This is a genomic window from Streptomyces sp. AC602_WCS936, from assembly GCF_019049125.1.
Taxonomy (GTDB): domain Bacteria; phylum Actinomycetota; class Actinomycetes; order Streptomycetales; family Streptomycetaceae; genus Streptomyces.
Window position 1 is genome coordinate 448,333 of sequence record NZ_JAGMUF010000112.1, and the last position, 49,304, is coordinate 497,636.

At 73.4% G+C, this 49,304-nt stretch carries 49 protein-coding genes (1 of these 49 running past the window's edge); 14 read left to right on the plus strand and 35 right to left on the minus strand.

Translation table 11 applies throughout. The features are described 5' to 3' along the window. Nucleotides 1–387 carry the 3' end of an MBL fold metallo-hydrolase gene (locus tag KUM03_RS31580; RefSeq protein ID WP_217253977.1) on the plus strand. It extends 387 nt beyond the left edge of the window, so 387 of the gene's 774 nt are visible here — the last part of the coding sequence; its start codon lies off the left edge, out of view; it ends in the stop codon at nucleotides 385–387. Next, on the plus strand, nucleotides 384–1,010 hold the full coding sequence (locus KUM03_RS31585; RefSeq protein WP_217253978.1) for a DedA family protein: 627 nt from the start codon (nucleotides 384–386) through the stop codon (nucleotides 1,008–1,010). The genes KUM03_RS31580 and KUM03_RS31585 overlap by 4 nt, the downstream gene beginning before the upstream one ends. Nucleotides 1,011–1,350: 340 nt before the next feature. On the opposite strand, the gene KUM03_RS31590 is transcribed toward KUM03_RS31585, so the two are convergent. From KUM03_RS31590 to KUM03_RS31625, 8 genes are all read right to left on the minus strand, one after another. Then, nucleotides 1,351–2,412: an MBL fold metallo-hydrolase gene (locus KUM03_RS31590; RefSeq protein WP_217253979.1), complete on the minus strand. Its 1,062-nt coding sequence runs from the start codon at nucleotides 2,410–2,412 to the stop codon at nucleotides 1,351–1,353. Further along, a complete protein-coding gene (locus tag KUM03_RS31595) occupies nucleotides 2,409–3,710 on the minus strand; it encodes an aminotransferase class I/II-fold pyridoxal phosphate-dependent enzyme (RefSeq protein ID WP_254400111.1) in 1,302 nt (433 codons plus the stop codon). The genes KUM03_RS31590 and KUM03_RS31595 overlap by 4 nt, the downstream gene beginning before the upstream one ends. Before the next feature lie 146 nt (nucleotides 3,711–3,856). Next, nucleotides 3,857–4,708 carry a hypothetical protein gene (locus tag KUM03_RS31600; RefSeq protein WP_217253981.1) on the minus strand — a complete coding sequence of 284 codons (852 nt, stop codon included), beginning with the start codon at nucleotides 4,706–4,708 and terminating at the stop codon, nucleotides 3,857–3,859. A gap of 654 nt (nucleotides 4,709–5,362) precedes the next feature. After that, the gene (locus KUM03_RS31605) at nucleotides 5,363–6,157 is read right to left on the minus strand and encodes an RNA polymerase sigma factor SigF (protein ID WP_217253982.1); all 795 of its coding nucleotides are present in this window, start codon (nucleotides 6,155–6,157) and stop codon (nucleotides 5,363–5,365) included. Between the two features lie 319 nt (nucleotides 6,158–6,476). Then, nucleotides 6,477–6,893, minus strand: coding sequence for a VOC family protein (locus KUM03_RS31610; protein ID WP_217253983.1), 417 nt, complete (start codon nucleotides 6,891–6,893; stop codon nucleotides 6,477–6,479). Between the two features lie 5 nt (nucleotides 6,894–6,898). Further along, the gene (locus tag KUM03_RS31615) at nucleotides 6,899–7,327 is read right to left on the minus strand and encodes a helix-turn-helix transcriptional regulator (protein ID WP_073730601.1); all 429 of its coding nucleotides are present in this window, start codon (nucleotides 7,325–7,327) and stop codon (nucleotides 6,899–6,901) included. A 62-nt stretch (nucleotides 7,328–7,389) separates the two neighbouring features. After that, nucleotides 7,390–9,780 carry an excinuclease ABC subunit UvrA gene (locus KUM03_RS31620; protein ID WP_217253984.1) on the minus strand — a complete coding sequence of 797 codons (2,391 nt, stop codon included), beginning with the start codon at nucleotides 9,778–9,780 and terminating at the stop codon, nucleotides 7,390–7,392. A 68-nt stretch (nucleotides 9,781–9,848) separates the two neighbouring features. Next, complete coding sequence (locus KUM03_RS31625; protein ID WP_217254097.1) at nucleotides 9,849–10,094, minus strand: hypothetical protein; 246 nt, start codon at nucleotides 10,092–10,094, stop codon at nucleotides 9,849–9,851. 201 nt (nucleotides 10,095–10,295) lie between these two features. Here KUM03_RS31625 and KUM03_RS31630 point away from each other — a divergent pair, with 201 nt between their 5' ends. Next, nucleotides 10,296–10,703 (plus strand): DUF2795 domain-containing protein, encoded by a 408-nt coding sequence (locus tag KUM03_RS31630; protein WP_073730599.1) that lies wholly within the window; start codon nucleotides 10,296–10,298, stop codon nucleotides 10,701–10,703. A 207-nt stretch (nucleotides 10,704–10,910) separates the two neighbouring features. Next, nucleotides 10,911–11,453, plus strand: coding sequence for a type 1 glutamine amidotransferase domain-containing protein (locus KUM03_RS31635; protein ID WP_217253985.1), 543 nt, complete (start codon nucleotides 10,911–10,913; stop codon nucleotides 11,451–11,453). A gap of 104 nt (nucleotides 11,454–11,557) precedes the next feature. On the opposite strand, the gene KUM03_RS31640 is transcribed toward KUM03_RS31635, so the two are convergent. Further along, the gene (locus KUM03_RS31640) at nucleotides 11,558–11,836 is read right to left on the minus strand and encodes a DUF6158 family protein (RefSeq protein WP_217253986.1); all 279 of its coding nucleotides are present in this window, start codon (nucleotides 11,834–11,836) and stop codon (nucleotides 11,558–11,560) included. Between the two features lie 62 nt (nucleotides 11,837–11,898). On the opposite strand from KUM03_RS31640, the gene KUM03_RS31645 reads away from it, so the two are divergent. Then, on the plus strand, nucleotides 11,899–13,020 hold the full coding sequence (locus tag KUM03_RS31645) for a Vms1/Ankzf1 family peptidyl-tRNA hydrolase (RefSeq protein ID WP_217253987.1): 1,122 nt from the start codon (nucleotides 11,899–11,901) through the stop codon (nucleotides 13,018–13,020). Nucleotides 13,021–13,047: 27 nt separating this feature from the next. Here the strand turns inward: KUM03_RS31645 and KUM03_RS31650 are convergent, their stop codons facing one another. Beyond that, nucleotides 13,048–14,667 carry an ABC-F family ATP-binding cassette domain-containing protein gene (locus KUM03_RS31650; protein ID WP_217253988.1) on the minus strand — a complete coding sequence of 540 codons (1,620 nt, stop codon included), beginning with the start codon at nucleotides 14,665–14,667 and terminating at the stop codon, nucleotides 13,048–13,050. A gap of 110 nt (nucleotides 14,668–14,777) precedes the next feature. Here KUM03_RS31650 and KUM03_RS31655 point away from each other — a divergent pair, with 110 nt between their 5' ends. The 3 genes from KUM03_RS31655 (at nucleotide 14,778) to KUM03_RS31665 (ending at nucleotide 17,436) form a co-directional block, all read left to right on the plus strand. Further along, nucleotides 14,778–16,283, plus strand: a complete 1,506-nt coding sequence (locus KUM03_RS31655) for a bifunctional phosphatase PAP2/diacylglycerol kinase family protein (protein WP_217253989.1) — start codon at nucleotides 14,778–14,780, stop codon at nucleotides 16,281–16,283. A gap of 106 nt (nucleotides 16,284–16,389) precedes the next feature. Beyond that, nucleotides 16,390–17,205, plus strand: a complete 816-nt coding sequence (locus KUM03_RS31660; protein ID WP_217253990.1) for a class I SAM-dependent methyltransferase — start codon at nucleotides 16,390–16,392, stop codon at nucleotides 17,203–17,205. Nucleotides 17,206–17,265: 60 nt separating this feature from the next. Then, entirely contained in the window at nucleotides 17,266–17,436 is a 171-nt protein-coding gene (locus KUM03_RS31665) for a hydrophobic protein (protein WP_073730593.1), read from the plus strand. Between the two features lie 33 nt (nucleotides 17,437–17,469). Here KUM03_RS31665 and KUM03_RS31670 read toward each other — a convergent pair whose 3' ends face one another. The 13 genes from KUM03_RS31670 to KUM03_RS31730 form a co-directional block, all read right to left on the minus strand. Beyond that, complete coding sequence (locus KUM03_RS31670) at nucleotides 17,470–17,754, minus strand: gas vesicle protein K (RefSeq protein ID WP_241847091.1); 285 nt, start codon at nucleotides 17,752–17,754, stop codon at nucleotides 17,470–17,472. 5 nt (nucleotides 17,755–17,759) lie between these two features. Beyond that, entirely contained in the window at nucleotides 17,760–17,942 is a 183-nt protein-coding gene (locus KUM03_RS31675; RefSeq protein ID WP_003972471.1) for a gas vesicle protein, read from the minus strand. After that, nucleotides 17,939–18,721, minus strand: a complete 783-nt coding sequence (locus KUM03_RS31680) for a GvpL/GvpF family gas vesicle protein (protein WP_217253991.1) — start codon at nucleotides 18,719–18,721, stop codon at nucleotides 17,939–17,941. Before KUM03_RS31680 ends, KUM03_RS31675 begins: the two co-directional genes overlap by 4 nt. Next, entirely contained in the window at nucleotides 18,718–19,044 is a 327-nt protein-coding gene (locus KUM03_RS31685) for a gas vesicle protein (protein ID WP_073730590.1), read from the minus strand. The genes KUM03_RS31680 and KUM03_RS31685 overlap by 4 nt, the downstream gene beginning before the upstream one ends. Further along, nucleotides 19,041–20,135, minus strand: coding sequence for an SRPBCC family protein (locus KUM03_RS31690; protein WP_217253992.1), 1,095 nt, complete (start codon nucleotides 20,133–20,135; stop codon nucleotides 19,041–19,043). Before KUM03_RS31690 ends, KUM03_RS31685 begins: the two co-directional genes overlap by 4 nt. After that, nucleotides 20,132–20,815 carry a DNA primase gene (locus tag KUM03_RS31695; protein WP_217253993.1) on the minus strand — a complete coding sequence of 228 codons (684 nt, stop codon included), beginning with the start codon at nucleotides 20,813–20,815 and terminating at the stop codon, nucleotides 20,132–20,134. Before KUM03_RS31695 ends, KUM03_RS31690 begins: the two co-directional genes overlap by 4 nt. Next, nucleotides 20,812–21,075 carry a gas vesicle protein GvpG gene (locus tag KUM03_RS31700; protein WP_217253994.1) on the minus strand — a complete coding sequence of 88 codons (264 nt, stop codon included), beginning with the start codon at nucleotides 21,073–21,075 and terminating at the stop codon, nucleotides 20,812–20,814. The genes KUM03_RS31695 and KUM03_RS31700 overlap by 4 nt, the downstream gene beginning before the upstream one ends. Before the next feature lie 4 nt (nucleotides 21,076–21,079). Then, nucleotides 21,080–21,853, minus strand: a complete 774-nt coding sequence (locus tag KUM03_RS31705; protein WP_217253995.1) for a GvpL/GvpF family gas vesicle protein — start codon at nucleotides 21,851–21,853, stop codon at nucleotides 21,080–21,082. Then, nucleotides 21,850–22,287, minus strand: a complete 438-nt coding sequence (locus KUM03_RS31710; protein WP_217253996.1) for a gas vesicle structural protein GvpA — start codon at nucleotides 22,285–22,287, stop codon at nucleotides 21,850–21,852. Before KUM03_RS31710 ends, KUM03_RS31705 begins: the two co-directional genes overlap by 4 nt. Nucleotides 22,288–22,368: 81 nt before the next feature. After that, the gene (locus KUM03_RS31715) at nucleotides 22,369–22,752 is read right to left on the minus strand and encodes a gas vesicle protein (RefSeq protein WP_217253997.1); all 384 of its coding nucleotides are present in this window, start codon (nucleotides 22,750–22,752) and stop codon (nucleotides 22,369–22,371) included. 100 nt (nucleotides 22,753–22,852) lie between these two features. Continuing rightward, nucleotides 22,853–23,785 (minus strand): non-homologous end-joining DNA ligase, encoded by a 933-nt coding sequence (ligD, locus tag KUM03_RS31720; RefSeq protein WP_217253998.1) that lies wholly within the window; start codon nucleotides 23,783–23,785, stop codon nucleotides 22,853–22,855. After that, a complete protein-coding gene (locus KUM03_RS31725; RefSeq protein WP_217253999.1) occupies nucleotides 23,782–25,629 on the minus strand; it encodes a transketolase in 1,848 nt (615 codons plus the stop codon). The genes ligD and KUM03_RS31725 overlap by 4 nt, the downstream gene beginning before the upstream one ends. After that, a complete protein-coding gene (locus KUM03_RS31730) occupies nucleotides 25,626–27,659 on the minus strand; it encodes an FAD-dependent oxidoreductase (RefSeq protein ID WP_217254000.1) in 2,034 nt (677 codons plus the stop codon). The genes KUM03_RS31725 and KUM03_RS31730 overlap by 4 nt, the downstream gene beginning before the upstream one ends. Before the next feature lie 159 nt (nucleotides 27,660–27,818). On the opposite strand from KUM03_RS31730, the gene KUM03_RS31735 reads away from it, so the two are divergent. Then, on the plus strand, nucleotides 27,819–28,781 hold the full coding sequence (locus tag KUM03_RS31735) for an LLM class F420-dependent oxidoreductase (protein ID WP_217254001.1): 963 nt from the start codon (nucleotides 27,819–27,821) through the stop codon (nucleotides 28,779–28,781). An 86-nt stretch (nucleotides 28,782–28,867) separates the two neighbouring features. Here KUM03_RS31735 and KUM03_RS31740 read toward each other — a convergent pair whose 3' ends face one another. After that, nucleotides 28,868–29,383, minus strand: a complete 516-nt coding sequence (locus KUM03_RS31740; RefSeq protein WP_217254002.1) for a phage holin family protein — start codon at nucleotides 29,381–29,383, stop codon at nucleotides 28,868–28,870. An 82-nt stretch (nucleotides 29,384–29,465) separates the two neighbouring features. Here KUM03_RS31740 and KUM03_RS31745 point away from each other — a divergent pair, with 82 nt between their 5' ends. Further along, the gene (locus KUM03_RS31745) at nucleotides 29,466–29,813 is read left to right on the plus strand and encodes a VOC family protein (RefSeq protein ID WP_217254003.1); all 348 of its coding nucleotides are present in this window, start codon (nucleotides 29,466–29,468) and stop codon (nucleotides 29,811–29,813) included. 18 nt (nucleotides 29,814–29,831) lie between these two features. On the opposite strand, the gene KUM03_RS31750 is transcribed toward KUM03_RS31745, so the two are convergent. The 10 genes from KUM03_RS31750 to KUM03_RS31795 form a co-directional block, all read right to left on the minus strand. Further along, on the minus strand, nucleotides 29,832–32,048 hold the full coding sequence (locus KUM03_RS31750) for a DUF5107 domain-containing protein (protein WP_217254004.1): 2,217 nt from the start codon (nucleotides 32,046–32,048) through the stop codon (nucleotides 29,832–29,834). Nucleotides 32,049–32,114: 66 nt separating this feature from the next. Next, nucleotides 32,115–32,741 carry a GNAT family N-acetyltransferase gene (locus KUM03_RS31755; protein WP_217254005.1) on the minus strand — a complete coding sequence of 209 codons (627 nt, stop codon included), beginning with the start codon at nucleotides 32,739–32,741 and terminating at the stop codon, nucleotides 32,115–32,117. A gap of 36 nt (nucleotides 32,742–32,777) precedes the next feature. Continuing rightward, on the minus strand, nucleotides 32,778–33,701 hold the full coding sequence (locus KUM03_RS31760; RefSeq protein WP_217254006.1) for an LD-carboxypeptidase: 924 nt from the start codon (nucleotides 33,699–33,701) through the stop codon (nucleotides 32,778–32,780). Further along, nucleotides 33,698–35,668: a prolyl oligopeptidase family serine peptidase gene (locus KUM03_RS31765; protein ID WP_217254007.1), complete on the minus strand. Its 1,971-nt coding sequence runs from the start codon at nucleotides 35,666–35,668 to the stop codon at nucleotides 33,698–33,700. Before KUM03_RS31765 ends, KUM03_RS31760 begins: the two co-directional genes overlap by 4 nt. A 42-nt stretch (nucleotides 35,669–35,710) precedes the next feature. Next, a complete protein-coding gene (locus KUM03_RS31770; protein ID WP_217254008.1) occupies nucleotides 35,711–37,048 on the minus strand; it encodes a M20/M25/M40 family metallo-hydrolase in 1,338 nt (445 codons plus the stop codon). After that, nucleotides 37,041–37,874 carry a M55 family metallopeptidase gene (locus tag KUM03_RS31775; protein WP_217254009.1) on the minus strand — a complete coding sequence of 278 codons (834 nt, stop codon included), beginning with the start codon at nucleotides 37,872–37,874 and terminating at the stop codon, nucleotides 37,041–37,043. Before KUM03_RS31775 ends, KUM03_RS31770 begins: the two co-directional genes overlap by 8 nt. Nucleotides 37,875–37,975: 101 nt before the next feature. Further along, complete coding sequence (locus tag KUM03_RS31780; protein ID WP_217254010.1) at nucleotides 37,976–38,698, minus strand: class I SAM-dependent methyltransferase; 723 nt, start codon at nucleotides 38,696–38,698, stop codon at nucleotides 37,976–37,978. 165 nt (nucleotides 38,699–38,863) lie between these two features. After that, nucleotides 38,864–41,362, minus strand: a complete 2,499-nt coding sequence (locus KUM03_RS31785) for a SpoIIE family protein phosphatase (protein ID WP_217254011.1) — start codon at nucleotides 41,360–41,362, stop codon at nucleotides 38,864–38,866. A 145-nt stretch (nucleotides 41,363–41,507) separates the two neighbouring features. Continuing rightward, nucleotides 41,508–43,916 carry an MFS transporter gene (locus KUM03_RS31790; protein ID WP_217254012.1) on the minus strand — a complete coding sequence of 803 codons (2,409 nt, stop codon included), beginning with the start codon at nucleotides 43,914–43,916 and terminating at the stop codon, nucleotides 41,508–41,510. 159 nt (nucleotides 43,917–44,075) lie between these two features. Next, nucleotides 44,076–44,519, minus strand: coding sequence for an SRPBCC family protein (locus tag KUM03_RS31795; RefSeq protein ID WP_217254013.1), 444 nt, complete (start codon nucleotides 44,517–44,519; stop codon nucleotides 44,076–44,078). Between the two features lie 184 nt (nucleotides 44,520–44,703). On the opposite strand from KUM03_RS31795, the gene KUM03_RS31800 reads away from it, so the two are divergent. The 4 genes from KUM03_RS31800 (at nucleotide 44,704) to KUM03_RS31815 (ending at nucleotide 48,373) form a co-directional block, all read left to right on the plus strand. Continuing rightward, complete coding sequence (locus tag KUM03_RS31800) at nucleotides 44,704–45,738, plus strand: Rv2578c family radical SAM protein (protein WP_217254014.1); 1,035 nt, start codon at nucleotides 44,704–44,706, stop codon at nucleotides 45,736–45,738. 79 nt (nucleotides 45,739–45,817) lie between these two features. Next, the gene (locus tag KUM03_RS31805) at nucleotides 45,818–47,380 is read left to right on the plus strand and encodes an alpha/beta hydrolase (protein ID WP_217254015.1); all 1,563 of its coding nucleotides are present in this window, start codon (nucleotides 45,818–45,820) and stop codon (nucleotides 47,378–47,380) included. 40 nt (nucleotides 47,381–47,420) lie between these two features. After that, nucleotides 47,421–47,819, plus strand: a complete 399-nt coding sequence (locus tag KUM03_RS31810; protein WP_217254016.1) for a RidA family protein — start codon at nucleotides 47,421–47,423, stop codon at nucleotides 47,817–47,819. Between the two features lie 50 nt (nucleotides 47,820–47,869). Beyond that, complete coding sequence (locus KUM03_RS31815; RefSeq protein WP_217254087.1) at nucleotides 47,870–48,373, plus strand: GNAT family N-acetyltransferase; 504 nt, start codon at nucleotides 47,870–47,872, stop codon at nucleotides 48,371–48,373. 64 nt (nucleotides 48,374–48,437) lie between these two features. Here KUM03_RS31815 and KUM03_RS31820 read toward each other — a convergent pair whose 3' ends face one another. After that, nucleotides 48,438–49,031 carry an adenylosuccinate lyase gene (locus tag KUM03_RS31820; RefSeq protein ID WP_217254017.1) on the minus strand — a complete coding sequence of 198 codons (594 nt, stop codon included), beginning with the start codon at nucleotides 49,029–49,031 and terminating at the stop codon, nucleotides 48,438–48,440. Nucleotides 49,032–49,304: the final 273 nt, after the last annotated feature.

A 49,304-nucleotide genomic window follows, 5' to 3' on the forward strand; every position in this document is an offset into this window, starting at 1 on the left:
CCGCACCGCTCCCCCGCGCTCGGCTACGTCGTCGAGGGCGAGGCCCGGACGTACTTCGCCGGGGACACCGGCCTCTTCGACGGCATGGAGAAGGAGGTCGGGCCGGTCGACGCGGCGCTGCTGCCGGTGGGCGGCTGGGGGCCGTACCTCGGCTCGGAGCACCTGGACGCGGGGCGGGCGGCCGAGGCGCTGGCCCGGCTGGCGCCGCGCACGGCGGTGCCGGTGCACTACGGCACGTACTGGCCGATCGGGATGGACGCGGTGCGCCCGCACGAGTTCCACACGCCGGGTGACGAGTTCGTGCGCCTGTCTGCGCTGCGCGCGCCGGGCGTGGCGGTGCACCGGCTGGGGCACGGTGAGAGTGTGCGCGTGGAGGTCGCGCGGTGAGCATGCTGGGCACCGCCGTGACGAGCATTCCGACCGAGCCGACCCAGCAGGCGTTCGGCTATCCCTCGCTGTTCCTGCTGGTGCTGATCGGGGCGCTGGTGCCGGTGGTGCCGACGGGGGCGCTGGTGAGTTCGGCGGCCGTGGTGGCGATGCACCAGACGCTGCCGTTCTCGATGCTGATGGTGTTCGCGACGGCGTCGCTGGCCGCGTTCTGCGGGGACATGGCGCTGTACTGGCTGGGGCGGCGCGGGGTCGGTTCGAAGAACGGCTCGCGCTGGCTGGAGGCGATCCGGTCCCGGGCCCCCGAGGACCGGCTGGAGCAGGCGCAGGAGAAGCTCGCCGAGCACGACGTCGCGGTGCTGGTGCTGTCGCGGCTGGTGCCGGCGGGCCGCATACCCGTGATGCTGGCCTGCCTGCTGGCGAAGTGGCCGTTGCGCCGCTTCGCCCGGGGCAACCTCCCGGCCTGCCTGGCCTGGGCGGTGACGTACCAGCTGATCGGCATCCTGAGCGGCGCCCTGTTCAGCAAGCCGTGGGAGGGCGTGGCCGCGGCGATCGCCCTGACGCTGCTGGTCAGCGGCGCGCCGAGCGTGTGGCGGCGGTTTCGGGGGCCCGCGAAGGCGTAGGCCTCCGGCGGTGGGGCGGGGGACGGGGCGGTGGCGGGCGGTCTCTTCTGAGAGGGCGAGGGGCGTGCCGGGACCGCGGGCGGCGGCCGATGCCGGCGTTAAGCCTCCGGCGGCGGGGCGGGGACGAGGCGGTGGCAGGCGGCCACTCCTGAGAGGGCGAGGGGCGTGCCGGGACCGCGGGCGGCGGCCGATGCGCCCGGCGTCGGGTCCGGGCAGCCCGCCCGGAGAGGGGGCCTTCTCGAAGCGGGTGACGCCTTGCCCGTGCGCGGGAGCCGCGCGGAGCAGGAGGGCGCCCTCCGAGGCGGGCGCGGCCGTGCCGGCCGGAGTGCGCCGTGCGGAGTCACTCCAATACGCGGGAGCCGCCCACCGGGAGGTCCCACAGGTGCTCGCGGGGCAGGCCGGCGCGTTGCCAGGCGGTGCGTACGCGGGTGAGGGGTTCCAGGACCGGTTCCGCGGAGAGGACGAACGTGCCCCAGTGCATCGGCGCCATCCGGCGGGCGCCGACGTCCTCGGCAGCCCGCACCGCCTCCTCCGGGTCGCAGTGGACGTCCCGGAGCCACCAGCGGGGGTCGTAGGCGCCGATGGGGAGCAGGGCGAGGTCGATGCCGGGGTAGCGGCGGCCGATGCGGGCGAACCAGTGGCCGTACCCGGTGTCGCCGGCGAAGTAGACGCGCCGGCCGTCGGGGGCGGTGAGCACCCAGCCGCCCCACAGGGTGCGGCAGGTGTCGGTGAGGGTGCGCTTGGACCAGTGGTGGGCCGGCACGAAGTCGAACCGGACTCCGTCCAGCTCCGTCGCCTCCCACCAGTCCAGCTCGGTGACGCGGGTGAAGCGGCGGCGGTGGAACCAGCGGCCGAGCCCGGCCGGCGCGAGGACGGGGGTGTCGCGCGGGAGCCTGCGCAGGGTCGGGGCGTCCAGGTGGTCGTAGTGGTTGTGGCTGATGACGACCGCGTCGACGCGCGGCAGGGCGCTCCAGGGGACGCCGACGGGGGTGACGCGGGCGGGGGTGCCGAGGATGCGGCGGGACCAGACCGGGTCGGTCAGCACGGTGAGCCCGCCGATCCGCACCACCCAGCTGGCGTGTCCGGCCCAGGTGACGGCGACGGTGCGGGCGTCCACGCGGGGCAGCGGGCCGGGCTCGTACGGCAGCCGGGGGATGTCGGCGAGGCCTTCGGGGCCGGGTCTGACCGCTCCCTCGCGGGCGAATCTCGCCATGGCCTTCAGTCCGGGCAGCGGTGCGGTCAGCCGGTCGTGGAAGGTGCGCGGCCAGACCCGGTGCTCGGCCGGCGGCCGGGGGTCGGCGAGCGGCGGGTACGAGGGGGCCGGGGAGGGTTTGACCGGCGACGCGTCCGCGTCCACGGCGGGAGTGGGGGTGCTCGTGGTCGACCGGGGCTGCTGCGTCATCGAGGAGGCTCCCATCGCTGAGCGTCGCGGAGATCGCCGAAGACCGACTTCAGGCGGACCAACGCGCGTTGCACCTGTGGCAGTTCCAACGGGTCGGGGGACGTGAGGCATTCCGCGCGCCGCCCGCCGGTGCCGAGCAGGGGGCCGGTGGCGAGCCGTACGCGCAGGGCCGGCAGGTCGTCGCCGAAGCGGTGGCCGCCGGGGGCGGGCATGCCGAGCCGGACGGTGAGGAAGTCCTCCAGTTCCTGGGCGTCGCCGACGCCCTCGGCGGCGAGCGCGTCGCGCAGCGGGCCGAGGTCGGCGTAGAGGTGGCGGCCGGCCTGCGGGGGCCGGGCGGTGGCGCCCGCGGCGACGACGGCCGCGTGCGCGGCGGCGGCCAGCCGCGCGTGCAGGCGTACGGCGGCGGACCGGCGTTCGGTGACCGGTTCGGGTTCGCCGAGCGCGTATCCGGCCGCGGCGGCGACGGGCGCGGCGACGCGGGCGCCGAGCGCGGTGAGTACGTCGAGGACGCGTGCGTGCAGGCCGTCCCCGGCGGCGGACGCCGGGAAGCGGGCGACGGCGGCGGGCCAGGCCGGCGGCAGCAGCGCGCCGGCCAGGTCGGTGACGACGGTGACCCGCCCGGGCAGCATCTCGGCGGGGCTGAGGATCACGGTGGCGTGGGGATCGTGCAGGGTGTCGCGCCAGGTCTCGTCGCTGACCAGGTGCAGGCCCTCGCCCGCGGCCGCCTCCACGGTCTCGTGCAGCAGCTCGGGCGGCGCGACGGTGCCGGTCGGGTCGTCGGCGACCGACAGGACGAGCAGGCGGGGGTCGCCGCCCTCGGCGCGGACCCGGCGGACGGTCTCCAGGAGGGCGTACGGGTCGGGGACGCCGCCGGACTCGGCCTGGGTCGGCACGTGGAAGACGGGTCTACCCAGCAGCCGCGCGTACGGCGCCCACCAGGCGGGGCAGGGCCGGGGCACCAGGACGTCGCCGCCGAGCGCGGCGGTCAGCGCGAGCAGCAGGGCGCCCGCGCCGGGGGCGGCGGCGACGTGGCCGGGGTCGGTGGTCAGTCCGCGCCGGTCCCAGTAGCCGCAGGCGGCGTCCAGGAGGGCGGGTGCGCCGCCGGCGGGTTCCTCCTGGGCGCGGCCCGCGGCGGCGGCGAGTACGGCGGACAGCTCGGGCAGGACCGGCAGCCCGTCGTCGGGGAGGTGCGGACCGTAGCGGACTGGACCGTGCCCCACCGGGTCATGGTCTTCGGGGGCACGGCCCTCGGAGTCGTGACGGTCGGGGCCGTGCCCTCCGGGGTCCGTCCGCCGCATGCGTGCCTCCGCGCAGTCCGTGGTGCCGTGTCCCGTCGCCGCCGGCACGATTCGTCCGGTCGTTGCTCCAAGTACCCACCGGGGCGCCCGGCCATGGCTGCGGCCCCCGGTCGTACGGATCACACGCGGGCCGGACGCGGTGCGGGTCAGCGGTGCCCGGCGTCCCCGCGCGACCGGAACCGCAGCAGCCGGTGCGCGGCGGCGGCTCCCGCGCCCGCGATGAGGAGACCGCCGGCGGCCAGCGCGGGCACCGAGTCGGTGAAGGTACCGCCCTCGCCGGCGTGCACTCCGTGCTCCGCGGTCGTGCCGCCGCAGTCCTTCCGCTGCGCGGAGGTCGAGTCGTGCGGGGCGGCTGGTTCCGTGCACGCCGGTTTCGTGGCGCAGGACGTCGTACTACGGGAGGAGGTTCCGCCGTGCCCGGCCGTAGCTCCGGGGCAGGGCGGTGCGACGGCGCCGCCGCCCTCCTCCGGCACGGCCACGGGCGCGTCCGGCACCGGCAGCGGTTCCTCGGGCACCGTCCGCGGCGCCTGGGGCGCGGTCATCGTCGCGCTCCAGGGATCGCCCTCCTCGCCGGACGCCTCGGGGCAGGCGCCGTCGACGGTCCACGCCTCCTCGGAGCCCGCCGCCTCCGGGTCGCTCGCCCCGGGACCGCTCGCGACGTCCTCGGCCGTGGCTATGCGGGCGGTGCCCCGGTAGGCGGCCCCGGCCGTCGCCTCGTTCCCGTCGCCCACCTTGCGCAGCTCGACCGTGCCCGACTCGAAGGCCGGTGAGGTGGCGGCGAGGGTCGCGGGTGCGGAGCCGCCGGTCGGGGCGCAGGTCACGGAGACGGTGACGGTGTCGCCGGGGGCCACGTCGGCCGGGCTGACCTCGGCGACCGGTTCACCGACGCCGATGGGGGGCGGGGGGACGCCGGGGTCGGCCGGGGCGGGCGCCGCGAAGACGCCGAGGGCGGCACCGGCCAGGACGGTGGTGGACAGGGCGCGGGCGGTGCGGCGCATGGGTCGGGCTCCTTCGAGCGACGGCTGCGGGGGCACGGCACTCGCGCCCCTCGGCCATCACAGCCCGCCCGGCACGGACCCGCGCGCCGCCGTGCGCCGTTCGCGGGAACGGAGCGCCCGAGCGGGTGAGGCCCAGGTTTGGAACCCGCCTCGCCGGTGCCGTCGCACACGGCACGGGCAGCGGACGACGCCGACGCACGGCCGCCCCGCTCATCGGCCCTCGGTACGGCCGTCGGCCCATCGGACGCGCGCCGCTCGCGGACGGCCCGACGGCAGCCGAGCCGACGCGCTCGCGCGCCCCCAGGCGGCAGCCGGCACGACGCACCAGGCACGGCACTACGAGCCCGGCCGACGGCCGTCGGCCCGGCGTCGGCGAGTCGCCGTCCAGGAAGCTCGCGGACGGACCGGCGGAAACCGCGCCGCCGACGCGCTCGTCCCGTGCGCCGCGGCAGCGGTCGGGAAGCGAGGCGGCGGCCGGCAGGACGGCGCGCGCGGTCCTGCCGGCCGGAGCGCGGCGGCAGTGCTCACGCCGGGGGCGTGGCGGCAGTGCTCGCGCCGCCCCCGCGGCAGCGGCCGGGCGGCGGGGGTGGCGCGGGGGCGCGGGGGCGCGCCCCTCCTCGCCGGTCACCGGCCCCGGGTCTTCGGGACCCCGGCTCAGGCGGCCGGGTCGCGCAGTACCTGCTCCCGTACCCGGTCGCAGCAGCGGCTGATCAGGCGGGAGACGTGCATCTGGGAGATGCCGAGCTGTTCGGCGATGCGGCTCTGGGTCATGTCGTCGAAGAAGCGCATGTAGAGGATGGCGCGTTCCCGCTCGGGCAGGGCGGCGAGACGGTCCTTCACGGCCTCGCGGTCGACGACGGTGTCCAGGGCCGGGTCGGAGGCGCCGAGGGCGTCGCCGAGTGAGTAACCGTCCTCGCTGCCGGGGAGTTCGGCGTCCAGGGACAGGGCCGTGAAGCTCTCCAGGGCCTCCAGGCCGACCCGCGCGTCCTCCTCGCTCATGTCGGCGTGCTCGGCGATCTCGGCGACGGTGGGCCTGCGGCCCGAGATGGTCTGGGACAGGTCCTGCCCGGCGTGGCGGACCCGGTTGCGCAGGTCCTGTACCCGGCGCGGCACGTGCAGGGTCCACATGTGGTCGCGGAAGTGCCGCTTGATCTCGCCGGTGATCGTCGGTACGGCGTAGCTCTCGAAGGCGTTGCCGCGCTCGGGGTCGTACCGGTCGACGGCCTTGACCAGGCCGAGGGCGGCGACCTGGCGCAGGTCGTCGTAGCTCTCGCCGCGGCTGCGGAAGCGTCCGGCGAGCCGTTCGGCCATGGGGAGCCAGGCCTCGACGATCCGGTCGCGGACCGCGTCGCGTTCCGGGCCGTCGGGAAGGCTGGTGAGCCGGCGGAAGGCGTCGGCGGTGTCGGGGGCGTCGTCGTGCGGGTGCTTCACGCTGGCGTGGATCGGCATGGTGCGTCGCAACTCCCTCGGAGCGCGGGGCCTCGTCGTCGCGCCGGGCGGTGGCCCGGTCGGCACGGCCGAACGCGGGCGGCACACGGAGTTCGTCGAACCCCGGCGTCACCGGTGCGACGACACGGCCCTTGGGTCGGGCGGTCACCGTGGGAGGGCGTCCGGCGGCCGGACGGACGCGTCCGTGGCGGCATCCCGCCGCTCCCACGGACGTGCCTCCTGTCCGAAGCACTGACCTTGCGCTTGCCCCCTTCGCCCCACGGCAAACACCCGACTTCCCGGCTTTTCGGCTGCCGGCCGGCCGAGGTCGCCCGGGTCGCTACCGCTTGCGCGGCTGGTTGAAGCGGAGCATGTTGCCGGCCGGGTCGCGGAAGGCGCAGTCGCGGACGCCGTAGGGCTGGTCGACCGGCTCCTGGAGGACCTCGGCGCCCGCCGCGCTGATGCGTTCGAAGGTGGCGTCCACGTCGTCGGTGGTGAAGATGACGCCGCGCAGGAGGCCCTTGGCGAGCAGTTCGGCCATGGCCTTCGTGTCGGCCTCCGAGGCGCCCGGGTCGGCGAGCGGGGGTTCGAGGACGATGTCCACGTCGGGCTGGGCCGGGGAACCGACGGTCACCCAGCGCATCCCTTCGAAGCCGACGTCGTTACGGACCTCCATGCCGAGCACGTCCCGGTAGAAGGCGAGCGCCTTGTCGTGGTCGTCGACGGCGATGAAGCACTGCGAGAGGTTGATGTCCATGTGCCTCACGCTAGGGGCCCGGGTGCGGGCCTGGCTTCTCCGTTCCTGACCGGCCGGGTGTAGACCTTGGCGACGCAGGCCGGGATGGCGGCGCCGTCCGAGTGGTCGCGGGCCCGGTAGGCGCTCGGGCTCTCGCCGACCAGTTCGGTGAAGCGGGAGCTGAACGAGCCCAGCGAGGTACAGCCGACGGCGAAGCAGACCTCGGTGACCGACATGTCGCCGCGCCGCAGCAGGGCCTTGGCCCGCTCGATGCGGCGCGTCATCAGGTAGCTGTACGGGGTCTCGCCGTACGCGGCGCGGAAGCTGCGGGAGAAGTGGCCCGCCGACATGAGGGCGACCCGGGCCAGCGCCGGGACGTCGAGCGGCTTGTCGTACTCGCGGTCCATCAGGTCGCGGGCGCGGCGCAGCCGGGCCAGGTCCTCCAATGTCGTCACCCCGTCACGATCCCACAGCGCCGGACGTCACCGGTACCGGCGCTGTGGGATCCGTCCCCGGGTCAGGCGCCGACGTAGGCCGCCAGGTGCTCGCCGGTGAGGGTGGAGCGGTCGGCGACGAGGTCGGCGGGGGTGCCCTCGAAGACGATCCGGCCGCCGTCGTGGCCGGCGCCGGGGCCGAGGTCGATGATCCAGTCGGCGTGCGCCATGACGGCCTGGTGGTGCTCGATGACGATGACCGACTTGCCGGCGTCGACCAGGCGGTCCAGCAGGCCGAGCAGTTGCTCGACGTCGGCGAGGTGCAGTCCGGTGGTGGGCTCGTCGAGGACGTACACGCCACCCTTCTCGCCCATGTGCGTGGCCAGCTTCAGCCGCTGCCGCTCGCCGCCGGAGAGGGTGGTCAGCGGCTGGCCGAGGGTGAGGTAGCCGAGTCCGACGTCGGTGAGCCGCTGGAGGATCTTGTGCGCGGCGGGCGTACGCGCCTCGCCGGTGCCGAAGAACTCCTCGGCCCGGGCCACCGACATCCCGAGCACCTCGCTGATGTCCCGGCCGCCGAACCGGTACTCCAGCACCGAGGGCTGGAACCGCTTGCCCTCGCAGTCCTCGCAGGGGGCGGCGACGCCGGCCATCATCGCGAGGTCGGTGTAGATGACGCCGGCGCCGTTGCAGGTGGGGCAGGCGCCCTCGGAGTTGGCGCTGAACAGGGCGGGCTTGACGCCGTTGGCCTTGGCGAAGGCCTTGCGGATCGGGTCGAGCAGGCCGGTGTAGGTCGCCGGGTTGCTGCGCCGGGAGCCCTTGATGGGGCTCTGGTCGACGGCGACGACGTCCGCCCCGGCGGGGACCGAGCCGTGGATCAGCGAGCTCTTGCCGGAGCCCGCCACGCCGGTGACCACGCAGAGCACGCCGAGCGGGATGTCGACGTCGACGTCCTGGAGGTTGTGCGTGTGCGCGCCGCGGATCTCCAGCGACGCGGTGGGCTTGCGCACCGTCTCCTTGAGCGAGGACCGGTCGTCGAGGTGGCGGCCGGTGACGGTGCCGGCGGACCGCAGGTCCTCGACGGTGCCCTCGAAGCAGACGGTGCCGCCCGCCGTGCCCGCGCCGGGGCCGAGGTCGACGATGTGGTCGGCGATGGCGATCGCCTCCGGCTTGTGCTCGACGACGAGCACCGTGTTGCCCTTGTCCCGCAGGCGCAGCAGCAGGTCGTTCATCCGCTGGATGTCGTGGGGGTGCAGGCCGATGGTGGGCTCGTCGAAGACGTACGTCGTGTCGGTGAGCGAGGAGCCGAGGTGGCGGATCATCTTGACCCGCTGCGCCTCGCCGCCGGACAGTGTGCCCGCCGGACGGTCCAGCGAGAGGTAGCCGAGGCCGATCTCCACGAACGAGTCGAGGGTGTCGCGCAGCGCGGTGAGCAGCGGCGCCACCGACGGCTCGTCGAGGGTGCGGACCCATTCGGCGAGGTCGCGGATCTCCATCGCGCAGGCGTCGGCGATGGAGATCTTGCCGATCCTGGACGACCTGGCGCCCTCGCTGAGTCGCGTCCCGTCGCACTCGGGGCAGGTGGTGAAGGTGACGGCCCGCTCCACGAACGCCCGGATGTGCGGCTGCATCGCCTCCTTGTCCTTGGACAGGAACGACTTCTGGATCTTCGGGATCAGTCCCTCGTAGGTGAGGTTGACGCCGTTGACCTTGACCTTGACCGGCTCGCCGTAGAGGAAGTCCCGCAGCTCCTTCTCGGTGTACTCGCGGATCGGCTTGTCCGGGTCGACGAAGCCGGACTGGGCGTAGACCTGGACGGTCCACTGGCTGTCCGACTTCCAGCCGGGGATGGTGAGGGCGCCCTCGGCGAGCGACTTGGAGTCGTCGTAGAGCTGGGAGAGGTCGATGTCGGAGACCTTGCCCCGGCCCTCGCAGTGGGTGCACATGCCGCCGGTGCGCTCGTACGTCGCCTTCACGGCCTTCTTGTTGCCGCGCTCGACGGTGATCGCGCCGCTGGCGCGGACGGAGGCCGTGTTGAAGGAGTACGCGCTGGGCGGGCCGATGTGCGGGTCGCCGAGCCGGCTGAAGAGGATGCGCAGCATCGCGTTGGCGTCGGTGGCGGTGCCGACGGTGGAGCGGGGGTCGGCGCCCATCCGCTGCTGGTCCACGATGATCGCGGTGGTCAGGCCGTCGAGGACGTCGACCTCGGGGCGGGCCAGGGTCGGCATGAAGCCCTGGACGAAGGCGCTGTAGGTCTCGTTGATCAGCCGCTGCGACTCGGCGGCGATGGTGTTGAAGACCAGGGAGCTCTTGCCCGACCCGGAGACACCGGTGAAGACGGTCAGCCGGCGCTTGGGGATCTCGATACTGACGTCCTTGAGGTTGTTCTCGCGGGCGCCGTGCACACGGATCATGTCGTGACCGTCGGCCGGGTGCGGGGCGGCCGGACTGGTGTCCGTCCTCTTGGCGCTGCTCATCGTGTCTCCATCCGTCGGCGGGTCGGCAGGAACACGCTAGACGGGACACGGCGGGCGGCGCTTCTCGATTACTGATCTGCTGCTGACCTACCGCTGACGCGCCGCCGACCTGCCGCTGCTTCGCCGCTGACCTGCCACTGATCCGCCGCCGACCGGCCGTCGAGCTGCCGCGTCCACTGGTCCGCACGGGCCTGGGCGTCCGCCTCGTCGGGCGGCGGTGCCGCGGACGGCAGCACCAGTTCCTCGTAGCGGCCCATGGCCAGCACCACGCCGAGCATGAGGACCGGGATGCACACAGCGAGCAGCACCGCCATGATCCGTCCTTCCCGATGAAGGGTGGGCGTGGGGGGTGGTGGCGCGGGCCGGGTTCCCCGTCCCGGCCGGGTAAACCCGCCGTGCACGAGGCGGTACGCACCGTGTCCAGGCGAATCGGAGTGGACCCGTCCGGATGAATCCGTGTCGGCCTCCGGTGTCCGGGTACGCGGTCGGCACCCCTGAAGGACCTGGAGGGAGACATGCAGCGAGGCAGTGACCGGATGAGCGTCCACCGCGACGACGAGATGAAGCACGAACTGCAGGGTCTGCTCCGGTCCGGGCACCCGACCCGGACCGAGGAGTGGCACGACCCGGAGCCGGCCGCGGAGGACGACCCCGACGTCATGTACGGGCCGGTGACTCCGGGCCGCGGTCCGACCTACCTGGAGGCTCTCCGGCTCGAACTGGCCCGGAACCTGACCCGCGGCACCTTCCCCGCCGGCCCGCGGGAACTGACCCGGGCGCTGCGCCGCGGCAACGCACCGGACGCCCTCGTCGAGGGACTGGAACGACTGCCGCACAAGGCGCGCTACGACAACGTCCAGGAACTGGCGGTGGCCCTGACCGAGAGCGGCGGGCCCGGACCCGCCGGTACGCAGGGCGCGTAGGCGCCGGGAAGGGTGGCCTCCGTGGCCGTGGGGGTGGTGAGCCTCGGAGATCTGGCCGAGGCCCACGACCCGGCCTCGGCACTCGCCGACATCAGCCGCGCGGAACCGGACGCCCGGTCCGGGCCGGACCGGCCACCGCCGGCCGAATGACGCACGCGCGCCGGACGGCGACCACGGCCGGCGCGCCGGAAAGGACTCGGAAACCACATGCGCATCGCATTTCTGACCGCGCCCGAGGGCGTGGAGCAGGTCGAACTGACCGAGCCGTGGCAGGCCGCGAAGGACGCGGGTCACGAACCCGTGCTGGTCTCCACGCAGTCCGGTGAGATCCAGGGCTTCAACCACCTCGACAAGGCGGACACGTTCCCGGTGGACGAGGTGGTGGGCGACACGTCGGCCGACTCGTTCGGCGGGCTCGTACTGCCCGGCGGGGTGGCCAACCCGGACTTCCTGCGGATGGACGAGAAGGCCGTGGCGTTCGTCAAGGACTTCTTCGAGCAGGGGCGTCCGGTGGCCGCCATCTGCCACGCCCCGTGGACCCTCGTCGAGGCCGACGTCGTACGCGGCCGGGTCGTGACGTCATGGCCCAGCCTGCGGACCGATCTCCGCAACGCGGGCGCCACCTGGGTGGACGAACAGGTAAAGGTCTGCGACCACGGGAACAACGTGCTGGTCACCAGCCGCAAGCCGGACGATCTCAAGGCGTTCTGCGAGACCTTCCTCGCCCAGTTCGCCAAGGCGGGCGGCTGAGCGGACCCGCCGTCACGCCGGAGCCCGGCCCCGGACGCGCCCCATCGGCGTCGGAGGGCCGGGCTCCGGCGTGCGCCCGACGCCGCGCGGGCCGGTTCCCCGGCTCAGCCTCCGGGCGCCGCCGACTCCCCGCAGCCCCGTTCCCTGGCCCCCTCGCGGGTGCGGCCCGCGGCCACCGCGCGACGCGGGTTGCGGCGCAGCCACTCGCCCTCGAGCTGCGCCATGCGCTCGTTGTGGGCCCGCAGCGCGTCGTTGGACCCGTGGAGCAGGGTGTCGTGGCGCGTGCGGTGGATGGTCTCCAGCTCCTTCATGAGCTGCTGGTCGTCCAGGCGACCGGGGTCCACTCCGGTCATGGTGTCGTCCCGTGTGTCGTGTTCGTTCATGCGGGCCGGGTACCCGCCCCCGAGCACTACCACCCCCGAGCGGCACCCGGGAGGGAGCCACCATGGATCTCGCGTTTCTGCACCCCCTCTACGAACATCAGGGACCCTGGGCCTCCGTGTACGTGGACCTGTCCCGGCACACGGAGGACACCCCCCACGAGCGTGAGCTGACGGCCGCCGCGGTGGCCCGGGAGCTGGCGGAGCAGGGCGCGGACGACGCGACCTGCCGGGCCGTGCGGGAGGCGGTGGAGGGACTGCGCCACGCCACCGACCCGCACGGGCGGGCCCTGTTCGCCTACGCCGGACAGGTGGTCCTCGACCCGCCGCTGGCCCGGCCCCCGTACGGCGGGACCACCGCCGACTGGGCGCCGCTGCCGCACGTGACACCGCTGCTGGACCTGGCCGGCGAGGACCCGGTGTGTGTGGTGGCTTACATCGACCGCAAGGGCGCCGACTTCGAGTTGCGCAGCGCGCTGGGCAGCTCGGACGCGGGCGGCGTGACCGGCCGGCAGTGGCCGGTGCACCGCACGAGCAGCGTCGACTGGTCGGAGCGCCACTTCCAGCTGCGGGTGGAGAACACCTGGGAGCACAACGCGGCGGAGATCGCGGACGCGCTCGCCGTGTGCCAGGAGGAGACCGGCGCGGACCTGCTGATCCTGGTCGGGGACGACCGGGAGCGGCGGTCCGTGCACGAGCGGCTGCCGAAGCGGCTGCAGGAGCGGATCGCGGAGGCCTCGCGCGGTGCCGGCAGCAGGTTGCTGGACGACGAGGTCGAGCAGCTGCGCGACGATCACGTGCGTTCGCGGGCTCAGGATGACCTGGGCCGCTTCCTGGCCGCCCGCACACCGGACGGCGAGGGCCGGGCCGGTGCGGCGGAGGGCGTGCCCGCGCTGGTCGAGGCGGCGCGGGAGCACCGCATCGACGAGCTGCTGGTCATCCCGGACGCCCCCGACACCCACCGCGAGGTGTGGATCGGTGAGGACGCCGACCAGCTGGCGATGCGCCGCACCGAGCTGAAGACGCTCGGCGAGCAGAACTCCTGGTCGGCCCGCGCGGACGACGCGCTGCTGCGCTCGGCGGTGATGACCGGCGCCCCGGCGATCTCGGTGACGCCGGCGCTGCCGTCCAAGGCGTCCGAGGACGCGCCGGTGGGCGGCCTGGGGGCGCTGCTGCGCTGGAAGTGACTCCGGCCTCCGGTGCCCGCGTGGGCGTCAGCGGGCCCGCTCCACCCGTCGTTCGTCCCAGACCGGCTCCGGCGTCTCGCGCACGCGTCCGTCGCTGCCGAAGACGAGGTACCGGTCGAAGGAGCGGGCGAACCAGCGGTCGTGGGTGACCGCGAGGACGGTGCCCTCGAAGCCCTCCAGGCCTTCCTGGAGGGCTTCGGCCGATTCCAGGTCGAGGTTGTCGGTCGGCTCGTCGAGCAGCAGGGCGGTGACGCCCTGGAGTTCCAGCAGGAGGATCTGGAAGCGGGCCTGCTGGCCGCCGGAGAGGCGGTCGAAGGTCTGCTCGGCCTGCTGGGTCAGTTCGTAGCGGCGCAGCCTGGACATGGCGGCACCCCGGTCCTGGGCGTGTTCGGTCCACAGGATGTCCAGGAGGGTGCGGCCCAGCAGTTCGGGGTGGGCGTGGGTCTGCGCGAAGTGTCCGGGCACCACGCGCGCGCCGAGTTTCCAGTTCCCGGTGTGGGCCACGTCGTCGCCGGCCAGCAGCCGCAGGAAGTGCGACTTGCCGGAGCCGTTGGAGCCGAGGACGGCGACCCGTTCGCCGTAGAAGACCTCCAAGTCGAACGGCTTCATCAGGCCGGTCAGTTCCAGCTGCTCGCAGGTGACGGCGCGGACGCCGGTGCGGCCGCCCTTCAGGCGCATCCGGATGTCCTGCTCGCGGGGCGGCTCGGGCGGCGGGCCGGCCTCCTCGAACTTGCGCAGCCGGGTCTGGGCGGCGCGGTAGCGGGACGCCAGGTCCGCGCTGTTCTCAGCGGCCTGACGAAGCGTCAGCACCAGCTTCTTCAGCTGCGCGTGCTTCTCGTCCCAGCGGCGGCGCAGTTCCTCGAAGCGGGCGAAGCGCTCGCGCCGGGCCTCGTGGAAGGTGGCGAAGCCGCCGCCGTGCACCCAGGCGTCGGCGCCCGCGGGACCGGGCTCGACCGAGACGATCTTCTGGGCGGAACGGGCGAGGAGTTCCCGGTCGTGGGAGACGAAGAGCACCGTCTTGCGGGTCTCCTTCAGCCGCTCCTCGAGCCAGCGCTTGCCGGGTACGTCGAGGTAGTTGTCCGGCTCGTCGAGCAGCAGCACCTCGTCGTTGCCGCGCAGCAGCGCCTCCAGCACCAGCCGCTTCTGCTCGCCGCCGGACAGGGTGCTCACCTGCCGCCACTGGGCCTTGTCGTAGGGCACGCCCAGCGCGGCCGTGGTGCAGATGTCCCACAGCGTCTCCGCCTCGTAGCCCTGGGCCTCGGCCCAGTCGGCGAGCGCCTGGGCGTAGCGCATCTGGGCGGCCTCGTCGTCGACCGTCATGATCGCGTGCTCGGCGGCGTCGACGGCGCGGGCGGCCTCGCGGATGCGGGGCGGCGCCACGGAGACCAGCAGGTCGCGCACGGTCGTCTCGTCGCGGACGGAGCCCACGAACTGCCGCATCACCCCGAGGCCGCCGCCGACGGTGACGGTCCCGCCATGCGGTTTCAGCTCCCCGGACAGCAGGCGCAGCAGGGTGGTCTTGCCCGCTCCGTTGGGACCGACGAGGGCCACGACCGCCCCCTCCCCCACCCGGAAGGAGACGTCGCCGAGCAGCGCCCTCCCGTCGGGGAGGTAGTACTCCAGGTGCGCGGCTTCGAGGTGTCCCATGGGCCGGATTCTCCAGCTCCGGCCACGCTCCGGGCAAACGCGTTTTCCCGGGGCCGTGACACGGGACACGCCGGCCGCAGGAAACGCCGTCGGCAGGGTATGCGGTGGGCATGAGCCCCGACGTAGACCTCACCGCCCCGACGCCCGGCCCGCATCCGGTCCGCGACGGCTTCCTGCGACTGGACCAGCGGGTGTTCGAGGCCGTCGCCGCCCGCACCTGGCCCGGCGCCGACCCCCTGCTGCCCCGGCTGAGCCGCGGCGCCAACCACGGCGTGCTGTGGTTCGGGACGGCCGCCGCACTGGCCGCGACCCGTACCCCGAGGGCGCGGCGCGCCGCCGCCCGGGGACTGGCCTCGCTGGGGCTGGCCTCGCTGACCATCAACACGCTCGGCAAGCGTTCGGTACGCCGCTCCCGGCCGGTCCTCGACCCGGTGCCGCTGGTGCGGCAGCTGAAACGGCAGCCGATCACCACGTCGTTCCCGTCGGGGCACGCCGCCTCGGCCGCCGCGTTCGCGACCGGCGTCGCCCTGGAGTCCCCGGCGTGGGGTGCGGCGGTGGCTCCGGTGGCCGCCGCCGTCGCCCTCTCCCGGGTCTACACCGGCGTCCACTTCCCGAGCGACGTGCTGGCGGGTGCGGCGCTCGGGGCGGGCGCCGCGTTCGCCGTACGGGGCATGGTGCCGACGCGCGCCCAGCACACCCCGCCGGCCAGGCCGCGCGCCGACGTGCCGGCGCTGCCCAAGGGCGAGGGCCTGGTCATGGTGGCCAACGTCGGCTCGGGCACCTCGGACCGGGTACGGGCGCTGTGCGACGCGCTGCCCGACGCCGAGGTGGTGGAGTGCGACCCCAAGGACATCCGGTCGGAGCTGGAGCGGGCCGCGGGGCACGCCCGGGTGCTCGGCGTGTGCGGCGGCGACGGCACCGTGAACGCCGCCGCCGGGATCGCCCTGCGCCACGGACTGCCGCTGGCCGTGCTGCCCGGCGGCACGCTCAACCACTTCGCCTACGACCTCGGCGTGGAGGACGTCCGGGATCTGTGCCGGGCGCTGGAGCGCGGTGAGGGCGTGCGGGTGGACGTGGGACGGTTCGCCTCCGGCGGGCAGCGCGGGATCTTCCTCAACACCTTCAGCCTGGGCGTGTACCCCGAGCTGGTCAACGAGCGGGAGCGCTGGTCGCCCCGGATCGGCGGCTGGCCGGCGGGAGTGCTGGCGGCGGTGCGGGTGCTGCGCGCCGACCGGCACCCGCTGGAGGCGGAGGTGCGGGGGCGCCGGCGTCCGCTGTGGATGCTGTTCGCGGGCAACGGCACGTACCACCGCAGGGGCATCGCCTCCGGGCGCCGCCTCGACCTGGCGGACGGGCAGCTGGACGTGCGGGTGGTGCACGGTGGCCGCCGGCCCGCCCTGCGGCTGCTGTCCGCGGCGCTCGCGGGTCCGCTGACCCGCTCCCCCGCCCACGCGGCGGTGCAGGTGCACCGGCTGCGGCTGTCCGGCGTCGCGCCCGGCACGCTGATGGCGTACGACGGTGAACTCACGGAGACGGAGGGCGATCTGACGTTGGAGAAGCTGCCCGAGGCGCTCACGGTGTACCGCCCGCTGCCCGGCGACGGACTGCTGCCCTGACCATGCCTGACGCCCCGTCAGTCCGCATCCTGATACGTAGGTCTCATGATGTGACCGATGGGCGTACGGTGAGCCCATCGTCGGGAGAGCCGGAAGAGGGGCCGTCATGCCGAAGCCGCAGGAGACCGCCGTGTACACGCACGGACACCACGAGTCCGTGCTCCGCTCGCACACCTGGCGCACCGCCGCCAACTCCGCCGCGTACCTGCTGGGGTCCCTGAAGCCCCACATGCGCATCCTGGACATCGGCTGCGGGCCGGGCACCATCACCGCGGACCTGGCGGAGCTGGTCGTGGACGGCCACGTCACCGGCGTGGACCGGGCTCCGGAGATCGTGGAGCGGGCCCGGGCCACCGCTGACGAACGCGGACTGGCCAACACCGACTTCGCGGTCGCGGACGTGCACGCGCTGGACTACCCGGACGACACGTTCTGCGTGGTCCACGCCCACCAGGTGCTCCAGCACGTGGGCGACCCGGTGCAAGCCCTGCGGGAGATGCGCAGGGTCGCGAGGCCGGACGGGATCGTCGCCGTCCGCGACTCGGACTACGGTGCCATGACCTGGTACCCCGCCTCCCAGGGCATGGACGACTGGCTGTCCCTGTACCACCGGGTGGCCCGCGCCAACGGCGGCGAGCCGGACGCCGGACGGCGGCTGAAGGCCTGGGCGCTGGAGGCGGGGTTCACGGACATCACGGCGACCTCCGCCACCTGGACCTTCAGCACACCCGATGAGCGGGAGTGGTGGAGCGGCCTGTGGGCGGACCGCACCCTGGCGTCGGCGTACGCGGAACGGGCCACCGAGGGCGGCCACGCGACGGCGGAGGAACTGCGCGCCGTGTCGGCGGCCTGGCGGGAATGGGGAAAGCGGCCGGACGGCTGGTTCAGCGTCCTGCACGGCGAGATTCTGTGCCGAAAGTAGGCCCCGCCCGCGCCTGATCGGTGGATTCCGGGAAACCAGTACGGCAGGAGGTTCAACATTATGGTTCCGCTTCTGCTCGTACTGCTTCTCGCAATCATTCTTTTCGGCGCCGGATTCGCCGTGAAGATTCTCTGGTGGATTGCCTTGGCAGTCCTGGTCCTGTGGCTGGTGGGTTTCCTGGCCCGCGGGACGACGGCCGGCGGCGGAAGGGGCCGCTGGTACAGGTGGTGAACGACGCGTGACGAGGCCGCTGCCCCGGGAGGCTCACTCCCGGGGCAGCAGCGGTCCCAGCGGCCCGAGGTCCAGGTTCAGGTCCTCGGGCCGCAGTCCGTAGCGGTCGCGCAGCTCGGTCATGCGGTCGTCGAGGAGCATCAGGGTGAGCCCGATCCGCTCCTCCTGGTCCTCGCTCAGGTCGCCCTCGTCGACGCGGCGCAGCGCCTGGCGCTCCATGAGCTGGCGCAGCAGCTCGACGACGGTCAGCACCAGCTTGATCAGGTCGCGCTCGACCGTGTCGGGCTCGAGTTCGAGGCGTTTGCGGGGTTCGGTCACGTCGATCAGTCTCCGAACGGCGACGGGACATTGCGGTTGACCGAGCTGATCAGCGCGTTGAGGTCGATGCGGACCAGGTCGACGTCCGCGATGCGCAGCGTGACGTCGCCGGTGATGACCACGCCGCCGGCCAGGAGCCGGTCGAGCAGGTCCACGAGGGCGATCTCACGGCGTTCGACGACGGTCATGCCCCTCCCCCTGTTCCTTCTTCTTCGCCGGCGAACGAATAGGCCGCCCACGGACCGGTGAGTTCCACGCGAATTCCGGGGGCGTCGTCCTTGGTACGGTCCACCATTTCCACGAATTCCTCGGACGTCTCGCGCCGCACCAGATAGGCGGCGTTGAGGACGTTCCGTCCGGCGGCGCCGGAAAGGCTGGGATTCTGCGGCGCGTGCAGGCGTGCGTCGTCGGCCTGCGAGGACAGTGACTCGTGCAGGCGGGTCGCGAACGCCTCGGCCCTGCTCCACAGGTCGTCGTTGGCCCGCGTCTGCCGGCGCCGCTGCCGCAGGTAGTCCCGGCCCGAGGCAGGCTTCGGGGCGGGTTCGGCCCGCTCGGCGGACTGGTCGGGGCCGGCCTCGACGAAGATCTTGACGCCCCATTCCACCCGCCCCTCCAGGCGGCCGAGCGTGCGCCGGAAGCCCTCTTCCCGCTCCTCCATCATCACGCGCACACCGCTGTCGTCCCGGAAGACGGTGGCCAGCCGGAGCGGCAGCGGGGTGGTGACGACGGTGAGCGCGTCGATGACCTGCTGGTGGGCGCGGGCGGTCGCGGCAAGCCAGTCCAGGTCCTCCAGGTGGGCCCGCAGCGACTCCTCGCTGAAGTCGGCCTCCGGCACATGGCTGACGACGGCGACCAGCCCGCCGTGCGCCAGCAACCGGGGCGGGTCGCCCGCCACCCCGGTCAGCTGGGACTGGAGGGGCGCCTCGAAGGGGCGGCAGACGGCATAGACGTACCGCAGTCCGGTCACGGCGCCTCCCTCGGTACCCGGCCCGGGTCCAGCTCGCGCAGGCGTTCGCGCAGCGCGGCGTTCTCCCGGGTCAGCTCGTCGTGCCGGGCGCGCGAGGAGAGCGCGGGGTCGCTCTCCCACCAGTCGATGCCCATCTCCTTGGCCTTGTCGACGGAGGCGACGACGAGCCGCAGCTTGATCGTGAGCAGCTCTATGTCGAGCAGGTTGATCTTGATGTCGCCCGCGATCACGACTCCCTTGTCGAGCACCCGCTCCAGGATGTCGGCGAGGTTGGCGCTCTGTCCCTGGCCGTAGGGATCGGGCAGTCGGCTGGGGGTGGTCATCGACGGCTCCCGCGGTCGGCGTCCTCGGGCTCGTCGTACTCGTCGTACTCGTCGTCACCGGACGCGTATTCGTCCTCCCCGGCTTCCTTGTCCTCCTCCTCGTACTCGCCCTCGGGCTCCTCCTCGTACTCGCCTTCGTACTCGCCCTCGGGCTCGGGCTCTTCCTCCGCCTCGGAGGGCTCCCCTTCCTCCTGCCCTTCTTGTTCCTCCTGTTCCTCCGCGAGGGCGTCCTCGTGGCTGCGGACGACCTCGCCGTCGCGGATCTCACCGCGCCAGCCGTCGTCGGCCTCTCCCTTGAGGGTGATGTGCCGGACGTAGTTCTTGAGGTCGAGACGGGCCCGGCGTCCCTGGGCGCGCCAGATGTTGCCGGTCTTCTCGAACAGGCCCTTGGGGTAGTACTCGATGACCAGGACGACCCGGGTGAGGTTGTCGGCGAGCCGGTGGAAGCTGACGACGCCCTTGGTGGTCCCCTTGGCGCCCTCCGACGTCCAGGAGATCCGGTCGTCGGGGACCTGCTCGGTGGTCTTCGCCTTCCAGCTGCGGTTGGACCAGAAGACCTTCAGCTGCCAGTCGGACGAGGTGTCGTCGGCCCGGTTCGCGCTCTTGACGCCCTTGGCGAAGGTGCTGAAGTCCTGGTACTGGGTCCACTGGTCGTAGGCCGTGCGCAGCGGTACACCGACGTCGACGTACTCGATGATGACCGTCGGCTTCTGACCGCCGCCGCCCTTCTTCCTGCCCTTGCCGCCCCCGAGGTTCTTGAAGGCGCCGACCACGTTGTCCTTCACCTTGCCGGCGCCGACCTCGAACGCGGCCCGCACCGGGCTCTTGCCCTCGGCGAGCTTGCGTCCGCCGTCGAGGGCGAGCTTGGCGAAACCGGGGCTGTTGCCCTCGGCGATGTCGTTCAGCTTGCCGGTGGTCTCGCCGAGCTTCGTGCCGACGCCGGTCAGCAGCCGCGTGACCTGGGCGGCCAGGTAGTCCTGCACCTCCGCCTTGAGACGGTCGGCCGCCTCGCTCTGCGCCACGTCGGCGAGCGGGTTCTTCTTCGCGGCCTTGCCCGCCGTGGAGGCCGCGGAACCGAGGGTGTCGGTCATCGCTCACCACCGCCCTTCGACTGTCGGTTCCCGGTGGCGCCGCGCGCGGCACTCCTGGCCCCGGCGGTCTTCTTGCCGGCCGCCTTCCTGGCGGGCTGGGCCCGCTTCGCCGCCGCCTTCTTGGCGGGGGCCTTGGCGGCCGCCTTCTTCGCGGGCGCCTTCTTGGCCGCCTTGCGCGCCTGGGGCGGGGCCTTTTCCGGGGCTCGCTCGCTCCGCTCCTCGGGCTCCCCCTGCTCCTCGTCCTCGTCCTCGTGCTCCTCGTACTCCTCGTACGGCTCCGAGTCCTCCGAGGCCTCGGAGGCGCGGGAGGAGTCGTCGGCGTCGTCGGCGTCGTCGGCGCCAACACCCGGCGCCTTCGACGCCACGCCCGAGAGCTGGTCGCGGACCTGTGCCGTGCGCCCGTGCAGACGGTCGGCGAGCGCGCCTATCTGCCGCTCGACCAGCGCCCCGGATGCCGCCTTGCCGACGCCCTGCAGATCGGTGCGCAGCTGGTCCCCGACCTCCTTGAACTGGGGGTTGTTCTGCATCTGCGATTTGACCAGCTCCGCGATGCCCTGCGGAGTCAGGTTCAGCTTCTTGCCGGCCACCATGGTGCCCACGGCGACCGCGAGTTTCAGCTTCTTCGTGCGTCCCAGCAGATATCCGGCCCCTACTGCGAGGCCCACTCCGACTCGGTTCATGGTGCCGTCCCGTTGCCCAATCCCGCGCTCGTGCGCGAAGCGATCTCCAGCCGGTCCAGAAGCCCGTCCTCCTGTCGGTCGAACTCCTCCTCCGTGATCTCACCGGCCTCCAGCTGCTCCTCCAGACGGGCCAGTTCGGCTCGGACCGTGGCGGGGTCGTAGTAGATCCTCTCGGCCTCGTTCAGCACCTGTCTGACGGCCCAGGCGCTGCCGCGCACCGGGGCGAACGGCAGCAGCAGGACCTCCGAGATCAGTCCCACGTCCTCACTCCGTTCCGACGTCCATTCCGCCGGCCGCGGTGCCCGCGGGCTCGGCGGGGCCGGGCTCGACGAAGCTGTACGGCGGCAGCGGGCCGTTCACCCGCACCTCCAGGTGCGGCATGTCCCTGCGGGCCCGTTCCACGGCGGCCAGGAACTCCTCGGCCGACTCCCGGTTCACCAGGAACGACACGTTGGCCAGCCAGCCGGTGGACTCGGGGCCCGTGCTCACGGCGTCGGCGGTGGGCTCCAGAGCGCGCTCCAGCGCCGTGGCGTCCTGGGCCTCCTTGCCCTTCACCGCGGCCGCGACCATCTCGCCGAGCTGGATCTTGTTCTCGTAAGTTCCGCCGCCCTGCTGCCGGTTGGACTCGGCGAGGGCGCGGATCTCCGGATTCTCGGCCATCACGTGGTGCAGGACGGCCTCCTCCACGTGGTTGGCCTTGATGTTGTACTCGACCCGGCCGTCCAGCGCCCCGAGGCGCTCCCGGTAGTGCTCCGCGCGCTCGGCGAGCACGGCGGTGACCGCGTCGTCGTCCGGGGCGACGCTGCCGAAACGCATGGGCAGCACGCAGCCGGCCGCACCCACCTCGCTGAGCACGTTCTGGTGGGCGAGCAGTTCCCGGCGCTTGGGACGCAGCCCCTCGGGCGCGTCGCTGACCACGGCGGTCAGCTCGCCCGCCTTCAGGACGCGCACCCGGCACGGCGGGTCGCCGACGCCGGTCAGTCCCTCGGGCGGCGAGGGGTGCGAGCCGGCGGTGATGCCGTAGACGTACGTACTCACTCCTGCTCCTCCTTCCGGCGCGAGGGCGCGGCCTTGCGGGCGCGCGGACGGGACGCGGTCTCGCGCTCGGAGCCGCCGTCGTCACGGGCCTGCTTGAACGCGTCGGAGATGGTCTCGGCGGCGCCGGACAGCGCCCCCTTGGACTTGCCGCGGGCGCCGGACTCGGTCATCTCCCCGACCAGGTCGGGCAGCCCCGGGTCCTTGCGGGGCCCGGCCTCCAGGTCGAGCCGGTTGCACGCCTCGGCGAAGCGCAGATACGTGTCGACGCTGGCGACGACGACGCGGACGTCGATCTTCAGGATCTCGATGCCGACCAGGGAGACGCGCACGAATGCGTCGATGACGAGCCCCCTGTCCAGAACAAGCTCAAGCACGTCGTAAAGGCCGCTGCTGCCGCCTCCGCCGCCGGTCTGTTGTGCCGGTACGACAGTCATGCCAGCTGTTCCTCCATCTTGTCTGTGGGTGTGGGTGCGGTTTCTCTGTGGGTGTGGGTGCGGTCCGGGCGGTCCGACGGCCTAACGGCCGCCGCGCGAGTCGGCCCGTCCGCGTTCGTAACGCCGGACGCGTCGGTATCCCGTGAGCTGCCCCTCGGAGTCGAGCTCCACCTGATAGCTCCCCATCAGGCTCATCGTGTCGGGAACGCGCTCGAGCTCGAGCACTTCGACCTCCAGCGACCAGCCCTCCTCCGTACGTTCGAAGGACGACACGGTCTCCGCGGTCATGCCGGTGAGTTCGGCGAGTTGGGCGCGTGCCTCACGCAGCACCTCCATCGGCCGGGGCCGACGCGACTCTTGCGAGTCTTGTGACTTCTGTGGCTTTTGTGATTTGCGTGAGCTCTGTGGGCTCTGTGAACTCTGTTGTGAGCCTTGCGATTCGGACGTGTTGTTCGTGTTCGACATGGCCACCTCCCCCTCCGTGTGGCCGCAAGAGTGTTCGCCAAACCTTTACCGGCGCAGGCATGTGCCCCGCCCTCGTCCCCCGCACCCCGCCGCGGCCGGCTCAGCCGCGCAGGGCGTCCAGCCGCCGCCGGGCGGGACCCAGGCCCCGGGCGCGGCCGGTGATCGAGGCCCAGGGCCGGGTGCGTGCCTGGTCGGCGGCGTCGGCGATCGTCCAGCGGCGGGCGTGCAGCGCGGGGTCGTCCAGCTGGTCCCAGGAGATCGGGGTGGCGACGGGGGCGCCGGGCAGGGCCCGCACGGTGAAGGGGGCGACCGCGGTCTGCGCGTAGGCGTTGCGCTGGATGTCGAGGTAGAGCCGGTCGCCCCGGTCCTTCTTCCGGGCGGCGGTGGTGAGGCGGTCGGGACGGTCGGCGGCCAGCACGTCGGCGACGTCCCGGGCGAACTCCCGTACCTCGTCGAAGTTCTGACGTCCACTCAGCGGAACGACCACGTGAAGCCCCCGGGACCCGGTGGTCATGAGTGCCGAGGGCAGCTTCAGCTCGTCGAGCAGTTCGCCCAGCAGCCCGGCCGCCTCCCGGACCGCCGGGAAGTCGTCGCCGGCCGGGTCGAGGTCGAAGACCATGCGGTCCGGCCGGTCCACGTCCCCGGCCCGGGACAGCCAGCGGTGCAGGGTGAGGGCGGCCTGGTCGGCGAGGTAGAGGAGGGTGGCGGTGTCGTCGCAGACGGTGTGGCAGACGGTGCCGCCCTCCTTGCCCACCTCCGCGCGGCCGATCCAGTCCGGGTAGTGCTCCGGGGTGTTCTTCTGCATGAAGCGGGGGCCGTCCACACCGTCCGGATGCCGCTCCAGCATCAGCGGACGGCCCCGCAGGTGCGGCAGCATGAAGGGGGCGACGGCGTGGTAGTAGTCGACGAGGTCGGCCTTGGTGTACGCGGCGGCGCCACCGCCCTCCCCCTTCGGGAACAGCACCTTGTCCGGCCGGTGCACCTCCACCGTGCGCCGGCCGGCCCGGACGGTCCGTACGGCGTCACGGCTCACGGGACGATCGCCTGCTCCACCAGCATCCGTCCGGCCGCCTCGATGGACTCGGCGTCGATCCCCGCGGCGTGCAGCTCCTCGGCCGGGCTCGCGGAGCCGGGCATCATCTCGACGGCGAGCCGGACCAGGCGGGGCACGGGCCGTCCGTCGGCGAAGGCGTCGAGGACCGCGTCCCCGATGCCGCCCTCGCGGCGGTGGTCCTCCACCGTGAGCAGGCAGCCGGTCTCCTCGGCGGCCCGGCGCAGGGTGGCCCGGTCGACGGGCTTGACCGAGTAGAGGTCGATCACCCGGACCTGGATGCCGTCCTGCGCCAGGGCGTCGGCCGCGGCGAGCGCCTCGTGAACGGTGACACCGGCCGCGACGACGGTGAGCCGGTCGCGGTCACAGGAGCGCAGGACCTTGCTGCCGCCGACGGGGAACTCCTCGTCGGGGCCGTAGATCACCTTGCTGCCGCCGCGCGAGGTGCGCAGGTAGCGGATGCCCTCCAGGCCGGCCATCTCGGCGACGAGCCGGGCGGTCTGGTTGGCGTCGCACGGGTACAGCACGGTCGAGCCGTGAATGGCCCGCATCATCGCGATGTCCTCCAGGCCCATCTGGCTGGGCCCGTCCTGGCCGATCGCGACGCCCGCGTGGGAGCCGACGAGGTTGATGCCGGAACCGCTGACGGACGCCATGCGCACGAAGTCGTACGCCCGGGTCAGGAAGGCGGCGAACGAGGTGGCGAACGGCACCCAGCCGCGCGCCGCCATCCCGACCGCGGTGGCGACCATCTGCTGCTCGGCGATGTAGCACTCGAAGTACCGCTCGGGGTGTTCCTTGGCGAAGAACTCGGCGCGCGTGGAGTCGCCGACCTCGCCGTCGAGGGCCACGACGTCGCCGCGGGCGGTGCCGAGCGCCGCGAGCGCCTCGCCGAAGGCGTTGCGGGTGGCGACCTCGTCGTCCTTGTCGTAGCGGGGCAGTTCGATCTCCCCGGTGCCGGCCGAGTGCAGCGCCCGGGCGGCGGGCGGCTCCTGCACCCGGACCGTGAGGTCGCGCTCCCCGCCGAGCTCGGCGATCGCCTCCTCGGCCTCCGGGAGCGGCTTGCCGTGCTGGCCCTCGCGGTCCTCGACGGCCTCGACACCCTTGCCCTTGAGAGTGCGGGCGATGACGGCCGTGGGCTGGCCCTTGGTGGACAGTGCCTCGCCGTAGGCGCGGTCGATGGCGTCCACGTCATGGCCGTCGATCTCGATGGTGTGCCAGCCGAAGGCCCGGAAGCGGCGCGCGTACGCGTCGAGGTCGTGGCCGTGCCGGGTCGGGCCGCGCTGGCCGAGCCGGTTGACGTCGACGATCACGGTGAGGTTGTCGAGCTGCTCGTATCCGGCGTGCTCCGCGGCCTCCCACACCGATCCCTCGGCCATCTCGCTGTCGCCGCACAGCACCCACACGCGGTAGTCGCTGCGGTCCAGCCGCTTGCCGGACAGCGCGATGCCCACGCCGACGGGCAGTCCCTGGCCGAGCGACCCGGTGGCCGTCTCCACCCACGGCAGCCGCTGCGGGGTGGGGTGCCCCTCCAGGCGGCTGCCCAGCTTGCGGAAGGTGAGCAGCTCCTCGTCGTCGATGGCACCGGCCGCCTTGTAGGCGGAGTAGAGGAGGGGCGACGCGTGGCCCTTGGAGAGGACGAAGCGGTCGTTGCCGGGGTGGGCGGGGCGCTGGAAGTCGTAGCGGAGGTGGTTGGCGAGGAGTACGGCCATCAGGTCCGCGGCGGACATCGAGGACGTCGGGTGCCCGGAGCCCGCGGCGGCGGACGTCCGTACGCTGTCGACGCGCAGCTGCTGTCCGAGGTCGACGAGTTCACCGGTGTTCATGAGTCTCCTTCCGCGGCGCGGCCGTCGGTTCGCTTGACGGGGCCGGGGGCGATGTCGGGTCCGGGGGGCGGCTGGTTCGCCGGGGGTTCGGGTCCGGGGTCGGCGGGCGGGCGGGCGGAGCGGCTCGGCGCGGGGGTGGCCGGCGATCCCGACCGGGTGGCGCCGGAAGGGTTGGAGGGCTTGGCCCGCTGGGCTCGCTTGGCCTGCTCGGCAACGGCGGAGGGCTTGGGGGCGGTGGACGGCTTGGACGCCTTCCGCGGCTTGCCGGGCGCGTGGGCCGGACGGGGTCCGGCGGCCTTGGCGGGCTCCCCACCGGGGCGGGCCTTGGCTGTGGTCTCCCCACCGGGCTGCTTCTTCGCGGACTCACCACCCGGCTGGTTCTTCGCGGGCTCACCACCGGGCTGGTTCTTCGCAGGCTCACCACCCGGCTGCGCCTTGGCCCGCTCAGCACCGGGCTGCCCCTTCGCGGCCTCACCGCCCGGCCGGTCCTTCGCGCGCTCACCCGGCTGCGCCTTGGCCGGCGCACCGCCGGGCTGGTTCTTCGCGGGCTCACCGCCCGGCTGGTTCTTCGCAGGCTCACCACCCGGCTGCGCCTTGGCCGGCTCCCCACCGGGCTGCCCCTTCGCAGGCTTCCCACCCGGCCGGTCCTTCGCGGCACCGGCCTCGGACCGCCCTGCGGCCGAGTCACCGTCCGCCCGGGTCCCGGCGGGCTCGCCGGCCGGACGCCCTGGTACCCGTGCCACCTCGGGCGATGCCGACTCCAGGGGCACGGACCAGGAGCGTACGAGGCCCAGCTGGACCGCCTGCCGGGGCAGCACCGCGTCGAGCAGCCAGTCCGCGGCCACCCGCACCCGGTTGCCCGGCATCGCCGCGAGGTGGTAGCCCCGGGTGACCGCGCCCGCCGCAGGACCGGACATCGGCACCCCCAGCGGGTTGGCGGCGGCCTTCGCGCCGCCCAGGTCCACCACGAACCCCATGTCGCGGTGGCGGTAGGCCCGCCGCCCGCCGCCGATGCCGAGCGACGCGGCGACGTTCTGGGCGCAGACCTTGCCGTGCCGCCAGGCGTGCTGCGCGGTCATCGGCGTGTACTGGCCGGGCTGGTTCAGGTCGGGCACCGCCGCCACGTCACCGCACGCGAACAGCTCGGGCCGCCCCGGCACCTGGAGGTGCGGGTCGACGAGCAGCCGGCCGCGTTCCATGGGCAGCCCCAGGGACTCCACCAGCGGGTCGGGCCGCACGCCCACGCACCACACCAGCGTGCGGGTGTCCACGGTCGTACCGTCGGTCAGCAGGACCCCGTCGTGCGTGGCCTCCTTCACGGAGGTCCCCATCCGCACGTCGACGCCCCGCTGCCGCAGCACCCGCTCGGCGGTGCGGGAGAGCCGTTCGTCCATCTCGGGCAGCACGCGCGGCGCCACGTCCAGCAGCATCCAGCGGGGCCGCATGCCGGTCCGCATCGGATGCTTGCGGACCTGGGCGTCGGTGTACATCTGGCCGTGCGCGGCGACCTCCGTGCCGGTGTATCCCGCACCGACCACGACGAAGGTGCACCGGGCGGCGCACTCCTCTCGGTCGCCGGCCGCGGCGGCCAGCTCCACCTGCCGGGTCACGTGGTCGCGCAGGTAGAGCGCCTCCGGCAGCCCGCGGAAGCCGTGGGCGTGCTCGGCGACGCCGGGGATGGGCAGCAGCTTGTTGACGCTGCCCGCGGCGAGCACCAGCCGGTCGTAGGACAGGGTGCCCTCGCCGCCCTCCGGGTCCGTGTAGTGCACGGTGCGCCCGTCGAGGTCGATGCCGTCGGCCTCGCCGAGCACCAGCCGGACGCGCGGCAGGGTGCCGGACAGGGACACGCTGACCCGGCGCGGTTCCAGGATTCCGGCGGCGACCTGCGGCAGCAGGGGCAGGTAGAGGAAGTAGTCGGTCGGGTTGAGCAGGGTGATGTCGGCCTGGTGCCGGGTGAGCCGGGACAGGGTGCGGGCCGTCCGGTACCCGGCGAAGCCGGCACCGACGATCACGATGCGGGGTCGGCTCACGGTTCGCCTCCGGGCTGTCGCGTACCTCGGGAGCCTTCCGCGTCCCCTTGACCAGGGCGCCCAAACGTCCGGCGGGCGGCCGCCGCCCCCGGTTTCCCCCCGTACGCCCGGGTACTCGGCCCGGGACCCACCCGCCCCATGTTCCGGAGGCAACCCCCCATGCCCGAGTACGGCTATTTCCTCTCGTGCGAGCAGTACGGTCCCGCGGAGCTGATCGAGCAGGCGCGGATGGCCGAGCAGGCCGGCTTCCAGGCGCTGTGGATCTCGGACCACTACCACCCGTGGAACGGCGAGCAGGGGCAGAGCCCGTTCGTGTGGTCGGTGATCGGCGCGCTGTCCGACGCGGTGTCCCTGCCCGTCGAGACGGCGGTGACCTGCCCGACCGTGCGCATCCACCCGGCGGTGGTGGCGCAGGCCGCGGCGACCAGCGCGGTGATGACGGACGGCCGCTTCCGGCTCGGCGTCGGCACCGGGGAGGCGCTCAACGAGCACATCCTCGGGGACGCCTGGCCGGCCGCGCACGTACGCCTGGAGATGCTGGAGGAGGCCATCCTCATCATGCGTCGGCTGTTCACCGGCGAGGAGGTCAACCACCACGGCACGCATTACACGGTGGAGAACGCCCGCCTCTACACCGTCCCGGACGAGCCCGTCCCGATCGACATCTCCGGCTTCGGCCCGGCGGCGACCAAGCTCGCCTCACGGGTGGGCGACGGCTACATCACGATGATGCCGGACACCTCGATGGTGGAGCAGTACCGCAAGGGCGGGGGCGGCGGGAAACTCGTCAGCGGGGGCACCAAGGTCTGCTACGACACCGACCGGGACGAGGCGGTACGGACCGTGCACCGGCTGTGGGCCAACGAGTTGCTGCCGGGCGAGCTGGGCCAGGTGCTGCCGTCACCGAAGCACTTCGAGCAGGCCCAGACCCTGGTCACCGAGGACATGGTCCGGGAGAGCCGGGTCTGCGGCGACGACGCGGACGAGCACGTCGCGGAACTCCGGCAGTTCGCCGACGCCGGTTTCGACCGGGTCTACGTCAACCAGATCGGTCCCGATCTGCGCGGCTTCTTCGACTTCTACCGCACCAAGGTGCTGCCGCAGTTGCAGCGGAGCGCCTGACCCGCGCGGGCCGGCACCCCCCGAACCACGTTCGGGGGGTGCCGTGCCGTCAGGTTCCGCTCTGCTCCGCCCGGTTCCGCGAACGGTCAGCCGCGGTGGTGCGGGGCTTCGGGGTCGATGTCGTCCTGGCGCGGTGCCACCTGCCCGGTGGCGCCCGGTGCGGGCGTGCCCGCCCCCGGGGCGCCGGTCGCGCCGCCGACACCGCCGGGCGCGGTCGGCGGCATCGGCGGGTACGGCACGCCGAGCCCGTTCGGCGGAGCGGCCGGCGCGCCGCCGCTGAGGGTGTGGCCGTGTCCCGGGCCGTGGGCGGACCCCGGCCGGGCCGCACCGCGCAGCAGGTAGGCCGCGAGGCCCAGGAGGGCGGCCGTGATCAGCGCGGCGGCCCAGTCCGGCAGGCCGATGGCGAGGGCCAGGCCCACCGTGAGCGCGAGGGCCGCGCCCGCGTACAGGGCGGCGGCACCGGACGCGGCGTACAGCGTGGCCTTGCGGCGCTGCTTCCGGGTCTGTTCCCGCAGCTCGTCGCGCACGGTCTCGCGTGCCACCTGCGCCAGTTCGTCGACCAGATGCTTGTCCAGGTGTTCCAAGTGATCCATGCGGTCCATGTGTTGCGGGTACCCGCGGCCACGGCTTCCATGGGCGGGACGGCGACCCGGGGCCGTACCACTCCCAACTAGGCTCGTCCGCATGGACATTCTGGGAGCCACACTGCGCATCTACGTCGACGACCTGGAGAAGGCGATCCCCTTCTACGAAGGCCTGGCCGGCGGCCAGGCGCTCCGCTTCGAACGCGGCGGCGTCCAAGTCGCCGCGGTCGGCTGCTTCCTGCTGATGAGCGGGCCCGAGTCCCAGCTCGAGGTGTTGCGCAAGGTGACCGCGACGATCGCCGTGACGGACGTCGAGGAGACCCACCAGGTCCTCGGCTCGCTGGGTGCGGACATTATCGCGGGACCGGTCGCGACGCCCGCCGGCCGCAATCTGATCGCCCGGCACCCGGACGGGACGATCTACGAGTACGCGGACCGGCGCGCGTAGTCCCGGGCCGGGCGGGGTTCACTCCCCGTCCGGCCGCATCCTGAAGTCATGCCGGGCGGGGAGCGGTTCGTCGGTGAGCCGGGACCACAGCCGGCCGATGACCTCGTCGCCCTCCCGCAGGTCGGCGACCTCGAAGCCCTCGTCGAAGACGGCCCGTGCCTCAGCGTTCCGGCCCTCGGCGGCCAGCAGCGCCGCCTCGGTGAGCCGGAACCGGCCGCGGGCCCGGACGTCGGGCTCCAGCCGCTCCCACACGGACCGGGCGTCCGCCGTGCGCCCGACCGCGAGCAGCGCTCCGATCGCCTCACCGCCGAGCGCGGCCGTGACCGCCGTCCAGGACGCGTGGGACGCGTGGCCGTCCGCGACGCCGACCGTTGCCGCACCGGGCGCCTCTGGACCGGCCGTCTCCGTCCCCGCATCCGGCGCCGTATCCGCACCGGGCACCGCCCCCACACCATGCGCCGCCACGGGACCATGCGCCGCGCCCGGACCATGCGCCGCCTCCGCGCCGGGCGCCGTGCCCCGCGGCCCCGCCTCCCCCGGCCCCGCCTCCCCCGGCCCCGCAGCTCCCGGGCCCGCCGCGTCCCGCTCCGGTCGGGACCCGGACGCCCCGTCCCGCATCCGTGCGCACAGGTCGTCGAAGGCCTCCGCGTACCGGTCGGCGGCCCGCTCGTGGTGGCCGTCCTCCCGGTCGGCGACGGCGAGGCAGCGCAGCAGCGGCCAGCGGGCGGCGGCGTCCTTCAGGCCGCGCTCCCAGCTGCGCACCGCCTGTGCCCGGTCGTCGCCGTGCCACTGGGCGACCCCGAGGTGGTACTCGGCGGCGGGTGTGGCGGCCGTGGTCTCCAGCATGTCCCGCCAGGGCCGGGAGACGAGCGTGCCCCCTGGCGGTGCGTGGTGGTCGGGCTCGGGCAGCGAACCGGCGTGCAGAAGGTGCAGCCAGGGCCGCTGTTCCTCGCCGAGGGTGGCCTCCTCGAAGGGCGTGCCGGGCAGCTTCCAGCCCGCGCGGAGCACTTCGAGGGCGCCCCACCCCGATCCGGTGGCCAGGCGCTCGCCGGGCTCGGCGTCGGCATACGGCCGCCATGACTCGTACGCCGCGTCCACGCGGGTGCGCGGCAGGACCGCCTCCAGCCGGTTTTCGGCCCGGTGCAGCACGGTGTGCCACTCCCCCTCCGGGTCCGCGTCGAGCGGCCCGTACGCCTCCAGCCAGGACACCTCGCTCTCCGCCTCCAGCTTGACGTGTTCGAGCTGGGTGCGGGCGAGTCCGGCCTGTATCTCGCAGTAGCCGCCGGTGCCGGGTTCGGTGAGCCACTCCTGCCAGCGCCGCCCGCCCGGTCCGGTGCCCCACACGAACAGCTTCCGGCCGCGCAGTACGTCGGTCGACGTCTGCGCCAGCCCGTGCCCGTGCTCGTCGAGCGCGGCGATCCAGCGGCGCCGCCCGTCCGGCACCTCGTAGAACCAGTCGGCGGGGTGGGTGCTGTTGCGCGGGTAGGTGCGGTCGGCACCGTCGTGGGAGGGGACCGGGATGCGGCGCAGCCGCCGCTCGTAGCCGAAGAGCCAGGCCTCGTCGGCGGGGGCGAGGACGCGGCGGTCCTCGGGGACGGCGATGTTGGACCACCAGTAGGTGGGGACCGGGCGCTCGTGCGGATTGCGGACGCGGACGCCGACGTGGAGGAAGTCCGAGTCCTCCGGGAGCCACAGGTCGACCTGGAAGGGCAGGTCGCGCAGCCGCTCCCACTCCCACAGGCGCAGCATCTGACCGCCGTCCGGCGCGGGCACGCGCGCGGCGTGCACGGGCGAGCAGGAGAGGGTGGTGTGGCCGGTGGCGCCGATGTTCCACTCGATGCCGCCGGAGAAGCAGGCGCCGTTGAGGGCGAAGTTGGCGGGCTGGAGGACGGGGTTCACGTAGAGCAGTTCGCGGTCGGTCGGCTTGTGGAAGAGGGAGGTGACGCGGCCGCCCAGGGCGGGCACGACGGTGGCCCGCAGCCGGTCGTTCTCGAGGACGAGGGCGTCGAACTCGCGGGGCTCGCGCACTCGCCCGTAACCGTCCCGGACCGGCGCGGGCAGCAGGCTGCGCAGGGGTGCGTAACCGACTTGGCGGGCCATGTCGCGGGGCAGGCCGGCCCGGTCGCGTTCGTCGATGCGGTGGGCCTCGTCCAGGGGGCGCAGCGGCGGCAGGGGGTTGTCCGGGCCGAGCGGCGCGGCGGGCAGCGTCAGTACCTCACGTCGGATCGTCGTCACGCTTCCCCATGGAAGCCGCTCCGGGGCCCGCTGAACAGGGCGCCCGCCGACATTCGGCGAGGAAGATCAACCAGAGATCCCAGAGATCCCAGAGATCCCAGAGATCCCAGAGGTCACGGTCTCGGCGGTGATCGCCCAGCGCTGGTGGTCCCGCCACGCGCCGTCGATGTGGAGCATCCGCGGCGAGAAGCCCTCCAGCCGGAAGCCGCAGGCGCGGGCCAGCGCGATGGAGGCGGCGTTGCCCGGCTGCACGTTGATCTCCAGCCGGTGCAGCCGCATCGGCCCGAAGGCGTACCGCACGACGAGGTCAAGCCCTTCGCGCATCAGCCCCCGCCCGGCCGCGTGGGCGAAGGCCCCGTAGCCGAGCGCGCCGCTGAGGAAGCCGCCGTGCACGATGTTGTTGATGTTGACGAAGCCGGCGATGGCGCCGCCGCCCGCTGTGCCCGCGTCCGTCTCCGCGTCCTTCTCCGCGTCCTTCTCGCAGATCAGGAATCCGGCCTTGGTGGGGTCCTCGATCAGCCGGGCCGCGTAGGCCTCGTACGCCTGGACACTGTCCGGCGGGAAGAGCCACGGGTGGTGCAGGTCCTTGCTCTCCCGGGCGCGGGCGGTGAACTCGGCGCCGTCCTCGTAGGTGAAGTGCCGTATGCCCACGCGCGGGCCCTCGGCGAGGTGGCGGGATGCGTTGTGCGGCATTCCGCCAGCCTACGACGGGCGGGTGCGGGGCGCGGCTCAGCGCAGGGCCGGTTCGTCCAGCGTCAGGGTGCCCGCGTCCGCGTCGAGTTCCGCCGCCACGCCGAACGGGATGGTCAGCGCGCCCTCGCAGTGTCCGAAGCCGAAGTCCTCGACGACGGGCACGCCGAGGCCGCCGAGCCGGTCGGCCAGCATCGGCCGCAGCTTCTCGTAGGGCTCGCACTCGTGCCAGGAGCCGAGCAGCACCCCGGCGATCCCGTCGAGCAGGCCGGCCCGCAGCAGCTGGGTCAGGTAGCGGTCGAGCCGGTACGTCTCCTCCCCCACGTCCTCCAGGCACAGCAGCCCGCCGCGCGCTCGGGTGCGGCCGTGCGGGGTGCCGATCTCGGCGGCGAGCAGGGCGAGGCAGCCGCCGAGGGTGACGCCCCGCGCCCGGCCGGGGACCATGGGCGTGCCGTCGGAGGCGATCACGCGGACCGTTTCCGGGGCGAACAGGGTGGCCCTCAGGTGCTCCTGTGCCCGCGCGTTCTTGAGGAAGTCGACCCCGGCGGCCATCGGCCCGTGCAAGGTGACCAGGCCGAGGCGGGTGGCGAAGGCCTCGTGCAGCGCGGTGATGTCGCTGAAGCCGACGAACACCTTCGGCCCGGCCGCCCGCATCGCCTCCCAGTCGAGCAGGTCGGCCATGCGCTGGACGCCGTAGCCGCCGCGGGCGCACAGCACGGCGTCGACGGACGGGTCGCACCAGGCGGACTGGAGGTCGGCGGCACGGTCCGCGTCGGTGCCCGCGAGGTAGTCGAAGGACGGGTGCCGGTCCAGGACGTGCGGCGCCACGACCGGGTCCAGGTCCCAGCCGCGCAGCACGTCCAGTCCCGCCTGCAGCCGCTCCTCCGGTACGGGCCCGCTGGGCGCGACGACCGCCACCCGGGCCCCGGGGGCGAGCCGGGCCGGCCGGTCCAGGGGCTTCACCGGGTCAGCTCCAAGGTGGGGATGCCCGGCGGCGAGTTCAGGCCGAAGACCTGGGCGTAGAGGGAGAGTTCCGCCTCCAGTGCGCGCACCATGGTCTCCGCGCGCCGGAATCCGTGTCCCTCGCCCTCGAAGGCGAGGTAGGCGTGCGGCACTCCCCGGCCCGCCATGCGGTCGAGGAAACGCTCGCACTGCACGGGCGGGCAGATCACGTCGTCCAGCCCCTGGAGCAGCAGGAAGGGCGCGGTGACCTGCTCGGCGTGTGCGACGGGCGACCGCTCGGCGTACCGGTCGGGCACCTCGGCGTGGGGTCCGATCAGGCTCTCCAGGTACTGCGACTCGAAGTCGTGGGTCCCTCCCGTGGCCCAGCCGGTCAGGTCGAGGACCGGGTAGATGACGGTGCCGCAGGCGTAGACGTCGGTGGTGGCCAGGGAAGCGGCGCTGGTCCAGCCGCCCGCGCTACCGCCGCGTACGGCGAGCCGCTTCCGGTCGGCGGCGCCCTCGTCGGCGAGCGTGAGGGCGACGGCGGCGCAGTCCTCGACGTCGACCACGCCCCACTGCTCGCGCAGCCGGTTGCGGTACTCCCGGCCGTACCCGGTGGAGCCGCCGTAGTCGACCTCGGCGACGCCGATGCCGCGGGAGGTGAAGTAGGCGATCTCCAGGTCCAGCACGAGGGGCGAGCGGTTGGTGGGGCCGCCGTGGGCCCAGATCACGTACGGCGGCAGTTCGCCGTCCGGCGCGCGGAAGCCGGGGTTGTGCGGCGGGTGGACGTGGGCGTGGATCTCGCGGCCGTCGGGGCCGGTGAAGGTGCGGCTGTGCGGCTCGGGGTAGTAGGCCGGGTCGACGGCGTCCTCGTGCGGGGCGCCGATCACCCGGGCCCGGCCGGTGCGGGCGTCCAGCTCGACCACCTCGTAGGCGCTGCGCGGGCTCGCGCCGACGGCCACGGCCCGCTCGCCGTGGACGGCGAGGGTCGCGGCGAACTCGGTCCAGGGACCGACCGCGTCGACGACTTCGCCGGTCTCGGGGTCGAGTATGCCGAGGGCGGTGGCGCCACGGCCGTGCACGACGGCGATCAGGCCGCTGTCCAGCGGTGCGAACCAGCGCTGCCCGAGCTTCCACAGGGGCCCGCCGAACTCCTCCTCGCGGGCGCACAGCGGCTGTCCGTCGCGGTAGAGGTTCCACCAGCCGGTGCGGTCGGAGGCGTACAGCAGGGCTCCGTCGGGCGCCCAGTCGGCCTGGGCGATCGACTCCTCGGGCCCGCCGGCGACGGTCCGGGCGCCCAGGAAGGTGCCGTCGGGGTCGATCTCCGCGACGATCAGCTCGGTGCCGTCCCAGGGCATGCGGGGGTGGTCCCAGGCGAGCCAGGCCGCGCGCCGCCCGTCGGGCGAGAGGCGGGGGCCGGTGACGAACCGGTGGCGTTCGCCGGTGAGTTCGCGCACCTCGGTCCGGTCACCGGCCGCCGAGCCGTCCAGCGGCACCGCGACGGGGACCCGGCGCACGTCGGTGGGACCGTCCCCGGTGAACTCCTCCAGGACGCACCACACCTCGCCGCGCTCGGGTTGCAGCTCCGGCTCGGCCCAGCGCAGCCCGCCGCCCACCGGGGAGACGGGCGTCAGCGGACGCGGCTCGCCACCGCCCGGCTCGTAGGCGTACAGCCGCTGGTCGGCGAAGTGCACGAAGACGACCAGCGGCCCGGTCCCGGTCATGTGCGCCGCCCAGGGCCGGCCGCCGTACTCCAGGACGCGGCTGCGCACGTTCCACGGCGCGGCCAGCACCGGCTCCTCCGTGCCGTCGGGGTGCCGCCGCACGAGCGTGCGCCGGCCGCCCTCGGTGGGCCTGGGCGCGGTCCACCACACCTCGTCGCCGACGAAGGCCACCTCGTCGGGCCGCCCGTCGTGCGCGGCGGCGAGGGCCGCGTCGACCGGCGACGGCCACGATCCGTACGGCAGGGTCTGCACTGACTCCCCCACTCTTTCCTCCAGCTCCTTCTCGGTGCGGTCCCCGGCCGTCCGCTAGGCCGTGCGCAGGAAACGGTCGAGGACCCGCACGCCGAAGTGCAGCGCCTCGACGGGGACACGTTCGTCCACGCCGTGGAAGAGGGCCTGGTAGTCGAAGCCCTCGGGCAGCTTCAACGGCGCGAACCCGTAGCCGGTGATCCCCAGCCGGGAGAACTGCTTGGCGTCCGTGCCGCCGGACATGCAGTACGGCACCACGTGTCCCTCGGGGGCGAACTCCTCGACGGCGGCGCGCATCCTGGCGTACGTCGGCGAGTCCACCGGCGCCTGGAGGGCGACCTCGCGGTGGGCGAACTCCCAGGCGACGTCCGGGCCGGTGAGCCGGTCGAGGGTGGCGCGGAACTCGTCCTCGCAGCCGTGCAGGAACCGCCCGTCGACATAGGCGACGGCCTCACCGGGGATGACGTTGACCTTGTAGCCGGCGTCCAGCATGGTCGGGTTGCTGCTGTTGCGGACGGTGGCCTCGACCAGCTTGGCCGCGGGTCCCAGCTTGTCCAGCAGCGCGTCGACGTCGTGCAGGTCGGTCTCGATGCCGTAGACGGCGGCGAGTTCGCTCAGCGCGGCGCGCACGGTCGGGGTCAGGCGCAACGGCCACTCGTGGTCGCCGATGCGGGTGACCGCCGCGGCGAGGCGGGTGACCGCGTTCTCCCTGTTCACCTTGGAGCCGTGGCCGGCCCGCCCGCGCGCGGTGAGCTTGAGCCAGCCCGTGCCGCGCTCACCGGCGGCGATCGGGTAGAACTGCCGTCCGGCGCCGTCGTGGAAGGTGAACGCCCCCGACTCGCTGACGCCCTCGGTGCAGCCCTCGAACAGGGCGGCGTGCCGGTCGGCGAGGAAGCCGGAGCCGTCCTCGGCGCTGGCCTCCTCGTCCGCGGTGAACGCGATCACGATGTCCCGCCGGGGCCGTACTCCCTGCCGGGCCCAGTCGCGCACGGCGGCCAGGATCATCGCGTCCATGTTCTTCATGTCGACGGCGCCGCGCCCCCACACGACCCCGTCGCGGATCTCCCCGGAGAACGGGTCCACGCTCCAGTCGGCGGCCTCGGCGGGCACCACGTCCAGGTGCCCGTGCACGAGGAGCGCGCCGGCCGACGGGTCGGTGCCCTCGATGCGGGCGACGACGTTGGTCCGGCCCTCGGTCCGCTCCAGCAGCGTGGGCTCGATCCCGGCCTCGGCGAGCCGCGCGGCGGCGTACTCGGCGGCCGGGCGCTCCCGGCAGTCGCCGCCGCCCCGGTTCGTCGTGTCGAACCGGATGAGGTCGGACGTGAACCGCACGACCTCGTCCAGCGCCTGTGCGCCCGTCTGCCCGGACTGCTGCCCGGTCTGCTGCTCAGCCATACTGCTCCTCCACGGCGGCCGAGGCGATCGTGGTGACCGCCTTGAAGGTACGGATCGCCTCGAACATGGTCTCGTGGGTGTACGCCACCTTGCGCTCGCCGATGCGGGCCACACCCGGCACGACGGTCGAGGCCGCCGCCAGGTGCTCGGCGTCGAACTCCACGGCGACGGTGAAGGGCCCGCCGCTCACCGGTTCGTGCCGCACCGCGAGCGCCGCCGCCTCCTTGGCCGCCGCCCGGATGTCGGCGGCGGTCCTGGCCGGCGTACGGCACACCGCCGCGTACCGCGACACATGGTCCTTGACCGCGACCTTCAGCGCCTCGGGCGCGTATCCGAGCGCGTCCTCGCAGGCCACGTCGTCCCCGGTGACCAGCACCACCGGCACCCCGTACTCGGCGACGACGTGCGCGTTGAGCAGACCCTCACTGGCCCGTACGTCGTTCAGCCAGACACCGGTGATCTGGTTGGCGAGGAAGGTGTGCGCGAGGACGCCCTCCATACCGGCGCCCCCGTGGTACCCGATGAAGGCGATGCCGTCCACGTCCCCGTGCTGGACGCCCTCCACCATGGACAGCGCCTTGTGCCGGCCGGTGAGCATCTGCGTCCGCTCGTCGAGCTGCTCCAGGAGCAGATTGCGCATCGTCCAGTGCGCCTCGTTGACCAGCACCTCGTCGGCCCCGCCGTCGAGGAAGCCCAGCACGGCCGCGTTCACGTCCGAGGTGAACATCGACCGGCACCGCTCCCACTGCGGAGTCCCCGGCAGCACGTCGGCCGGCCAGGTGACACCGGTGGCGCCTTCCATGTCGGCGCTGATGAGGATCTTCATGCTGCGCCACGTTACGCGGTCGCGCCGACCCCCAGCCAGGCCTGTGGAAAACTCTCACCGGCCCAGACCAATGGCTGGTCGGGGGCGGTCGGCCGCCCTCGTCACCCCCTTCCCGCCACCACCCACGCCGACGGCAGTTCGATGCGCGTGCCGTCTGCCGTGTACTCCGTGCTGATCAGCGGGAGTTCACCGTTCGCGAGGACGGTGAGGCCGGCGGCGCGGAGGTGCTCCGGCACCGCGTCGTCGGGGGCCGCGCCGGGGGTCAGTCCGTGGCGGAGGACGGGCGCGAGCTTGGCCGGTGGGCCGCCGGGTCCCTGGGCCAGCCCCATGAGGACGGTCTTGGCGGCCTGCGAGGGCTCCACCAGGAAGGCCCGGCCGCGTTCGCCGACGAGAGCGGCGAGGGCGTCGGCCAGTGGCTGCCGGTCGTCGGGCTCGCACTGGTGCAGGACGCCCCGCACGTAGACGTTGGCGTCGCCCAGCTCGGCGTGCAGGGTCTCCGCCTCCGCCTTGTCCGCGGCGTCCAGTTGCCGGTAGGTCGCCTGGGCGGCGGGGTCGGCGCGGCGGGCGTGGTCGAGGGCGGCGGCGGACAGATCGGCGCCGACGACGTGCCCGAAGCGCTCGGCGAGGTAGCGGGTCTGGGTGCCGTTGCCGCAGCCGAGGTCGATCATGGGCAGGCCGGGGTCGACGAGGTGCGGTTCGAAGTGGGCCAGGTGTCGGCCGGCGGTCAGTATCGGCTCCGCGTCCCAGAACACCGCCCCCTGTCCCTCGGGGGCCTCGCTCCAGAAGCTCTCCCAGGCGTTCCGGTACCGACTCGTCACGCTCATGCGCGTCTCCCCAGGTGCGACGACGTACGGCCCGTCGGCGGTGACGGGCTCGTACGGTGTACCGCGCCCGGCGCACGGCCACAAGCGCCCGGCGCATTCCTTCACCGGACGTGCGAACGTCGCGCGCCCCCGTCGACGCGCGACGACCCGGCGGTCCGGGACGGCTCAGCGACGCGGCAGCGTCAGTTCGAACCAGACGGTCTTGCCGGTCTTCGTCCGGCTCGCGCCCCATTCGCGGGCGAGGGTGCTGACCACGCGCAGGCCTCGGCCGGCCTCGTCGGTGGGACCGGCGGTGCGCAGGGCCGGCAGGTCGTGGTCGTCGTCGTCCACCTCGCACAGCAGCGTGTCGGCGCGCACCAGGCGCAGTTCCACGGGCCGGGCGTGGGCGTGCCGCACGGCGTTGGTGACGAGTTCGCCGGCCATCAGCTCGGCGGCGTCGGCCAGTTTCGGCAGGCCCCAGTCGTGGAGCTGCTCGCGGACGGCCGCGCGGGCCCGGGGCACCTCGGCGGGGTCGCGGGCGAGGCGCCACTCGGCGACGGCATCGGTGCCGATGCCGCTGAGCCTGGCCATCAGCAGCGCCACGTCGTCCTTGCGGCCGCCGCGGGTGCCCAGCGCGCGGATGATGGTGTCGCAGGCGTCGTCCATGGAGGCGGCCGGGTGGGCAGCGGACTCGCACAGGGTCGCCAGGCCGGTGCCGATGTCCTCGCCGCGCACCTCCACCAGACCGTCGGTGCACATCACCAGCCGGTCGCCGGGCGCCACCGGCACCCGCACCGCCTCGAAGGGCACCCCGCCGACGCCGATGGGCGCCCCCGTGGGCAGTTCGATCAACTCGCTGCCGCCGTCGGCCGCGCGGACCAGGACGGGCGGGATGTGGCCCGCGTTGGCGAGGCGCAGTTCACCGGCGATGGGGTCGTAGACGGCGTACAGGCAGGTCGCCAGGTGGGTGTCACCGAGCCGCTGGGCGAGGTCGTCGAGGTTGCGCAGCAGCTGGGCGGGCGGCAGGTCGAGCCCGGCCATGGTCTGCACGGCGGTGCGCAGCTGCCCCATCATCGCGGCGGAGTTGAGCCCGTGCCCCATGACGTCGCCGACGACGAGGGCGGTGCGGGCGCCGGGCAGTTTCACCGCGTCGAACCAGTCGCCGCCGACCCGGCCGAGCAGCGTGCCCGGCAGGTAGCGGGTGGCGATGTCGCAGCCCGCCATGCGCGCGGGGATGTGCGGCAGCATGCTGTCCTGGAGCGTCTCCGCCATGTTCTCCTGGTACGTGTACATGCGCGCGTTGTCGAGGACGAGCCCCGCGCGGGCGGCGAGTTCGGCGCCGGTGACGCGGTCCATGTCGTTGAAGACGGCCCGTTCCGGGTGGCGCAGCAGGATCATGAAGCCGAGGACGACGTGGCGCGCCTTCAGCGGCACCAGGAGCATGGAGCGGCCCGTGATGAGCGGTCTGATGTCCCGCTTCTCGAACTGCGAGGCGATGGCGTGGCCCATCTCCTCGGTGATGCGCGGCACCAGGACGGGTTCACCGCTGGTCATGCACTGGAAGAAGGGGGTGTGCGCCGGGAACGGCATGGCCTCGCCGACCGGTACGACGTCGTCCCAGCGACCGGGTTCGTCGGTGTGTTCCAGGGCGACCCGGTGCCACATCGTGGTGGTGTCCGGCACGCCGTCGGGGAAGCCCTCACCGGCGACGATCTGTTCGCGCAGGTAGGTGCCGGCGACGTCGGTGAAGCGGGGGACGACGGCCCGGCTCACCTCCACGATGGTCCGCGAGAGGTCCAGGGAGGTGCCGATCCGTCCGCTGACCTCGTTGAGGAATTCCAGGCGTTCGCGGACGGCGGCGTACTCGAGGTCCTCGGCCTCCTCGCGCACGTCGTCGGGGACCGGATCACCGGCCGCGAGGGCTCGTGCCGCCCGCTCCCGGCGCGCCCTGCGCTCGGCGCGCCGGGGCACACCCCAGTCGGGGGTGACGGGCACCCGGTCGTTCTGGCTGAACTCCAGGACCGGGTAGCCGAGTTCCAGGACCTGCGCGACGATGCGGGCGCTCTCGCCGACGCTCATGCTGGGCAGGATCTCGGGGAGGCGGCGGGCGAGTTCGTCGGCACCGGGGAAGTCGGTGTGCAGGGCGAAGCCGGGGGCGATCCGCTCGACGGTCGCCGGGGCGGCGCTGCCGTACCGGTCCTCGCCGGGCTCGCCGATGCCGTAGTCCCCTCGCAGCGCGTCCGCGTCGGCCGCCAGGACGAGAAGGCGCTCCGGGCCGGGGCCGACCAGCGGATAGGCCCACCAGAGCACGTCGACACGGTCGTCGTCCGGCACGGTCAGGCGGGCGCGGCCCGCCGCCGGGTAGGAGAGCCGTCCGTCGAGGGAGGACTCCAGTCCCGGTCCGAGACCGTCGTACGCCGCCCAGGAGCCGTGGTCGTCACCGGCGTCCTCGGTCCCGGGCAGCACGCCGGAGACGGGGAGCAGGTCGGGGGCGGGCCGCCCGATCGCCTCTTCCTTGGGCAGGGCGAACAGCCGTCGTGCGCCCCGGCTCCAGTGGGAGACCAGTCCGTCGCGGTCCACCACGACCACGGCCAGTGGGACGCGGCCCGCCACGGGGTCGGCCCGCACGGCGCCGGGTCCGGCTCCGCGGCCGGGAGGTGTGTCCCGCTCGGTGCCATGGTCCATGGCGTCAGGCCCTCTCTCCCGCGGCTCCGCAAGATCCGTGTCGCCGTCACCACCGTACGGCGGTGGCCGGTGACCATGTGCGGCAACGGGGGAATTGGTGGCGCGCGAACACACCGGCGCGCGCCCGCGCGCCGGTGTACCGGTCTCAGTCCTCGTGTCCGAGCTGGAGGTCGCGTTCCGTACGGCCGCCGCCGGCCACTTGGAGGACGGTGGCCACGGGCGGGTAGCCGGCGGCGATGACGGTGTACTCGCCGGACGAGAGGTCGACGAACCGGAAGGTGCCGTCGGGACCGGTGGTCAGGGTGTCCACGACGTTGCCCGCCGCGTCCAGCAGCGTCACGCGCGCGTCCTCGACGACGCGTCCGCCACCGGCGCGCACGGTGCCGCGCAGTACGGCGCCGCCGGCCAGTTCGACGTCCTGGCGGGTTTCCCGAGCCGCCTGGACGCTGACCGGCAGTGCGGCGGGGCGGAAGGCGGGGGCGCTGGCGGCGAGGGTGTACTCGCCGGCCACCAGCTCGGTGATGACGTAGCCGCCCTCCCGGCCGCTGCGGGTGGTGGAGACGACCTCGCCGTGGACGTTGGTCAGCGTGACGATCGCGTCGCGCACGGGGCTGCCGTCCGCGGTGAGCACGCTCCCGGCGAGGCGGCCGGCGCCGCCGAGGACGACGTCCAGCTCCACCGGGCGTTCGCCGACGGTCACGGAGACCGCCTGCGGCTGGTGGCCGCCGGCCGCCGCGATCAGGACGTACGACCCCGAGCCGGGCGTGGCCAGCGCGTACCGTCCGTCGTCGCCGCTGGCGCCCCGGCCGATCTGCTGGCCGCCGACGTCGATGAGGGTGAGCGCCGCGCGGGGCACGACGGTGCCGTCGGGGTGCTGCACGGTGCCGCAGACCGGGATGCCCGCGGCGTACGGCGACCTGGCCTGCGGGACGGACGCGACGGACGGGACGGGCTGCGCGGTTTCCGGGTCGGTGACGGGGGCGTTGTGGGACACCAGGGGTTTCTCCTTGAGGAAGAAGGCGATGAGCAGGCCGAGGACGAGGACCGGCACCAGGTAGAGGAAGATCCGCGGCATGGCGTCGGCGTACGCCCCGATGTAGGCGTCGCGCAGCGCCGGGGGCAGGGAGTGGACGAGCTGGGGGGTGATGGCCTCCGCGTCGGGCAGTCCGGCGCCCGCCTCGGCGGGGACGCGGTCGGCCAGGGCGTCGGCGAGGCGGTCGGCGAAGAGGGTGCCGAAGACGGCCGCGCCGACACTGCCGCCGATCTGCCGGAAGTAGTTGTTGGCGCTGGTGGCGGTGCCGAGGTCGGCGGGGCGTACGGAGTTCTGCACGGCGAGGACCAGGACGGGCATCACCATGCCGATACCGGCGCCGAGGACGGCCATCCAGATGCTGTAGTGCAGGCGCGGCGTGTCGGCGTCGAGCCGGGACAGCAGCCACATGCCGACGACGGACAGGGCGCTGCCGAGGATCGGGTGGGACCGGTAGTGCCCGGTGCGGCTGATGAGCTGACCGGAGATGATCGAGGTGCCGACGATGCCGCCCATCATCGGCAGCATCAGCAGGCCGGACTCGGTGGCGGTGGCGCCGTCGACCATCTGGAGGAAGGTCGGCAGGTAACTGGCGGCGCCGAAGAGGGCGACGCCGATGACGAGGCCCACCAGGCCGGTGACGTTGAAGACGGAGTCCCGGAACAGCCGCAGCGGGATCAGGGGTTCGGGCGCGAAGTGTTCGGCGATCAGGAAGAGGACGGTGGCGGCGACCGCTCCGGCGGCGAGGCCGAGGATGACGCTGGAACCCCACGCGTACTCGGTGCCGCCCCAGCTGGTCAGCAGCACCAGGCAGGTGGAGGCGGCGGCGAGCAGCAGGGCGCCGAGGATGTCGAGGCGGGGTTTGGCCGTCGGCTTGGGCAGCTTCAGGACCACGGCCACGACGGCCATGGTGACCAGGCCGAAGGGGACGTTGATGTAGAAGCACCAGCGCCAGGAGAGGTGGTCGGTGAAGTAGCCGCCCAGCAGGGGGCCGGCGACCGAGGCGAGTCCGAAGGCGGCGCCGATCAGGCCCATGAACCGGCCGCGCTCGCGGGGCGGCACGATGTCCGCGATGATCGCCTGCACGCCGATCATCAGGCCGCCCGCGCCGACGCCCTGCACCGCGCGGAAGGCGATCAGCTGGTCCATGGTCTGGGCGCGGCCGGCGAGCGCCGAGCCGACGATGAACACCAGGATGGCGAACTGGAAGACGCCCTTGCGGCCGAAGAGGTCACCGAGCTTGCCGTAGATCGGCAGGCCGACGGTGGAGGTGAGCAGGTAGGCGGTGATCGCCCAGGACATCTTGTCCAGGCCGTGCAGCTCGCCGACGATCTTCGGCAGCGCGGTGGCGACGATCATCTGCTCGAGGGCGGCGAGCAGCAGCGCCAGCATCAGTCCGACGAAGACCAGCCGCACCCGGCGCGGGCTCAGCCCGGCTCCGGGCTCGGGCCCGGGTGCGGGGGGCTCGGGGGGCGTGGGTGGTGCGGCGACCGGTTCGTCCTGTACCAGAGTGATCCCGCCCATGTTCCGCTCCCCTCGTCACACCTGCTCACAATTGCCGCCTGATGCGGCAACTGCGAACAAGTGCGACGAGTTACGGAAGTACGGCGGTTTCGGGCGGAGATCACTCGAACCGGTGAGGCGGCCAACGACCGCCCCGCGCCTGCCTCTTGACTGCTTCCGCTACTTCTCGACCTCGGCCGCGAGCTTGGCGAGCATGGCGTCGTAGATGCGGGCGAGCCCCTTGGGGGCGAAGGTCTTCTCGAAGAAGCCGCCGACGCCGCCGGCGCCCTGCCAGGCGGTGTGGACGACCACCCGGGACTTGCCCTCGCCCGCCGGCGTGACCCGCCAGGTGGTGACCATGGTGGAGTTGCGGTCCTTCTCCACCAGCTCGCCGTCGGAGGGCTCGGTGACCTCCAGCAGGCAGTCACGGACGCGCTTGCTGGTGGCCTGGAGCTTCCAGTGCACGAGGGTGCCCTCGCCGTCGCCGCCCTCGCGGACCTCGTACTCGCTGAAGTGCTCGGGCAGCAGCTTCGCGCGGGTGCCGCTGTAGTCCGCGAGGGTGTCGAACACCGTCTCCGCGTCCGCCGCGACGATCCGCTCCGTCTCCGCCTCGACCTGCGCCATCGGGTCCCTCCAGGGCCTGGTTCTCGGGGTCGGGGCAAGCCAACCACCCCGCCGCCCGGCCACCAAATCGGGGGGCGTGAAGCGGCCCTGTGCGACTGGCCCGGGCACCGCCGGGCGACTGGTCCGCACGATCAAGGGAACAAGTGTTCTATTGTGGCGTTCGCAGCACTACCGAGGAGGCGCCATGCGCTGGGAGAAGCTCACGGACTCCGACCACGCCCGGGCCGCCGACCCCGCGCTGTTCGGCGCGGACGCGGTCACCACCCGCACGTTCGACACGCCCGAGTTCCGCGGCATCACCTTCCACGAGGTGCGGGCCCGCTCGATCCTCAACCGGGTACCGGGCGCCTCGCGCATGCCGTTCGAGTGGACGGTCAATCCGTACCGGGGCTGTTCGCACGCGTGCGTGTACTGCTTCGCCCGCAAGACGCACAGCTACCTGGATCTCGACACCGGCCTCGGCTTCGACTCCCAGATCGTCGTCAAGGTGAACGCGCCGGAGCTGCTGCGCCGCCAGCTGGCCTCGCGGCGCTGGCAGGGCGAGCACGTCGCGATGGGCACGAACGTCGACTGCTACCAGCGCGCGGAGGGCCGCTACCGGCTGATGCCGGGCATCATCGAGGCGCTCACCGAGCGGGCGAACCCCTTCTCGATCCTGACCAAGGGCACGCTGATCCTGCGCGACCTGGACCTGCTGACCCGGGCGGCACGGGTGACGGACGTGGGGATCTCGGTCTCGGTCGGCTTCACCGATCCCGAGCTGTGGCGCACCGTCGAGCCGGGCACGCCCGCGCCGGAGCGCCGCCTGGAGGTCGTACGGACCCTCGGCGAGCGCGGGATCGGCTGCGGCGTGCTGATGGCGCCGGTCATCCCCTTCCTGAGCGACGAACCGGCCCAACTGCGCGCGACCGTGCGGGCGATCGCCGCCGCCGGCGCCACTTCGGTGACGCCGCTGGTACTGCACCTGCGGCCCGGCGCCCGGGAGTGGTTCATGGCCTGGCTCGGCCGGCACCACCCGCACCTGGTGCGCCGCTACGAGCGGCTGTACGCGGAGGGCGCGTACGCCCCGAAGTGGTATCAGCGCCGGATCACACGCCAGGTGCACGGTCTTGCGCGGGAGTACGGCATCGGTCCCACGCACGCGGGGACGCCGCGGCGGATCGCGGAGCCGCAGGTGGACTCTGCTCCGAGTGAACCGGTGCAGCTTTCGCTCATCTGAGGCGCACTCACCGACCCAATTGGGTCAAGTATGAACAGAACGCGTTCATCCGGCGACGCTCCTCGGGACGATGAACGCCATGAGACAACGCGCAGCCGCGCTGTGCGGCGCCGCCGTGATCGCCGCCGCGACGGTCGCGGCCGTTCCCGCCGGGGCGGCCCCGGGCGCCCCGGCACTCGATTGGAACAAGTGCGGCACGGCCGACTACCCGACGCTCCAGTGCGCGTCCCTCACCGTGCCGCTGGACCACACCCGGCCGGAGGGGAAGCGGATCACGCTGGCGCTGTCCCGCGTCCCGCACACCGCCGACGAGTACCAGGGCCCGTTGCTGGTCAACCCCGGCGGGCCCGGCGGCAGCGGGCTCACGCTCGCCGGCTTCGTGGCGTCCTCGCTGCCCGGGGAGGTGGCCGCCCAGTACGACGTCATCGGCTTCGACCCGCGCGGCGTCGGCAGGAGCGAGCCCGCGCTGAACTGCCGGCCGGGCCACTTCGCCCCGGTGCGCCCCGACTCCCTGCCGGCCACCCCGGCCGTCGAGAAGGCCAACCTCGCGCGGGCGAAGTCCTTCGCCGAGGCGTGCGGCGAGAAGTACGGGGACGTGCTGCCGTACATCGACACGGTGAGCGCCGCGCGGGACGTGGACGCGATCCGCGCGGCGCTCGGCACGGAGAAGGTGAACTACTTCGGCTACTCGTACGGCACCTACCTGGGCGCCGTCTACGCCAAGCTGTACCCGGAGCGCGTACGGCGCCTGGTCCTGGACTCCGTCGTCGACCCGACCGACGTCTGGCACGACGCCAACCTCAACCAGGACCTCGTCTTCAACGACCGCCACCGTGCCTTCCTCGCCTGGATCGCCCGGCACGACGCGACATACGGGCTGGGCACCGACCCGGAGCGGGTGGAGGACGCCTGGTACGCCATGCGCACGGCGCTGTCCAAGGAGCCCGCGGGCGGGAAGGTGGGCGCCGCCGAGCTTGAGGACACCTTCATCCCCGGCGGTTACTACAACGGCTACTGGCCCTATCTGGCGGAGGCGTTCGCCGCGTACGCGAACGACGCGGACACCGGTCCGCTGGTCGAGGCGTACGAGAACTTCGGCGCCGTGGACGCCTCCGGGGAGAACGGTTACAGCGTCTACACCTCGGTGCTGTGCCGCGACGCGGGCTGGCCGCGCGACTGGGACGAGTGGCGCGACGCCAACTGGGACATGTACGAGAAGGCTCCCTTCATGACGTGGAACAACGCCTGGTACAACGCGCCGTGCGCGTTCTGGCCCACGGAGCCGCGTGAGCCGGTGGACGTCGCCAACGACGCGCTGCCGCCCGCCCTGCTGTTCCAGGCGACGGACGACGCGGCCACCCCGTACGAGGGCGGCGTCACCGTACACCGTCTGCTGCGTGGTTCGCGCCTGGTGGTCGAGGAGGGCGGCGGGAACCACGGCATCACGCTGAGCGGGAACGCCTGCCTGGACCGGCACCTGGCCGCCTACTTGACCGACGGCACCGTGCCGGACGGTGCGGGCACCGGCGAGGCGGACGCGGTCTGCGCGGCGCTGCCCGACCCGAAGCCACTGGAGTCCAAGGCGGCGTCGACGTCGTCGCGCGGGTCGACGCTGCACGGGCTGCTCGGCTTCCGGAACTAATGCCCGGGGCGTTGTCAGTGCCATGGTCCACCATGGGGGCATGAGTGAGCTGACCAGGATCCCCGCCCCCGACGGCGTCGCACCCGCCACCCAGTACACCCACGTCGTCCTCGGCACCGGACGGTTCGTGGCCGTCTCCGGTCAGCTCGCCCTGGACGAGGGCGGCAAGCTGGTCGGTGATGGCGACGCGGCCGCCCAGGCCCGCCAGGTCTTCGAGAACCTGCGCCGGTGCCTGGCGGCGGCCGGCGCGACCTTCGACGACGTGGTGAAACTGACCTTCTTCGTCACGGACATGGCGCACATGTCCGCGATCCGCGCGGCCCGCGCCGAGCACATACCCGACGACCGCCTGCCCGCCGCCTCGGCGGTACAGGTCGCCGCGCTGGTCCGGCCGGAGTTCCTGATGGAGATCGAGGCGCTCGCGGTCGTGTCCTCGTGAGCGGGAACGGGGACGGGAGCGTGAACAGGGACGGGCTGCTGGTGCGGGAGATGACGCTCGCGGACTGCGACCGGGTGTCCGACATCCGTATCCGGGGCTGGCGTACCGCCTACCGCGGGCTCATGCCGCAGTCGTACCTCGACGGGCTCGACGCCGCCGAGGACGCCGAACGGCGCCGGGCGCTCTTCGCCCAGGCTCCGGGCGACATGGTGAACCTGGTCGCCGAGGACGAGGGCGGCGAGGTGGTCGGCTGGGCCTGCCACGGGCCGTACCGGGACGGGGAACTCCGCACGGAGGACGCGGAGTTGTACGCGCTGTACGTCGACGCAGCGCGCTTCGGCACCGGCGTCGGGCGGGCCCTGCTGCGGGAGTCGGTGCGCCGGTGCGCGGACGCCGGGCACGGGCGCATGCTCCTGTGGGTGGTCGAGGGCAACGCCCGCGCCCGGCGCTTCTACGAGCGGGCGGGTTTCCGTGCGGACGGTGCCGAGGAGCCCTTCGAGGTGGCGGGGGCGGTGGTCCCCGAGGTGCGGTACGCCAGGGACCTGACCGGCTGACGGCTCACCGCCGCCCGGGCCGACCGACCCCGGCCGGCCCCGACCTCCGCCGCCGGAGGCACGGTCACCGCTGCCCCGGGATCCGCGCCAGCGCCCGCACCGCTGCCTGGGCCAGTGCGGGGTGGGCCAGGGCGTCGTTCAGGACGGGTGCGGCCCGGTCGTCGCCGAGCGCGCCGAGCCCTTCCACGCAGGCCAGGGCCACGCGTCGGTACGGGTCGTGCGAGCGCAGCCGCCGTTCCAGCGTGGCGATCAGGGCGGGCACCGCTTCGGGGGCCCGCAGCTCGACCAGCAGCCGTACCGGGTGCAGGGCGTAGGCGACCCGGAGTTCGTTGGTGGCGAGGGCGGCGGCGGCACGGGCGGTGCGGGGGTCGCCGAGACGGGCGAGGGCGTGGGCGGCGGAGGCGCAGCGCGGCGGGTCGCGGTGGTTGAGGAGCAGCACGAGGGACTCGAAGGCCCGCCGGTCCCCCGCCACACCCAGCCGGAACGCCGCCAGTTCCCGCGCCCACAGCGGCTGCCCCGGCTCGGTGAGGACCGCCGCCAGCTCGGCGTGGTCCCCGGTCGCCAGCAGGCGCTCGCACGCCGCCGGGGCGCCCGGCACGCCCGATGCCGCCGACTCGGCCCGTAAACGCTCAGTGAGCGCTCGCAACTCTTCGTCCATGACACCGAGGTTAGGGGCGTCACAGGACCCTTGGGACGTACATCACGAACACCGGGGGCTGGCGCGCTCGTTACCCGCGAGTTAATCTCAGACGAGCGAGTCACCCACTCGCACAACTCCTCACAACGGTCTGGTGACGCGGCCGGCGTGAGGCAGCAGAGCAGTCGGTTCGGTACCGGATCTTCGGGTACCGCAGTGCGACTCGGCCTCGGGACAGGGCCGGTCGGCAACCGCCGTCGGGCGGGCGTGTGCACGCCCCCCCCCCCCCCCCCC

Excerpts from the sequence above, each read along its gene's own strand:
- KUM03_RS31650 (WP_217253988.1), bottom strand. The coding sequence starts at position 14,667 with ATGGGACACCTCGAAGCCGCGCACCTGGAGTACTACCTCCCCGACGGG.
- KUM03_RS31725 (WP_217253999.1), bottom strand. The coding sequence starts at position 25,629 with ATGAACACCGGTGAACTCGTCGACCTCGGACAGCAGCTGCGCGTCGAC.
- KUM03_RS31745 (WP_217254003.1), top strand. The coding sequence starts at position 29,466 with ATGGACATTCTGGGAGCCACACTGCGCATCTACGTCGACGACCTGGAG.
- KUM03_RS31790 (WP_217254012.1), bottom strand. The coding sequence starts at position 43,916 with ATGGGCGGGATCACTCTGGTACAGGACGAACCGGTCGCCGCACCACCC.
- KUM03_RS31590 (WP_217253979.1), bottom strand. The coding sequence starts at position 2,412 with ATGACGCAGCAGCCCCGGTCGACCACGAGCACCCCCACTCCCGCCGTG.
- KUM03_RS31715 (WP_217253997.1), bottom strand. The coding sequence starts at position 22,752 with ATGTCGAACACGAACAACACGTCCGAATCGCAAGGCTCACAACAGAGT.
- KUM03_RS31820 (WP_217254017.1), bottom strand. The coding sequence starts at position 49,031 with ATGGACGAAGAGTTGCGAGCGCTCACTGAGCGTTTACGGGCCGAGTCG.
- KUM03_RS31810 (WP_217254016.1), top strand. The coding sequence starts at position 47,421 with ATGAGTGAGCTGACCAGGATCCCCGCCCCCGACGGCGTCGCACCCGCC.
- KUM03_RS31635 (WP_217253985.1), top strand. The coding sequence starts at position 10,911 with ATGCGCATCGCATTTCTGACCGCGCCCGAGGGCGTGGAGCAGGTCGAA.
- KUM03_RS31805 (WP_217254015.1), top strand. The coding sequence starts at position 45,818 with ATGAGACAACGCGCAGCCGCGCTGTGCGGCGCCGCCGTGATCGCCGCC.
- KUM03_RS31660 (WP_217253990.1), top strand. The coding sequence starts at position 16,390 with ATGCCGAAGCCGCAGGAGACCGCCGTGTACACGCACGGACACCACGAG.
- KUM03_RS31595 (WP_254400111.1), bottom strand. The coding sequence starts at position 3,710 with ATGCGGCGGACGGACCCCGGAGGGCACGGCCCCGACCGTCACGACTCC.
- KUM03_RS31645 (WP_217253987.1), top strand. The coding sequence starts at position 11,899 with ATGGATCTCGCGTTTCTGCACCCCCTCTACGAACATCAGGGACCCTGG.
- KUM03_RS31600 (WP_217253981.1), bottom strand. The coding sequence starts at position 4,708 with ATGCGCCGCACCGCCCGCGCCCTGTCCACCACCGTCCTGGCCGGTGCC.
- KUM03_RS31770 (WP_217254008.1), bottom strand. The coding sequence starts at position 37,048 with ATGGCTGAGCAGCAGACCGGGCAGCAGTCCGGGCAGACGGGCGCACAG.
- KUM03_RS31800 (WP_217254014.1), top strand. The coding sequence starts at position 44,704 with ATGCGCTGGGAGAAGCTCACGGACTCCGACCACGCCCGGGCCGCCGAC.
- KUM03_RS31695 (WP_217253993.1), bottom strand. The coding sequence starts at position 20,815 with ATGAACCGAGTCGGAGTGGGCCTCGCAGTAGGGGCCGGATATCTGCTG.
- KUM03_RS31710 (WP_217253996.1), bottom strand. The coding sequence starts at position 22,287 with ATGACTGTCGTACCGGCACAACAGACCGGCGGCGGAGGCGGCAGCAGC.
- KUM03_RS31815 (WP_217254087.1), top strand. The coding sequence starts at position 47,870 with ATGACGCTCGCGGACTGCGACCGGGTGTCCGACATCCGTATCCGGGGC.
- KUM03_RS31620 (WP_217253984.1), bottom strand. The coding sequence starts at position 9,780 with ATGAGCAGCGCCAAGAGGACGGACACCAGTCCGGCCGCCCCGCACCCG.
- KUM03_RS31625 (WP_217254097.1), bottom strand. The coding sequence starts at position 10,094 with ATGGCGGTGCTGCTCGCTGTGTGCATCCCGGTCCTCATGCTCGGCGTG.
- KUM03_RS31640 (WP_217253986.1), bottom strand. The coding sequence starts at position 11,836 with ATGAACGAACACGACACACGGGACGACACCATGACCGGAGTGGACCCC.
- KUM03_RS31775 (WP_217254009.1), bottom strand. The coding sequence starts at position 37,874 with ATGAAGATCCTCATCAGCGCCGACATGGAAGGCGCCACCGGTGTCACC.
- KUM03_RS31690 (WP_217253992.1), bottom strand. The coding sequence starts at position 20,135 with ATGACCGACACCCTCGGTTCCGCGGCCTCCACGGCGGGCAAGGCCGCG.
- KUM03_RS31755 (WP_217254005.1), bottom strand. The coding sequence starts at position 32,741 with ATGCCGCACAACGCATCCCGCCACCTCGCCGAGGGCCCGCGCGTGGGC.
- KUM03_RS31795 (WP_217254013.1), bottom strand. The coding sequence starts at position 44,519 with ATGGCGCAGGTCGAGGCGGAGACGGAGCGGATCGTCGCGGCGGACGCG.
- KUM03_RS31605 (WP_217253982.1), bottom strand. The coding sequence starts at position 6,157 with ATGCCGATCCACGCCAGCGTGAAGCACCCGCACGACGACGCCCCCGAC.
- KUM03_RS31785 (WP_217254011.1), bottom strand. The coding sequence starts at position 41,362 with ATGGACCATGGCACCGAGCGGGACACACCTCCCGGCCGCGGAGCCGGA.
- KUM03_RS31610 (WP_217253983.1), bottom strand. The coding sequence starts at position 6,893 with ATGGACATCAACCTCTCGCAGTGCTTCATCGCCGTCGACGACCACGAC.
- KUM03_RS31630 (WP_073730599.1), top strand. The coding sequence starts at position 10,296 with ATGCAGCGAGGCAGTGACCGGATGAGCGTCCACCGCGACGACGAGATG.
- KUM03_RS31780 (WP_217254010.1), bottom strand. The coding sequence starts at position 38,698 with ATGAGCGTGACGAGTCGGTACCGGAACGCCTGGGAGAGCTTCTGGAGC.
- KUM03_RS31740 (WP_217254002.1), bottom strand. The coding sequence starts at position 29,383 with ATGGACCGCATGGATCACTTGGAACACCTGGACAAGCATCTGGTCGAC.
- KUM03_RS31735 (WP_217254001.1), top strand. The coding sequence starts at position 27,819 with ATGCCCGAGTACGGCTATTTCCTCTCGTGCGAGCAGTACGGTCCCGCG.
- KUM03_RS31665 (WP_073730593.1), top strand. The coding sequence starts at position 17,266 with ATGGTTCCGCTTCTGCTCGTACTGCTTCTCGCAATCATTCTTTTCGGC.
- KUM03_RS31655 (WP_217253989.1), top strand. The coding sequence starts at position 14,778 with ATGAGCCCCGACGTAGACCTCACCGCCCCGACGCCCGGCCCGCATCCG.
- KUM03_RS31675 (WP_003972471.1), bottom strand. The coding sequence starts at position 17,942 with ATGACCGTCGTCGAACGCCGTGAGATCGCCCTCGTGGACCTGCTCGAC.
- KUM03_RS31685 (WP_073730590.1), bottom strand. The coding sequence starts at position 19,044 with ATGACCACCCCCAGCCGACTGCCCGATCCCTACGGCCAGGGACAGAGC.